We start from the raw sequence: 57,671 nt of genomic DNA, 5'->3' as shown, positions 1-57,671 counted from the left end.
TTTGCAACTCAAAACTTATTGAATATATATTGATAAATTGAATGTAGGATTAAACATCTTGGCAGATATCAAAATCGTATGCGTAACATCAATTAAATTACTCCAGTATTATATCTTCAAATTAATATTTATGTTAGTTTTAAATGTCAAAAATTTAGATTTAAATTTATTTTTTCTCACGCTAGAGAGGCTGAGACGGTGATATGTTTTTATCCATTCCGTTAATAAAAGTTATCAATTTTTAATCGGGTAAATTTAAATCCCAATGGATTGATTATTTTTTGAAATAAATATTTATATTAGAGAAGGTAAAAGAATAGAGTCATATTTATACTAGAGTTTATGCTCTCATGATTATTCTTTCATTGTTTAGGTATTGGAGCACAGCAATATTACTGTATCACCTGTGATGTTATTTTGTTAATTATTAGTTTAATTGTGTTGCGGATTTATTGGTTTATATGGTTTTTATATTGAAAATAGTAAGATAAAGCTGTTGAAGTGAGCTTTTTATGTTGGAGTTTAAGAGAGAATCACCAATAATTCAGTACATTAGGCTTTAGAGACAACGTTATCGGTGTAATAGCGTTACAAATACCTCTGTTATAGCTTTGTAGATTGTTTTTTATACTGATACAATGCTAGGATGTATTTTCATCGCCTTTCTTCTATATCCGCTAAGGCATACTCATTGATATATTTGCTGATGAAAGATAAAAGATCACAAGAACGAGAAAAGTATGGAAAAGTATCGTTTTTCAGATAGCGTTTTTTTATACAGTCTATGGCTCTTTTGGGCTATTACACTGGGATTGTACATGTATGGTGCAAATATTAGTTGTGCCATAACAGCAATTTTATCTTTTTTAGCCTTAGTATTTTACTTTACTAATATGAAACAGAGAATCAAAGTTATGTTTGGAAAAAAAACTGAGGCATCTGCTGCCAGCCCGGTCACACAAATCATTCCCATGCAAATTGAAGAGAAAAAAATCTCCGGTACTGAAGCCCGCGCGAATACAATTATCGCGAAGAATTCTGTCTTCAAAGGGGATATTGATATGGAAGGAGATATTCAGATTTGGGGAAAAGTTGTCGGGAATATCCGCGTAAAAGGAGGTGCTATCCGTGTTATGCACGCCGGAAAAGTGGAAGGTGAACTAAGTGCACCTGAAATTATTATTGATGGTCATGTTGAAGGAACGTGCTGTGCAGAAACATTGGATATTTTTGAGCACGGAGAATTACGGGGTATTAGCCGTTGCGGAAGTCTGTCAATCCGACGTGGTGGATTATTTGTTGGTCAGTCTGAACAAGTAGAGAATAAGAAAAAACAGGAAGCAGAGCGAATTGTTTCTATCAAGGAAAGTCAGGCAGACAAGCCAAAATCTAAAACTACTGCCTGATATCTGCCGATAAAATACTCCTCGTATTTCAATCTATTGAGATTCATAGAGTATAAAACTCCATGTATTTCTGCCGGGAATATGTAGAATTTTCCGGCAGTTTTTGTTTTTATAGTCAATTGATTTATACCTAATGGATTTCAAGGAGGTACTGTGATTATAGAGCTGGAAACAGAAAGGTTATGGCTTCGCGCTTGGAAGGAAGAAGATAGAGAACTTTTCTTTCGCTTAAACAGTAATCCAGAAGTGATGGAATTTTTCCCCAAAACGCTGACAAAAGAGCAAAGTGACATGTTAGTTGATAATTGTATTCGTAAATTCGAAATACAGGGAGGTTGGGGATTATGGGCAGTTGAATTAAGGCAGAGTGGCGAATTTATTGGTTTTGTCGGGCTGAATATCCCTAATCTTGAATTTCCATTTTCTCCTTTTGTTGAAATAGGTTGGCGTCTTGATAAACCATTTTGGGGAAAAGGTTATGCTTGTGAAGCTGCCCGTAAAGTTCTTGATTTTGCTTTTACAGAAATTGGACTGGATGAAATTGTAGCGTTCACTTCCTTGTTGAATTATCGCTCAGAAAGTGTGATGAAAAAATTGGGTATGACCAGAGATGAAAAAACATTCATGCATCCAGCAGTTGAGGAAGATAACCCGTTGCGGGAGCACGTTCTGTACCGGATCAAGTGTCCGGATGATTAAATAAACGCCATCAAGGTTATTCTGATGGGCAGAAATGACCTTGATGGAAAACGTATTACTACATAAACCGTTATTGCCTGGAGATCACCAAAGTGACGCGGCCAATGAATTGAATATCACTGATCGCACAGTCAAAGGTGACATCATCATCACTGACCCGAATTTTACTGACAGGGATTTTGGCTATTTTCTTGATACTGTGCATTCCTTCAATGTCTACCAGCCATAAACCATCCTGAATGTTGTCTTCCTGAGCATTAAGCAGATACCAGGATATACCATCATCAACCACCAGCGGTTCTCTGAGGTCTTTGGAAATTAGCTCACTGTCCAGGATAACCGGATCAGCCTCATTTAGTTTTCCCCCTGACAGTTTTACACGAGAGATTGACGGCGCGATGATATCTTCCAACCGTTCCGTTTTTTTACCCTCTTCGCCGTTTGGGAACATCTCTCCTTGCCCTGTACTTAACCATAGCAGTGAAGCACCAGTTTCTAGATGACACTGGATAATCCAATCAGCCGGAAAACTATCACGAAGATAGCGGTTTGCCATAGTGCTTTTGGACACGCCTAAATGGTCACTCAGAGCCTGACGAGACTTATATCCATACGCGCGGACAAGGCGCTCGATAGCTGGTCGCCCACCACTATCAGCCCCCATCTTGATCTCAATATTGGTATTTTTCATTGACAGTATAGATAATGGAAATTATTATCCCACTTAAGTTCTCTAATTGAGATCTAGTGTGGGCCCAGATTGGTTAATGCGAAAACCATTGAGAGATATTGCATCATGAATTGCCAAATTTCAATCCTTATACCAGAGATCAGCTGTGTTCCAGGTATTGCTCTGACAATAATCTCTCTGAAGGTAAAAGAGTGAGGAAAATATGGCGAATACAGAGAAAGAAAAATTTGCCCAAGTTAACCTCGGTCAGCGATTGGAAGGATTGAACCATTTGTCGAGGATCAGAGCGATATACTGGGGAGATGATGAGAAAGAATTAAGACGGTTTCTTGCTGATATGCGTGACAAAAGGGATTGTCATTATGAAGAGAATAAGCGGGTGCTATCCGCTATTTTTTATTTGGCGAATATCCCACGTTCCCGTCATGACAGTGAAATCAGCCGACTTACTCTAGAGGAAAAACAGTCTCTGATCAAAGCGATGAATCATATTAAGGTTGTAGTTAGTCAGTTTCCCAAACATTTGACGTTATCCAATTAATTACTCTTTTAAACATTTTTTCTGTTTATTTTTTGAATAAATAGCATTTTTGAACAGATGGCATGTGTATGCCAGGCACTCACATATCTTTAATATGGTGGCATGGATGAATAGTGTTTTTTTCTCTCATGAATATCACGCTGGCAATTATATTGCCAGCAATAAGCAGCCGGGGATGTACCGACCAAACATCTCACAGAACGTTTCAATGGCAGAATGTTTATTGTGGGAGGCGAATGCAGAAGATTATCAATGGTGCCATCAATATATCGGTCAGATGCCGGACTTTCTGGCGAAATATTTCAGCCGACGTTATGCCGATATTTTTACCAAATCAGGGCGCAGGGATGCTAATTCTTATCTGAGAAAAACTGTCGGGCAGAATGTGTTGCCACGGTTACAGTTGGTTAAGCACAGATACCAATTCAAACACCGTGTGTCTGGTATCGCTCCTTTCCCTTTTATTGCACAATTGGATAACGTGGTGACTTATGATCGCAAGCAGCTTTTGAAGCTCGCTCATGAAGTCTCTGTGTTTATCATGGAGAACTATGAGTACTACTCTCTGAAACCCTCTGTGGAACCTGCTTCTTTAAATCTCTCTTCTTTGCAAAAACCTTTTTTGCAAGAGTCCCAATATAGCCAAACGAAATCTTTGGATAGCGAAGCGGAACAATTTTCTCGTATCGCAGAAGTTTATCAATTATTGGCAAAACTAACGTTGCAATGTGGTACTAATCCACCTTATTGGCAACGATTTAACCATGGACGCAAAGCACTTTCTGTCGATCAGCTCTGTGCGGGAATGTTGCGTATGATGTCCGCCCGCTGGTGGTACTTCCGTTTAAAGCGACTGCGGGATATTCAATCGGAACATATGGCAATTGCAGTTGGACAGGTTCAGAAAGTGGCATCGCCTTATGTTTCGCAGCATGCTTTGCGTGAATGGCTGGAGCAGAAGCGACGCAATCGTGAGTTTTTCCAGCATTTTGATCTGGAAAATGAAGCGGGAGAACGTATTTCATTAGCTGAAACGGTAGTTCACAGTAATGCGAATCCTGCTATTCGTCGTTGTGAATTGATGGTCAGAATGCGCGGTTTCGAGGATATTGCTGACAAAATGGGATGTGTAGGGGAATTCTATAGTATTACGGCCCCATCAAAATACCACGCAGTCCGGTATCAAGGAGGGTTTGTCAAACAGTGGGAGGGAGTCACCCCCAGTGATACACAGCGTTATTTATGTAGTGTATGGGCAAAAGCTCGTGCTGCTATTGCCCGTGCGGGAATTAATCTGTTTGGTTTTCGTGTTGTTGAACCTCACCATGATGGTACTCCGCATTGGCATATTTTATTATTTATGTTGCCAGAACATGTGCAGCAGGTCAGAAAAATCCTTGAACATTACGCTTGTCAGGAAGAGGAGGAAGAGTTGCTACGTAATCGTAATAATGACAAAAAATCCCGTTTTGATTACAGGGAGATAGATCCTCATCAAGGTAGTGCGACAGGTTATATCGCAAAGTATATTTCTAAAAATATCGATGGTTATGCGTTAGAAGATGAAATCGACCATGAAACGGGCGAATCATTGCGCGATATGGCTAAATCGGTAACAGCATGGGCAAGTCGTTGGCGTATTCGCCAATTTCAACAAATTGGTGGCGCTCCGGTTTCAGTTTGGCGTGAATTGCGTCGACTCAAAGAAGTACGTTTATCTGATAATAAAATGAATGCGGTTTTACAGGCCGCAGATGAAGGAAATTGGGCCGCCTATACACAGGCTCAGGGTGGGCCGTGGGTTGCTCGTCGTGATTTGGTCATTCGGCTCTCTTACAAACAGATTCCATTTGGTAGCCCTTATGGTGAAGATGTCCATGCCATTCAAGGAGTCACGTCTTCTTTGCTGTCTTATGCGAAATATATCTGTACACGAATCCATCAATGGACAATTGTACCAAAATCTGATGCGATTCCGACATCGGAAAAGATTGTCTATAAAAGAAACAGAAAATGGTGCTCTTGGAGTTCTGTCAATAACTGTACGGATAGACAGGAAAGGTATTGTTGTGATATGGATGTGAAATTATTTTAAGTAATGTTATTTTTACAAAAAAAAATTCCATAAAAGAAATAAATAATAGTTATTAACTATTAATTTTTATCTTTAGGAAGGGAAAAAACTACTTTAAATTTTCACTAATTAGGTGTACTGTATATATATACAGTTTTGAGTGGAGGCGTATATATCAGTGGACTCTCTTATGGAATCATTGGTAGCACAACGTATTAATTTTATTGCCAGAATGGCGACAAGTTGTGAATGCAATCAAGCAGAAGATAAAGAATTGGCATTGGTCTGGATAGCTGAGTTATCTGCACCTTATGAAAAAAGACTCAGTGGTTATAATAAGTTGTATAAAAATAATTTGTTAGAAAGGGAATGGTCGGTAAATTCAGATTCGGTAGAAGAATAGACTTTGACGGGAGAAAATGATGCAAATTGAAATACTTTTCGATAAGCGAGCTAATGTTTCTGAATCAGTCATGTCTGCACTTGAAAATGAACTTAAAAAGAAAATACTACCTCAGTATCCAGATACGCGTTTTAGAATTGCCGTCAGCAGCAATACATCCGTAAAAGTGACAGGAAATAAAAACAGTAATGAACACAACCAAATAATGGAACTCATCCAAAGTGTCTGGGAGGATGATAGCTGGCTAGCGGATTAGGCCTAATAGATTGAATTCACCTACAAATAGCAAGCAATTTAAATAACATAAGGGCAGGGCAATTCCTGCCCTTATGCTTTTTAAAAAGATAAATATCCCAGCAGAGTTGTTCTTCATTTGTACTACTTCCCTAACAATGCTGTTTCATTGAGGCATTCCGCTGATTATTCGATCATAACTTTCCGATTTATTGACTATTTTCTGCAAAGAAAAGGAGAGTGTATGCAAATTATTGCACAACAAAATGAGACGGTTGATGCTTTGTGCTGGCGCCATTATGGTCAGACATTGGGTATGGCGGAGCGTGTATTGCTGGCCAATCCGGGACTTGCTGATTTTGGCGCGATATTGCCTCATGGAACGAAAGTTGAAATGCCGGACTTTATGCCTGCGGCCAGCAAACCCATGATCCAGCTTTGGGATTAAGGGGTATGAATGGATAAATACAGCCATGCAACTTATGCCTGCGCCAGCACGACCGCTATTTTTTCCGGTCTTTCTTTATATGAGTGGAGTTTCCTGCTGGGAGCATTCGCCAGCATTGCTCTCGGCATTCTGACTTATCGTCTCAATCGTCGTGAGCAAATGAAACGCACTTTGATCTTAAAAGAAATTCTGGAAAATCTGGAGGTAGATCCTGCGTCAAAATCAGCCAGTATTGTCAGCGAGCTGATAAGTCACGCACCAAAAGAGCTGTGATATGTATGCAGGATTTCAAAACTAAACTTAGTCGGTTGCTTATTGGTCTTATCATTGGTGGTGCCAGTTCTTCCGTCATTCTTTCCCAGTTCCTTGATGAGAAAGAGGGTAATCGACTTACAGCCTATCAGGATGCTGGTGGGGTTTGGACGATATGTCGGGGGGTGACGCGCATTGATGGTAAAGCGGTATATAAAGGAATGCAGTTGACCTCTGAACAATGTGAAGCCTTGAACCGGATTGAAGCTGATAAAGCGATTGATTGGGTAAAAAAGAATATCCACATCCCGCTGACTGAACCACAAATTGCAGGGATTGCCAGTTTTTGCCCGTATAACATCGGTCCCTCAAAGTGCTTTTCTTCCACATTTTATCGCAAGCTCAATGCCGGAGATAGAAAAGGTGCTTGTCAGGAGATTAAACGCTGGATTTATGATGGAGGGCATGATTGCCGAAAAACTAAAGGGCAGCCGAACGGCTGTTATGGGCAGGTCTTACGGCGTGATCAGGAATCTGAACTGGCTTGTTGGGGGCTGGAACAATGAAGAAAATACCTTTAATTGTCACTCTCGTAATTGGAGGATGTTTTGGCTGGTGGGGACACCGTTCACTGTTTCTTAGCGAAGTGGCAAACTTGAAGCAGCAACATTCTGCTCAAATCGCTGCTATCTACCAGAAAACAAGCCAGGAAACATTGTCTGCTATTCAACAAATGAAAGATGCACAGAACAGGGCCACCCAATTGGATGAATACTATTCTGGAAAATTAGCTTATGTTACTGAAAAAAATACCGCTTTGCGGGCTGATATTGCCGCTGGTCATCGTCGGGTGCAAATCGCCATCTCTAACCTTGCTACCTGTCAACTCACCCAAAACCGAAATACCAGCTCCTACAGCGTGGGCGATGGAACCCAAATCGAACTCACTGCAAAAGCTGGACGCACTATTTACGATATCCGAGCCGGGATCATCAGCGACCAAGCCAAATTAGATTACCTGCAACAGTATGTCCGTGAAGTTGTCCGGCAATGTAAGCCCTAGTCATTCCGCATGATTTAACAGAACTCCCTTACATGACCCCTAAAAGCCTTTTTTATTCTAGAAGAAGGCTTTTATTTTATTGATTTAATTTGATTTTATCTGTTGTTTTGTGTGTCTGTTCCTACAAGTCCAGTTTAATGTTTCACCTGCTTTTTCATGGCATTCTTACGTTATGAACACACAACTCACTGAACTGATGCGCTTATTGCGCAACCTGATCCGAACAGGCGTCATTACCCAGGTGGATACCACAAAGGGAATGTGCCGAGTCGCGACAGGCAACCTTGAAACCGACTGGCTGCACTGGTTGACATCCAGAGCGGGAAACTCCCGCACGTGGTGGGCGCCCAGTGTTGGTGAGCAGGTTTTATTACTGTCCATAGGCGGCGAACTGACCACCGCCTTTGTATTGCCAGCAATTTTTTCAGATGAGTTTCCGGCACCATCAACGTCTCCTGAAGCAACGCATATTAAGTTTCCGGATGGTGCAGTGATGGAATATGAACCGCAATCAGGCGCATTGACTGTGACTGGCATCAAAACCGCGACAGTGACTGCATCGGATTCCGTTCATATTACTGCGCCGGAAATTACCTGTGTTGCCAGCACCAGGATCACGCTGAATACACCGGAAGTCATCTGTACGCAGCTAATGAGCACGGGGAATCTGATCGTGCGCAACGGCGGCAAAATGACGGGCAATATTGAACACACCGGCGGCACATTCAGTTCCAACGGCGTGGTCGTGGATTCCCATAAACACACCGGTATTCGGTCAGGCGGTGACACATCAGGAGGCCCCGTATGATGTATCTGGGTATGAACCGACAGACAGGTAGGGAGCTGACCGATCTGGATCATGTCCGGCAATCTGTCAGCGATATTTTACTGACCTCTGTGGGTAGCCGTATTGCACGGCGAACTTACGGCTCTTTGCTGCCTGAGCTGATTGATTGGCCGCAAAACCCAGCGCTCAGGCTTCAGGTCATGGCGGCTAGTTATACCGCAATTAGCCGTTGGGAACCACGTGTGACGCTGACGTCAATCACGATGGAAACCCTACAGGACGGCAGAATGGTGGTGGATATCACGGGTACTTACCATCAATCCGCCAGAGAATTTTCACTTTCTATTCCGGTGAGCCATTCCCGGTGAGGCTATTTCTGAGAGGTAAGGTATGCCAACAATCGATTTAAGCCAGTTGCCACCACCGGATGTGGTTGAGCCACTGGATTACGAACAACTGCTAGAAGAGCGTAAAAGAGGGTTGATATCGCTTTATCCTGAAGAACAGAAGGATGCGATTGCACGAACTTTACAACTTGAATCTGAACCTTTGGTGAAGTTGCTGGAAGAGAACGTGTACCGCGAACTGCTTCTGCGCCAGCGAGTTAATGAAGCTGCACGTGCGGTAATGGTTGCTTATTCAACCGGTAGCGATCTGGATCAATTGGGTGCGAACAACAATGTATCCCGCATGGTTTTGCGTTCTGCGGATAATTCCACCATACCGCCGACACTGGCTGTCATGGAATCCGACAACGATTACCGCGTGCGTATTCCTCAAGCCTTTGAAGGTCTGAGCGTTGCAGGTCCGGTTGGGGCATATGAGTACCATGCCCGCAGTGCGGATGGTCGTGTCGCGGATGCTTCGGCTATCAGCCCGTCACCAGCCAACGTCACGGTAACAATCATGTCCCGTGAAGACAAAGGCGTGGCATCCAAAGAATTGCTGGAAATCGTTGAAAAAGCCCTGAACGACGAAAATGTACGTCCGGTAGCAGATCGCCTGAAAGTCCAGTCAGCGAACATCGTGGAATATGAAATTGATGCGGTGTTGTACATCTTCCCGACGCCGGAATCAGAACCTATCCGTAAGGCGGCTGAGCAAAAACTGAAACATTACGTCGAAGCACAGCATCGTTTGGGGCGTGACATTCGTTTGTCAGCGATTTATGCCGCATTGCATGTGGAAGGTGTCCAGCGTGTAGAACTGAAAGCCCCGCTGAAAGACGTTGTGCTGGATAAAACCCAGGCTTCTTACTGCACCAAGACCACATTGACGATGGGAGGTTCTGATGAGTGATCGCCTGCTGCCGATGGGCTCAACCCAGTTAGAACTTGCAGCGGCTAAAGCTTGTGCTGAGTTGCAGAAGATCAAAGTGCCATTACGGGAACTGTGGAATCCAGATACTTGTCCGGCATCGTTACTGCCTTATCTGGCATGGGCGTGGTCAGTGGATCGCTGGGACGAAAACTGGCCTGAGAGCACCAAAAGGGAAGTGATCAAAGGTTCGTTGTTCCTACACAAACACAAAGGAACGATTGGTGCAATTCGGCGGGTGGTTGAACCGTTGGGTTATCTCATCCGAGTACGGGAATGGTGGCAGACCAACGATGAGCCGGGCACTTTCCGGCTGGATATCGGCGTACTAGATAGTGGTATCACCCATGAAATGTTCGAAGAGCTGGAAAATTTGATTTTCGATGCCAAGCCAGTCAGCCGACATTTGATTGGATTGGATATCAACCTGGATACGCGTGGTGAATATCACTATTCGGCAGCGACTTACAGCGGTGACGAGCTGACAGTTTATCCCTATTTCCCGAAAGAAGTGACAGTATCCGGCTCAGAAATTGTGGGCGCGGGAGTACATATTATTGATGACATGAGGATTAGACCATGAGTACCAAATATTTTGCGCTGCTGACACAGTTGGGTGCAGATAAATTGGCAAATGCTGCGGCACTGGGTACTAAAATCGAAATTACCCATATGGCCGTTGGTGATGGTGGTGGCAGCCTGCCGACGCCAGACACTAAACAAACCAAATTGATTAATGAAAAACGTCGTGCAGCGATTAATACGCTGAGCATCGATCCGAAAAACACCAACCAAATCGTTGCAGAACAGGTTATTCCTGAAAATGAAGGTGGCTGGTGGATCCGTGAAATCGGCCTGTATGACAAAGATGGCATTCTGATTGCTGTTGGTAACTGTGCAGAAACCTACAAACCCCAATTGCAGGAAGGCTCCGGTCGTACACAAACGATCCGTATGATCTTGATTGTCAGCAGCGCTGATGCGGTGACTTTGAAAGTTGATCCGTCTGTGATCCTGGCAACACGTGAGTATGTAGATGATTCTATTAAGAAGCATGAGAATAGCCGTAACCATCCTGATGCGACGCTGAAAGAAAAGGGATTTGTGATCCTGAGCAGCGCGGTGGATAGCAATAGCGAAACTCATGCAGCAACACCGAAATCGGTAAAGGCGGCTTATGATTTGGCTAATGCGGCGGCTAATAATGCTAATACGCGTTTGGAGAAAAACAAAAATGGGGCAGATGTAGTCGATAAAGACACATTTAACCGTAATATTGGTTCGGCCAGAGCGTTTAGTGGTTCTATCAACACAGGTGGTGGTGTTTGGACAACCGAAGAATTCATTGCATGGTTGAAAAGTCAAGGTGCTTTTAACCATCCTTATTGGGTGTATAAAGGCTCATGGTGGTATGCTAACAATAAAAGAATTATTGATACAGGCTGTGGTTCAATCCATTTGGCAGGTGCTGTTGTGGAAGTCATGGGAATCGAAAGTGTGATGACGATCCGTGTTACAACAGCTCCTACATCGGTGGATGATTGTATTCCAAATGCACAATTTACCTATGGGAACCATGGTAAGGATTATCTACCAAGTTGGAGAAGAGACTATAACACTGCTAATAAACCAACTGCCAGTGAAGTCGGTGCGTATTCTAAAGACGAAACAGATGCTCGTGTAAATGCTGCTAACGAAAATGCTAATTCCCGCTTAGAAAAAAATAATAATGGTGCGGATATTCCAAACAAAGATGAGTTTGTAAAAAACCTCGGTTTAGTGGGAACGGTGGATTTAGCAAAAAACGCTTTGCAACGCAGCGGGGGAGAAGTCACCGGGGACATCATGATTTCAACTGACAGTGAGATAGGTTGGCGTAGAAATACGGATATGGCCGCTATTGGTTTTAAAAATATCGGTGATGGTGATACAGACTCCTATATGTGGTTTAAAACAGGAGATAATGGTAATGAATATTTCAAATGGCAGCATAGCCTTTCTGGGGGAGGAACCTCGGAATGGATGAGCCTGAAATCTGATAATCTTCGAATTAAGGGGCATCAGGTTTATCATGAAGGGTATAAGCCAACGGCTGAGGCAATTCAAGCAGAACCGCGTTTTAATAAAACGATAGACCTGACCGGCTTAAGCACTGACCGTTATTATCCGGTATGGTGGAGCTTTCCTTCCAATAATAACGGTGCTAATCCATGGTTAACTATTCACCGTAATTATGCGGAAGATAGAGAGAATAAAAACCCGTTTGGGAAAGAAACACACCTTGCAGGTTTGTTATTGCAAATTGAAGGTGGAGATGTTCTATGGGGAGGGGATGCCCAGTACCTGAATATTAAACGGATTAGCCAAACCTACCGTAAGACCGTCAAAAATATTCGTCGTGGAATGATGTGCATAGCAAGGCCTATTGATGGTAAGTTTCCGCTTTTATATAGTCTGAAATCTGGTGATATCACAGATTGTAGAGTGTTTAGTGGTTGTTATATACGTGGCGGTTTGACCTATCATGTGACAAGTAATTTTTCTAGTATTCATTATTCTCGTGAAGAAAATGAAATAGAAATAAGTAGGTGGTCAGATGGTTATGAGCTTAAGCAGGAAATTAAATGGATGGTGAAATCCTATGCCATTGATGACCCTCTGTTAGGAAAAGATTACGATGATTCTGTCCTGCCTTATGCTCATGATTATGCAGAAACTATTAATTTGGCAAAAAATTCCGTACCAAAATCAGCTATAGTACAAGAATCAGGAAACTCAGCTGAACAAATAATGAGTCAAAAAGCAGTCACTGATGCGTTAGCCAAATCAGTATCCATAGATTTACTATACCCTGTTGGAATTGTTTTATGGTTTGCACAAAATAAAAATCCCAACAATCTATTTCCCGGGACAACATGGAAGTATATTGGTGAAAATAGAACAGTTCGTCTGGCTGCTAGTAATGGATCAAATGTGTTATCAACAGGTGGTAATGATACTAAGCAGCTAACTATAAAACATATTCCAAAACATAGTCACTATTTTAGTGGGAATACAAATAGTACTGGAGGACATAATCATAATCGTGGGAATATGAACATTACTGGTTATCTGCCAAGTGTTATTGCTCATGGAAGTGATATTTTTGGAGGTGCTTTTGCTAGAAATGGCCAGAGTAAACCTGGTATAGAATATACAGATAGATGGGCAAACCTTACCACATTTGATGCATCCCGGACTTGGACTGGAAACACATCATGGAATGGAGAACATGCACATAATGTTAGTGGTAATACATCAGAAACTGGTAGTGGTGAAGGATTTGATGTTATTAATGCCTATATTATGTTAATGGGTTGGTACCGAACAAATTAGTTCATTCATGATAGCCTTAGTTTTCAAGCTAAGGCCTAACTTTTTTCAGCCAAGTACGAATGAATATTCTCCACAAAGCTAACTTTATTTGAATGATAATTGTACGTTTTCTATTTTCTATATCTAACTTCGTCAATGTATACTCTCTTTCTCCGATCGATGAATTTATCGATTGAGCAGAAGGATGAATTACTGGAGGGATAATTCCTTTCAATGTAATTACACCTTGTTCTTTGAAAAATTTCCATTCATCGGCAACAAATCTAACAGGTTGTAAATAATGATATAATTTCTTGGCTGCGGATAGATTTAAAACATATCCAAAAGCACATGCGGCATCAATTACATTGACTATATTATAGTTTTCTATCAATGGTTTTTTAAATGATTCGAAATATTCATTAGTATTATTTAATAAAAAAACATAAGGTTTTGAACTTAATAACAAGGGATGATTATCTAAATACGACAATATAGTAATTAAACTTTCATCAAAAAGTACATCATCTTCTAATACTAAAGCAACAGGTATACTGCTATCGATCATTCTCTTATACACTTTTATATGGCTCATTGAACAACCAACTTCACCAAGAGTGAGGGCTAAGTCATCAAAATCAGGGCATGAATTTATCAGCTGCTCATTGGTTAATTCTTTTCCGTATACTGCTGTTATGAACTCAGCACTAAGATTCACTTTTTGCAACTGCTTTTGCATTGATTTTCTGCGTTCTATATCTTTTTCTAAATTGATGACAAAAATCTTCATAGGACACCATGTTGAATTTTATTTAATGTGACATACTAACACAGATTATTCTAAATAAAACAGTCAGATAATCTACAGCCACATAATTTTTCACAATGGAAATTCCCTCTCTGTTAGGTGTCGTTGACATTTTATAAGGAATTATTGAATAACATGATAATTTGGTATCGTTTTCGCTAAAAAAATAACCAGACATTTTATGCTGATAACTGGTGTTAGGAGATACACGACAGAATAAACTATCTTGCATTTATGTAACATACTGATGTAGAAATATATTTCTAAATATTCTAAGTTTCAGACTGAAAATTTAAGATACCTACAAACAGAAAATTATAAATAAATTTTATGTTTATAGCTTTCCAGTGACATAATGATCCATGGTTTTATCACCATTTAAATTCTGATTATGACTAAACGTCGGTTTAGTGGGAACGGCTAAAATGCCAATTGGTACTACTGCTAACACCTTGATGGCTGGTAACGATGCGCGGGTTGTACATATGTATTCCAGTTACATGAACGAACATACCTCACTAGCTGTTAATAAAAATGCATCTTTAACAGACCTTGCAGGTTCTGAAGGTCGGCAGCTTCCTGTGGGGATGAGCATTCATGCTGATGGAAAATTCTGGGATATATTTGACGTTGAGTTCACAAGAATAATAACAGGCATTGAACCAGAAAATCGCCCTCCATTAGCTCGAGAGCTTTTACAATATATGAAAATGGATGAGTTATATTTTCATGGCGATTTCAATATCATGAAACTAACAGCTAAAAAGTCAGTTGATAAATTGGATAGTTATATTTTTTCCATCCCAAATCAGCGTGTCCAAACTGGCTGTTTTATGAGTTTTGTTGTTTATCATAAAGTAATAGGTAGTGCAAATTGGAGGTGGTGTAATAACTCAATAAAGGGAAAATGGAATCAACACACCTCTCATTTATATACTAATAATTTTCCAGGTAAGTATAGTCACATTGATTTCTGGGTAGGTATCGAGGGCATCAAGGTAGAAGATGAACTATATATTGCCCTGCCACAAATTGTGACTGGAAAATGGAATCCAAATAATTTGTGCCCACAGCTTTTTAATATTGGTTCTGGACTTGGTTCATAACATAGGAATTCATACATGAAAACATTATATAAAATCGGAATAAATAATGATTATAATTCTGGTCATATTGTCACCTCAAGAGGTCTAGAACCCGCAGTAGTAGTGCATACAAGGACCTTGATCCGTAAACAAATTGATAGTTTATCTGAGCCTGCTGTTCGTGAAGGTATATTATCGGACATCTTAGGATTATTATTAGTTCATTTTTCTAACTTAATTATAAAACTAACAAAAATAAAAACATTAGAAGATATTAAATCTATATCTCAACCATCAGCAGAAATTTTCGTCGCGATTGATGAAGCCATTAAAGATGGCTCATTGATTCTACCTTATATGGTTAAATCTGATGGAATTGCTAAATCCTTTTCTGATATGAAAGATTTGTCAAATAGTATTTCAAATATATTGATGAATGCTCAAAAAAAAGAAAAATAATTACAGGGGCATTATGCCCCTTAATTATTATAGTCGTTTAGAAAATTCTCTTTATTTTTGATTCCAGATAGAATCTTCTGGCATCTGTACACGAACATCTAATCGGCAACCCACCGGTATATCACAAGGTTCTCCATCGGTATAAAATACTTTTTCACCTTCTACGATTTCTTTTATTCTCCAATTTTGGAATTTTTCAGGTAAATGTGAATGTTGGCGATGGAAAATTTCAATTGTAATACCTCCATCTTTTTTTACCTTATCATCAATGTAAATCAGCTCAAGCCCATTATTATCCTTTGGTGATGATATACCTCCATATACTCCCCATGCTTTATCCGAGTTAAAACCCAATACCCCAGAAATTTTATATTGGCCGATACTAAGTTTGGTAACAGTTACACCTTCTGATTCATTATTAGTTATGCATGTTCCATCAGAATAAATTTCCACTATTGGAGAAGATACTCTAAGACAGCCACTATTATCTGGCTTAGCATTCATAGTGTCCCAGAATTTACGAGTAACTATTTCACCTTTATTGATATGATCAGTACGGTATGTATCTCCTCCATGTATGAAAATCAATCTATGACTCCATACTTGATCCCTCCCCTCACTTGATGCTCCACTTACGTTGCTAAATCTTAATTGAACACCAAATACATCAAATGGTAAGTTATATTTTTCTAGGAATGAGGCTTTAGGCGCAAATCCAGAATAACCATTATAAATATTTTCCCATCCATCCAAATATGTGAGGCGCATTGCATCATTAATTGAAACCGCATCTATAACATCAGCTACTGTAGGCTTGTTCGCAGAACTATATTGAACAAGCCAATCATAATATTCTTTATTCGGATACCATGACTGACGAACAGCAATGTGCCCAATATGAGACATATATAATTGTGAAGTACACGAATGACTCACAGTCACAATCATCATGCCATAGCCGTAAATTGGATTTCCATTTACTTTAGGGAAATCTGATACTGTCTCAGGTTTATCAATAGCAATATTATATATTCCTGGTGTATTACAGCTTGCAAATGTTCCACCATTACCCACTTCTCTAACAATAGATTTAGACAATGCTCCAGCGGCTAGATCCACGGTTTCTGTTAAACCGAGGTTTCTTACAATCTTTGGATCCTTATGATCCTAGCTAGGATCCAATCTCCTATCCCCTGAAAACCAATAAGCAGAGGTGAAAATGGCCCAATTTAGCTTGTCAAAAAATAACCAAAAGCTCGAATTACTTGAAATAATACTTAATGGAATAAATTTTGAACTAATTTTGAGTTAAAAATAGACTTAAAAAGGTCATTATTTAATCATTAAAAGGCCGCTCTCACCAAAAACTACTAATTTCTCTCTACCCACCAAAAAACAAATCAAATATAAAATTAACATATTGATTATTAATAAAAATATTAATCTAGATTTGTACCTTTCCCCACACACAGCCAATCGAATGATTTCCCCCGTCCAATCCGCCAATATATCAGCACACCTTAACAGGAGAGAACGCTAATATGGCACAAGATTATCATCACGGAGTCCGTGTACAGGAAATTAACGAAGGTACTCGTACCATCACTACCGTTAGCACCGCTATCGTAGGTATGGTTTGTACTGCTCCTGACGCAGACGAAAAAACATTTCCATTAAATACTCCAGTCCTGATCACTGACGTTATGACCGCCAGTGGTAAAGCTGGAAAAAAAGGCACTTTGTCCACATCACTAAAAGCAATTGCTGCTCAGGCTCTGCCTGTGACGGTGGTTGTTCGTGTGGCTGAGGGAGAATCTGAAGAAGTAACCATTTCTAACATCATCGGTGGTGTCACTGACGCAGGTAAGAAAACCGGTATGCAGGCACTGTTGGCAGCACAAAGCCAACTCGGTGTTAAACCACGCATTCTGGGTGTTCCAGGTCTGGACTCAAAAGCAGTTGCTGTTGAACTGGCAAGTGTTGCTCAGAAACTGAAAGCAATGGCATATGTCAGCGCTTATGGCTGCAAAAATATCTCCGAAGTTATCAAATATCGCGGCAACTTCAATCAGCGTGAGCTGATGCTGATTTGGCCTGATTTACTGAGCTGGGATACTGTCACCAATAGCGAAGCTATCGCGTTTGCAACCGCTCGTGCTTTGGGCCTGCGCGCCAAAATCGACGAAGAGACAGGCTGGCACAAAACACTGTCCAACGTTGGTGTCAACGGTGTGACGGGTCTGTCTGCTGATGTCTTCTGGGATCTGCAAGATACTGCGACTGACGCTAATCTGCTGAACAAAAGTGGCGTCACTACACTGATACGCAAAAACGGTTTCCGTTTCTGGGGTTCTCGTACTTGTGCAGATGATCCACTGTTCCAGTTCGAAAGCTACACCCGTACCGCTCAGGTTCTGGCTGATACGATGGCTGAAGCGCACATGTGGGCAATTGATAAACCACTGACCCCATCGCTGGTACGCGACATTCTCGAAGGTATCAATGCTAAGTTCCGCGAACTGAAAGCCGGTGGCTACATCATCGATGGCCGCTGCTGGTATGACGATAAAGCCAACGATAAAGACACCCTGAAAGCAGGCAAACTGACCATCGATTACGACTATACACCTGTACCACCACTGGAAAACATGATGTTACGCCAGCGCATTACAGATAGTTACCTGATGGATTTCGCAAAAAGTATCAATAAATAAGGGGCTAACTGATGGCATTACCTCGCAAACTTAAGTACCTGAACTTGTTCAATGATGGCAACAATTATCAGGGTATTGTGGAAGAGCTAACTCTTCCTAAGCTGAGCCGCAAACTGGAAGCCTACCGAGGCGCCGGTATGAACGGCAGTGCAATGGTTGATCTGGGTCTGGATGAAGGCGCACTGGATGCGGAATTCACTCTGGGTGGCGTTGAAGCTCAACTGTACAAACAGTGGGGCATCGCACAAGTTGATGGTGTTATGTTGCGCTTTGCTGGCTCTTTTGAGCGCGAAGACACGGGTGACGTGGTTGCAGTTGAAGTTGTTATGCGTGGCCGTTTCCAGGAATTCGATCACGGTACTTATAAACAAGGCGACAACACTCAAACCAAAATTACCGCTAAAAATACTTATTTCAAACTGACTTGGAATGGTGAAGAACTGATTGAAATCGACACCGTCAACATGGTTGAGAAAGTGGGCGGAGAAGATCGCCTGGCGCAGCATCGCCGCGCTATCGGTCTTTTTTAATCACTCTTTTATTAACAAATTTAAAACTTATTTCCTGTCTCAATCAGCATATCGCGGCTGAGACAGGTTTTTACTCGGATAAACAAGGTTGAATTATGACTGAAGCACTGAAAACTCAAGATGAAGATCTGCGCACAATCGAATTGGAAGCTCCACTGGCGCGAGGCAACGGAAAAATCACAGAAGTGACGGTACGTAAACCTACCAGTGGCGCGTTGCGCGGTGCTCGTTTACAGGCACTGCTGGAAATGGATGTGGATTCTATGTTGCTGGTTCTGCCACGTGTTACCACTCCTGCATTGACCAAAAATGACCTGATTATGATGTCACCTGGTGATCTGATTAATCTCAGTGTGGAGGTGGTCAATTTTTTGTTGCCGAAGTCGGTCAAGTCCGATTCCCAGAACGATTAACCGTTGATGAACTGGTGGCAGATATTGCCACCGTTTTTCACTGGACTCCGGCAGACACAGATGAAATGTTATTGTCGGAATTATTGGACTGGCGACATCGGGCCATTTTAAGAAGTGGTGCAGAAAATGAGTAATATACAGTCACAGCTTAACAAGGTACTGAGTACTGTTGGTAAGCTGACCAGTTCCTTTAAATCTTTTCAACAGCATCAGAAAAAACTGGTAGGTTCAGTAGATAAAATTTATAACCAGTTTAAAAAACTCAATAAGAGTGTTGAAAAATTAAAACCCATTATAGGTTATGCGCAGGAAACTGCGCGTATGCGGGCCGAACTTAAGGCCTATAATCAAACAATTAAACAATCTTTTTCTGTGCGGCAAAATTCCCCAAAAGTGATACAGGTAAATGCCGCCAGCCAATCAGCTAATGTGGTCCAAATGACCCAGAATGTCCAACAGGAAAATTCATCCAGTAAAAAAAATGAATTTAATCTTGGTGTGACAGGCAATATGACTAACAATTTTAAATTGTTAGATAAATTGGTCATTAATATTAATCCTCAGATAACTATTTTATTTGGCATGCTGAATAAAATTAATGGGGTTTTGAATTTAACTGCTGGTTTTGTAAAAGTCACATTCCAAACATTAATTAGTCATATACAAATATTTGGTAATATCGGTATAAAAGCATTTGACACGTTAAGAATCAGATTAAATATATTTTCCTTGCTGGGGATTCAGGCATTTGTCGAATTAAGGGCCAGTCTGAACTTCTTTGTACAATTGGGTATTCGGGCTTTTGTCGCGCTAAGAACGAGCTTGCGCTTTTTTGTGCAATTGGGCCTGCAGGCATTTGTCGAATTAAGGGCCAGTCTGAACTTTTTTGTGCAACTGGGTATTCGGGCTTTTGTCGCGCTAAGAACGAGCTTGCGCTTTTTCGTGCAATTGGGCCTGCAGGCATTTGTCGAATTAAGGGCCAGTCTGAACTTCTTTGCGCAGTTGGGAGTTAGTGCTTTTATCGAACTAAAAGCCAGTCTGAATATTTTTGCGCAGTTTGGCATTCAGATTTTTGTTGATCTGAGAGTTAGTCTGAATAAATTTGCGGAATTGGGCCGCCAGGCACTGGATACATTAAAGACCAGCTTGAATACTTTTGCGCAGTTGGGCATTAAGGCTTTGGAGACGCTGAGATCCAGCCTGAATAGGTTTGCAGAATTAGGTAGCCATGCACTGGAAACATTAAAGACCAGCTTGAATGCGTTTGTACAGTTAGGGACTCAGGCTCTGAATAAATTAACATATCCTTTAGATATGTTTGTCCAGTTAGGGATCAAAGCCTTTGAAGAGCTAAAAGCCAGCCTCAATTTCTTTGCTCAATTAGGTATTCAGGCATTGGATAAATTGAAATCCAGCTTGGATACATTTGTGCAGTTGGGACTTAAAGCCTTTGAGGAATTAAAAGCTAGCCTGAACTTTTTTGCACAATTAGGCGTTCAAGCGCTGGATAAATTAAAATCCACACTGGATGCATTTGTGCAGTTGGGGGTTCAGGCGCTGAATAAATTAACGGCCCCACTGGATATATTTGCACAACTGGGTACTCAGGCTGTGGATAAATTAAAATCCACACTGGATGCATTTGTGCAGTTGGGGGTTCAGGCACTGAATAAATTAACAGCCCCACTGGATATATTTGCACAACTGGGTACTCAGGCGTTGGATAAATTAAAATCCACACTGGATGCGTTTGTGCAGTTAGGGGTTCAGGCGCTGAATAAATTAACATCTCCGCTGGATATATTCGCTAAATTGGGTATGCAGGCTCTGGAAGAATTAAAAGCCAGCCTCAATTTCTTTGCACAGCTAGGAGTTCAGGCACTGGATAAATTGAAATCCAGTCTGGATATATTTACCCAGATTGGGGTTCAGGGACTGGAAGAATTAAGAGCCAATCTGAATAGATTTGCGCAAGTCGGTATTCAGGCTATGGAGAATTTAAGAGATGGCTTGAAGGCATTCGCACAATTCGGAACCGAGGCTTTGGAAGCACTAAGAGCTGCCATGGATTTTTTTGGTAAAACCGGGGATAAGGTTTTTGGCTCACTTAATAATGGTGTTGATTTGCTATCTAACAAAGGTAATAAGGATACTTTTGGAAAACAAAGAAGAGGCTTAGGTGCATTAGGGAATATTGGTCAAAAAGTTTTTGGTGTTTTGGGTAATGGCATAAATATTCTGGCAAGTGTTGGTGTAAAAGGCCTGTCTTTTTTAAGTGGTGCTTTCAGCGTGTTAGGTAAGGCAATACTGTTTATTGGCCGGGCTATGATGGCAAACCCAATTTTTGCTGTTATTGGTGTTATCGCAATGGCTGCTATTTATATTTGGCAGAATTGGGAATCATTAGGGCCAAAATTCACTGCTTTATGGGATGGTGTAAAAAATATCTTTGGTATTGCTTGGGAAGGAATTAAAAACCTTGTCAGTACGGCGTGGGAAGGTATTAAGAATTATTTCATGAGTGGTGGGTTAATCGGCATTATTTACCAAAACTGGGACACCATTAAACAAAGTGCCTCAGAAGCCTGGGAGTTTGTTAAGACGATAATAAGTGGGGCTTGGGAATCTGTTAAACAGAGTACATCTGAAATCTGGGAGAGCGTTAAAAAATCAATTTCAGATAAATGGAATGAAATTGTTGCTGATGTTCAGGCTATTCCTGAAAAATTAAAAACGGCTGGGTCAGAAATGATCGATAGTTTGCTGGTTGGTATTCAAGAGAAATGGGAAAACCTGAAAAGTAAGTTTTCCTCAATTACAGATTTTTTTAAATCGTGGTGGTCTGGCGATGATAAAAAGGAAATTGCTGTAAAAACATCGCAGGAAATTACTAAGAACGACACAATACAACAAGCGGCACAAATTACTAAAAGCGACACAACACAACAAGCGGCACAAATTACTCAGCACGATTCAGGAGGATTTATTCCAGCCGGGAAGCTAGGCCTCGTGGGTGAATATGGTCCTGAAATTATCAACGGTCCTGCCAATGTTACCAGTAGAAAAAATACTGCAAAACTGGCTGCTTTGGGGCTTGCCGTCAGCTCAATGTCATTGCCTGCTGCGGCGCAGGATGCCCCGTTGCACGCACAAAGTTTACCTGCTCATGCTTATGAGGAAGTTCAGGCAAAATGGGAGCGGAGCCAGCCACAGCAATACAGTGGCGCAACACCGCAATATAACATCTATGTCTATGGCTCTCAGGGACAGTCCGCTCAGGATATCGCCCGTATGGTCAGACAGGAACTGGAACAACGAGAACGTATGCATCAGGCCCGTATGCGTAGCTCACTTTCTGACAGAGGAGAAGATTTCTTATGATGGCTGCACTTGGTTTATTTGTTTTTATGTTGAAAACCACGCCATACCAAAATTTTCAGCATAAACAAAGCTGGAGACATGCCTTTAATAGCCGTGTGGGAGCACGGCCTGCATGGCAGTTTGTTGGCTCAGATAACGATACGATAACGTTATCGGGAGAACTTTATCCTGAGCTGACCGGTGGTTCACTTTCACTGACTGCATTGAAATTGATGGCAGATAGTGGCAAAGCTTGGTCTTTCATTGATGGCAGTGGTTCAATTTACGGCATGTTTGTTATCGAAAGCATTGATGAGACAAAAACGGAGTTTATGTCAGACGGGGCGCCCCGCAAGATTAGCTTTACGCTGACTTTACGGCGGGTAGACAACAATCTGTTTGAGATGTTGGGTGATTTGCAGGATCAGCTATCTGACATCAAGGATAATCTATCTAAATCGCTGAATAAGCTTTCTGAGCTTAAAAAGCGGATCAATGGATAAAGTTAAGGAAGTATTCTCATGATAGATTTCAGTCAATTGACACCAAGCACGGATTGGATTCCCAAATTTGATTTGATTATTGGGAAAGCGGGGGCGCCAGCTTTTCGGTTGGAAACCAATAACAAAGATATCACAGGAAAAATTCAGTCGCGTTTAATGTCATTAACACTGACAGATAACCGTGGTTTGGAGTCAGATCAGCTCGATATTGAATTGGATGATGCGGATCACAAACTTATTTTTCCTTCCCGAGGCGATATTTTGACATTGGAACTGGGGTGGCATGGCCACACTTTAACGCCAAAGGGAAAATATGTCGTTGATGAAATTGAACATTCAGGTGCACCTGACCGATTGACTATCCGTGCTCGTAGCGCGGACTTTCGTGGTGATCTGAACGTCAAGCGCGAAGCTTCTTATCATAAACTCACGTTAGAGAACATTGTCAGTACGATTGCTACGAGAAACCAACTGAAATTTCAAGTCAGTAAGGAATTGAAAGGGATCTCTGTGCATATTGATCAAACTAATGAATCTGATGTGAGCTTTTTAACGCGGGTGGCTAAGCAGGAAGGAGCGATTGTTTCAGTTAAAAATGGCGAATTGTTGTTTATTTGTCAGGGAAAAAATAAGACTGTAAGTGGTACACCTATTACTCCTGTTGTGATTACTCGTGAATCAGGGGATAGCCATCGATTCTCTCTGTCTGATCGTGAAGCTTATACTGGTGTGACTGCTCAATGGTGGGACACAGGTACAGCGTCTAAACAGACAGTAACATATCAACGACAGGAGTCGAAAAACACAAAAGTTGATGTCTCCGTTCACTATGAAAGCAGCAAAACTAAGTCATCAACTAAAAATCATTCTCAGTTAAGCAATAAGCCTTCTAAACATAATGATTCATCTAAACATAAGGATAGAGAAAAACTAAAAAATAAAAATTCGGGTGCTATTGACTTGTCGAAAAAAAATCCTAAACCGAAAAAAGGGAAAAAATCTCCTTATGATAAGACTCGTCATACAGGAGGAAATCGGCATGATAAAAATATCCGTAGAGATGAAAGTCATTCCTATGAGGAACAGCAAGAATCTGTGCATGAATCTCATCAAACAACAACGACACAACAACAAACACAAGAATATTTGCAGGGAACAGCGGAGAATATACTGACACTTTCGCGGGTCTATCACAACAAAGCAGATGCAGAACGTGCTGCCAAAGCAGCCTGGGAAAAAATTCAACGAGGTACAGCGCAGTTTTCTATCACTTTGGCTAGAGGACGTGCTGACATCTATCCTGAAACACCTGTTCAGATTAGAGGGTTTAAACCACAGATAGATGGAACTGATTGGACGATAGTTAAAGTGACTCACAATCTCAATGACAGTGGTTTCACAACATCTTTAGATCTTGAGATTAAGCTTGATGAAATAGAAATCAAACCAGAGGATACCAAAATAAACACTTGATCTCAATATGAGAACTTTGGTATATTGTTCACCAGACGAGATGGTATTATTTCATTAAAAACAATGCTTTCAAGAAAGGTGAACAATTATGATTAAGTGTCCTCTGTGTGGTCAGTCAGCGCATACTCGTAGCAGCTTCGAGCATTCCAGCCAAACAAAGGAGCGTTATAACCAATGCCAGAATATCAATTGTGGGGCAACGTTCGTCAGCCATGAAACGTTTGTGCGCTTTATCTCTAAGCCGGGGGAAGTTGAAAGTGTTACGCCACATCCAAGGGTAAAAACGAAAAGACAACCTCGCCAGAAAGCTATTGCACAATCCGCTGTAAACCAATAAATAATGAAGAAACCTTGCTCCAGTTTTGCCACCTTTATGGTGGCTTTTTTATGGATGTTTAACAATAGTGTGTTCTTGAATTGAGAACCTTGTGGAAGGAGAATCGTAATTAAAATTAGCGCTTTCATGAGACGCCCGCTTTTCAGCGTAGCAGGCGTCAGTCTATGGCAGAGTTACTTCTGAGATTCTGCCTGTAGGATCCTTTGCATTTCATCCTTTATATGTAATTTTTCTTTTTTTAATCGCACAACTTTTTCGTTATAGCCAGCTCCGTTCGGGCCTTCAAGTTGCGATATCTCGTGGTCAAGGCGGTTATGTTTTTCAAACAGGGATTGGAAACGGGGGTGAGATTCTTTCAGGTTAGATACTAAAGATACTAAATTGTGATCTTCTGGAAACATGGGACCTCCTATACGAAGTTTGCTACCACATTATGAGTGTAGCAGCCCATTGTAATACCAGATTTGAGAAATATCACATAAAAAATATTTTGTAGAAACTATGTATCTTTATGATTATTAATGAAAATTTATTTTATATTCGGAAAGAATGACTTTCCCTCAAAGGAATAGTGGTAAAAATCAGTGCTTTGCCAAAAAAGCATAATTTCTTTAGGGACTTTCGCTGTTATGATTCTCTTGCATTGTTAAACATATCAAGAGGTGAAAAATGAAAAAATATCTACTTGCTTTAGCTGCTATGGCTGTTTCTGTTTATGCTCAAGCTGATAAACTTGAAAATGTAGCTCCTTATCCTGAAGCTTCAAAGGGTATGGTTCGCAGTGTGATTACATTAGCACCTGAAAAGAACGAAAATAATTATATGGTAGAGTTGATAATTGGTAAGGATATGCTGGTGGATTGCAATCATCACTCATTCGGTGGCAAGCTTGAAACGAAAATCTTGGAAGGGTGGGGATATAATTATTACGTTCTGGATAAAGTCGTGGGTCCTATTTCAACCAAGATGGCATGTCCTGATGACAAGAAAACCATGAAGTTCGTTCAGGTGAATTTAGGAAAAGATGCAGCTGTACGTTATAACAGTAAATTACCAATTGTAGTATATACACCAGATACCATAAAAGTGAAATACCGCATTTGGCAGGCGTCAGGTAAGGTCAATAACGCGGTAGAGAAATAAATCATTAATTAAGTAAATCAGCAACCTGAGTTTATTATTATTTAAACTCAGGTTGTTATGTATTTAATATGATCGTTGTGTACCTCAGATTAATTTATTCATCATGGTAAATGACTTATTGCCTACTTTCCATTAGGTTCAGATATCTTCTATCTGGATAATTATAAAATCATTATTCGTAATATTTTTCTGTCACTTATTCTCTGCTGACAGTTCCTTGCACATACTTAAAAATACTAACTAAACTTTGTTTGGATTCTTTTGCATTCATGAAAATATTATTGAGGATTAATAGAATGCTTAAAAAATTATCAGCAGAGTTCTTCGGAACTTTTTGGTTAGTGTTTGGAGGATGTGGAAGCGCTGTTTTAGCTGCGGCATTTCCATTGCTGGGGATCGGTTTTGTGGGAGTATCTCTGGCTTTTGGTTTAACTGTTGTGACAATGGCATATGCTGTCGGTCATATTTCTGGAGGGCACTTTAATCCGGCTGTGACATTGGGGTTATTTGCTGGTGGGCGTATTTCAGCTAAAGACGTTATTCTTTATATTATTGTTCAGGTAATTGGAGGGATTGCAGCCGCGGCGGTACTTTATCTGATTGCCAGTGGTCAAAGTGGCTTTAATGCAACAGAGAGTGGATTTGCATCCAACGGTTATGGGGAGCACTCTCCCGGAGGATTTTCATTACAATCTGCAATTATCATTGAATTGGTATTAACGGTATTTTTCTTGATCGTGATTTTTGGAGCAACAGATAAAAATGCACCGACGAAGTTCGCGCCATTGGCAATTGGTTTGGCATTAACTCTGATCCATTTAATTAGCATACCTGTGACAAATACATCAGTTAACCCTGCAAGAAGTACAGCAGTTGCGATTTTTCAGGGAACCTGGGCTATAGAGCAGCTATGGTTATTCTGGTTGGTTCCATTAATTGGGGGGATTATTGGTGGTTTGGTATATCGCGGGTTATTACAAAAAAATGAATAAATTATGGAGATTTTCATATTTTGAAATGCCACACAATTGTGTGGCTTTCTTTTAAGTGTTTTTGTGCTAATTTTTTTAGCACAGCTAATTTTTCTGAAAAGTAAAAGAAGATGAAAGAAGCGATAGAGTGGAGACGTGACGAATATTGGATCACAACGGATAAAAATAAAATTGATGTGAAATTTGTTCATAGTAATCTCACGCAATTATTTTGGGCACGTGGAATTGAATTTGAAAAAGTGAAAGTCGCATTAGAAAATAGTTTATGTTTTGTATTATTTCATCGCGATAAAGAAATTGGATTTGCCAGATTAATAACTGATTTTTCCATGTTTTCTTATATTTCAGATGTATTTATTATCGATGAGTATCAGAAGAAAGGATTAGGACGTTGGCTAATAGAGTGTATTTTACAACATCCTGCTATTACTCAAGTAAAACACGTGTCATTAGTAACTTCCAATGCGGGTTGGCTTTATAAAAAACTTGGATTTGAGCCTGTTACAGAGAAAGATTTTGTATGGACGTTGGAGAAAATCCAAGAATAATAACTTTGTTAAATCAGTATTGTTAATGCCAGGCTGTTAATTTTTTGGGATTGTGCATGAATCAAATATCACTGATATGATCTTCTCTGATATAAGTTGAAATCACTGAGACAATAAGCCCTGGTTTACGTTGATAAGCGTTCTTTGAGCTGAAGATTTTGCTCAGGCTTTTTTCCATATTTACATTAGAATATAAAGTAATTATACCCAATGGATTTCAAGTTGCGTCGTGGCGGCAAGGAAAAGTAATGCCTGCGCTGGCAACCCAACCTGTGCCAATCATGAACACTTCTGGCTTAATAAATTTGAATATATCATGCAGAGTATCTCCGGATTCAACGTGTTCCCCCTGGCTGTTATAGTTGATTTATTTCACCTGATATTATAACGGATCGTGATTTAAGTGGTTGATCGTAAAAAAAGTGACGTATAGGTATTATTTTTCTCTGGTTTATTTCTGAGAGTATTATATGTCATTTTCTTCTCACTTAATTAATATTGTTAACAGTAGTAAATAATATAGACTATAAAAACTTTTGTGCTGTAAAGAACATTAAATCGATAAATTAAAATTTCTAATTTATTTGGTTAGGTGAATATTTTTTCATTAAATTTTTTTTGGTAAATTTTTCTCTTCTGTATCTCTTTTCCATAAGATATTAACTGATAACATTATTGTGTATATGCACATGTAATAAAAAAAATCATATACAATAAATATTATTATTTATGTATTATATGGCTGTCATGTATGATTAATGTTAATGGGATGTTACTTTGTTTATTTTTATTGAGGAGGTTAATTATAATACTTTCGACAAGCTTAAGTTTGTCGCTTTTTTATTATTTATATGGTTTTATCGGCATAACTTATTGTTTGGTTAAATTATTTTAATATTCCTGGGTTTTGGAGTTTTTATATTTTAAAAAATTATAACCTTATAACTTTTCAACTCTGTTTTTGAGTTTTTTATTGTGTTATATCAAATAATATCATTAGTAAATATCTAATACAGATATTCTGTAGGTAGGAATTATTTGTATTGAAGTAAATATAATAAGCTAGGAATGAATTATGGAATACTTTGATATAGAAAAGGTGTCAGAAAAAATCTTGCATGAATTATTGCAATATCGACGTCGTTTTCCAACATCTGAACATACGATTGAATATGAGGAAAAGTATGTTGCTGAGGTTCAGTTACCACGTATTCGTGCATTTGTTGAACAAGGCAAAACGATTAAATGTATCCTGCCTGCGTTTCCGACAAAATCACCAAATCCCCGTAAGGTGTTGGGAACTATGCCTGATATGGCAGAAAAATTATCGCTGATTTTTTTGAATTCTTTATGTCAACGTATTCAGCTTTATTACCCACCAGGAGCGCATATTGTTATTTGTTCTGATGGGCATGTATTTAGTGATCTGATACGGGTCAATGACGAAATTGTTACCCATTACCAATTGGAAATTGAGAAACTGTTACATGAATTGGGAGCGACTAATCTCTCGGTATTTAATCTCGGCAATGTTGAGTCATTAACTCAATATACCAACAATTACGATCAACTACGTGAATTGCTGGTCAGTAACTATGCTTATTCCACCAAGGAGATTAAAGCCATACTGAAAGAAAGCGGAGAGGGTATCCAATTATATCGGGCTATTACTCGTTTTCTTTATGAAGATAGCTTATTACCTGAATATACCGGTTCTAAAAATGCTTTGCAGAAAGATGCCCGCCAACGTTCTGTTGGAGTGATCCAACGTAGCTGGGCTTGGGGAAGTCTGCTGTCAGAGCAATTCCCTGAAGCCATCCGTCTTTCTATCCATCCCCAACCTATAGACAACATTAAAATCGGTATTCATATGATGCCTACCCGAGATGACTGGTTGACTCCGTGGCATGGTGTTGCGGCCAATATCAATGGTCAGTTTGTGCTGATGAAAAGTGATGAAGTGAAAAAAATGCAGGGCAAATTGGTCGAAATCCGTGGTATTCCCAGCCATTATCTGATCGAAGGTTTACCTAAAATAAATCAACAGGATGTATCTCTGGTGACTACATTACAGAACGAGTAAACCGCTTAGGAAGACTCCTATCCCCCACCGTTATACTGCACTTTGAGAGAAAGCAATATGTATACAGACAAACTCGATTGTCATATTGAACCGATTACCCCTTTTGGTGTGATGATTACGCCAAATTGGCCTGAGCAGGATGTGGCCACGCTACCCGTTGATATTTTACGTGAGTTAGCTCGTACTCATTTACTGGTTATATTGCGCGGTTTTTCTTCCGGTTTTACAGATCCAGAAAGGTTAACTGAATATTCTCGCCGTTGGGGAGAAATCATGATGTGGCCTTTTGGTGCTGTACTGGATGTGATGGAACATCAGGATCCTTCTGACCATGTATTGGATAGTACCGAAATACCACTGCATTGGGATGGGATGTATAGAGAAACTATTCCTGAATTTCAGATATTCCACTGCGTTTCAGCACCAGAGGCAACTCAGGGCGGCCGAACCACATTTGTTAATACTGAACAGTTGATCCTTGATGCCAGTGAAGATGAACGCCATAGCTGGAGAAATACCATAATAACTTATCGCACAAGCCGGGTAACACATTATGGCGGTAAAGTAGTATCTCCACTGGTTTGCCTTCATCCTGATGGTGAGAAATGGGTAATGCGTTACAACGAACCGATGGCGGTTGACAGTGAAAAATATTCTGATCATCACGCAGTGGAATTTGCCGGTTTTTCATCAGAGCAACAGAAGATTTTGGAAAAAGAATTGAAGAGCAGGCTTTATGAGCCGCGCTATTTCTTTGCTCATCAGTGGCAAACGGGTGATATTGCTATTAGTGATAACTTTACTTTACTGCATGGCAGGGAGTCTTTTGTTACCCGTTCATCCCGCCATCTCCAAAGGGTACATATTCATGGAGCACCAATATGTAATAACACCAGCTTTAAGACTATTTCCACCCCGCATTCAAGTACTGAAGCAGTAGGTTAGTTGAAGGAGATTTGATTTATGGCACGTATTGTTTTGGCAGCAATTGCAACTCCAGGGCATGTTTTTCCCATTTGTTCCATTGCCAGACATTTAATAGAACAGGGACATGATGTAACAATATTCAGTGGTTCTCTTTTTCGGCAGCAGTCGGAAGCACTGGGGGCGAGTTTTGTTGCTTTTGATTCGAGGGTGGATGTTGATTACCGTTATTTGGAAGAAACGTTTCCTGAACGTGGGCAGCATCCGCCGGGAAATGCCCAGACGTCGTTTGCCCTTAAGCAATTTTTTGCGGGGCCGATCCCTGTGCTGTACCCTCAATTGCAACAACTGGTTGCAGATGCTGATTTGCTGATTGTTGACAATACGTTCTATGCTGTATTGCCCTTATTGCAGAAGCCTGCTCATGAACGCATTCCTATCATGGTGATTGGGGTAAGTCCACTGTTATTGTCATCTCGGGATGCTGTATTCTGGGGAGCACGTATACCGCCCGAATTGCTTCCTGCTGATTTAAAACGTGAGCAGCTGGTGGATGAGGAAACACAAGAGCTGGTTGCGCAGGTACGGGAAGCCTTTAATACAGCTTTGGCAGCAGTGAATGCTCCTTCACTGACACAGGATCACAATGATGTCATTTTGAAACAATCTGATCGTTTCCTGCAATTGGCAATTCAGTCGTTTGAATTTCCGCGTGATGATCTACCGGAAACAGTGGATTTTATTGGTGCACTGAAAGTTGATGTACAGGATGATAAAAAAGAGCTGGAATGGCCTGATGAAAGTTTACCTCTCATACTGGTTACTCAAGGTACATTGGCGAATGTCGATTTCAGTCAGTTAATTATACCGACTTTGCGCGCATTAGCTAATTTACCAGTACGCGTTTTGGCTATCACCGCAGGAAGACCGACTGAAATGTTGGGAGAATCAATACCGGACAATGTCAGAGTGGTGGAATATCTTAACTTTGAGTATTGGCTTCCTCGTTCAGCAATTTTTATCACTAATGGTGGATATGGTTCTCTCAATGCAGCAATTCGTCATGGTGTACCTATGGTTGTGGCTGGAACGGGAGATGGTAAGCTGGAAGCGGTTGCCCGTGTAATTTGGGCACGCTGTGGTATCAGCCTGAATACAGATACACCGAGTGAACGACAGCTCTACCAGGCAGTCACACGGATACTTTCTTCTCCTGAATGGCATCAGCAGGCGCAGAAACTTAAGGCAGATTATGCTGCTCATAACGCTTTGGAATCTATTACATTCCATGTTAACGAATTGCTTGCACAATCGGTTTAAGTAGCGATAGAAATCATGGTTCAGTTTCAAGTTGCAGACAACAAATCTGCAACTTGAAAAACGAAAAGGATAAGGGAAATGATTTTGAAAAATATCAGGCTTTTTCTCGAATACCTTCTAACGAAATATTCAGTTCAACTTCCTGAGATTTTGGCCCTAAATCAGTTTTAATATTAAAATCTTTCAATTTAAGTTTCCCGTTAGCTTCAAAGCCTGCACGATACCCTCCCCACGGATCTTTACCTTCGCCCATTATCCTCGCTTGCAGCGTTACTGGTTTAGTCACACCATTCAATGTCAGATTACCGGTAATTTTGTAGTGCTCTCCCTCTTTCTCCACTTTGGTTGAAGTAAATTTGGCTTCTGGATGTTTTGTGGTATTTAAGAAATCAGCACTGCGTAAGTGCTTATCGCGCTCAGCATGGTTTGTATCTACGCTATCCGTTTTAATAACAACACTGACCTTATCGGTTGTTGGATTGTTTGCATCGAAAGTAAAATCACCATCAAATTTTTTAAAGCTACCGTAAAGCCAGCTCATACCTAAATGTTGGATACGAAACTTGATAAAGGCGTGTTGGCCAGCAGTATCAATTTTATAGTTGGCAGCGATTGCTGAGCCTGCACTCATCAATAAAGCACCTGCTGTCAGGCAGATTAGCGTCTTTTTCAACATATTGATTCTCCATAATTTATTTTGAGTTGGGTGGGAACCCAAACATTCTTTTTAGCGTACTATCGCGGTCAATAAAGTGATGCTTTAGAGCTGCAAGCCCATGTAATAGTGAAAGCACAACGACCAGCCAGGCAAGATAGAGGTGGATAATACCGGCTGTATCTGCTTGTACTCCTTGTTTTGCCAGTGTGGCGGGGATATCAAACCATCCAAAAACACTGATAGTTTGACCATCAGCTGTGGAGATAAAATAACCGCTGAATAAAATGCCAAACAGGGCGATACCAAGAGTGAACTGAACCAATTTTGAACTGATCCGCGTAAGTTGGCTGTAACTATTCAGGGGCTTGGGGGGAGGAGAAATAAATCGCCAGATAACGCGAATGACCATAATAATAAAGATTAAAAAACCGATGCTTTTATGAAGATTGGGAGCTCGATGATACCAGGCATCGTAATAACTTAATGTGACCATCCATAAACCTAGTGCGAACATTCCATAAACAGCAAGCGCAATTAACCAGTGGATCAAAACAGAGATATGACCAAATTGCTTGGAAGTGTTTTTTAACAACATATTGTTTCCTTATTTTTGAACACTTACACAATATAATCTTTTAACATAGATAATAAACAGAAATGAAAAAAGATGAACATCATAATAGATGGAAGTTTAGTATTATTTTTGTGAATCTTCGACAAATAATTTGTTTAAGAATATCAAAATTTATCAATAATAGAGTTGGCTGGCGTATTTTTGATGGAATAAAAAATACATTAACTTAATTAAAAATGGGTTGAAAAATTATTTTTCACTTTAGGGATGTAGTTAAATAATTAAAGAGTTTATAAAGATATAACATATGTGATTATTTCATATGTGAAAATAAATAATGTTAATTTATATATTTATTTACTCATATGGTTAGAAATTGTAATGTTCCATGTGCAATATTTCATCACCATACCCAATATATTTCTAATTTCAGCCAATAAAGCAGTAAATTGAAATATGAAGGGGCTAACAGAGAGAAATAAAATGTATACATTATGGATAGCTAATAAAAACTACTCTTCCTGGTCACTACGGCCGTGGATTTTACTCAAAGCTCTAAATATTCCTTTCAATGAGCGGTTGAGTTACTTTGAGGATGGTGAAAGTAGTCATGAGAAATTCAAAGTATTCTCGCCTTCTGGTCTTGTCCCTTGTTTGGTGGATGGTGATACTACAGTTTGGGATTCATTGGCTATTGCTGAATATATTGCGGAGGATCATATACAGGTATGGCCAAAAGATCGTATTGCCAGAGCATGGGCAAGGAGTGCCGCGGCAGAAATGCACTCTGGTTTTACGACATTGCGCCAGATGTGCGCAATGAATTGCACAAATACGCTCAAATTAGAAAAAATAACTCCTGAATTACAGAATGATCTTGATCGTCTTGATGCAGTTTGGACTGAAGGGTTAACCAAATTTGGTGGTAAATGGCTGGCGGGAGATTCGTTTACAGCAGTAGATGCCTTTTTTGCTCCGGTGGCCTTCCGTACCCGGACTTACGGGTTAACATTTTCTGCTACCAGTCAGGCATGGATTGATCGCATGCTTAATCATCCTGCGATGATAGAGTGGGTAGAAGCAGCAGCAAAAGAGCCTGCAATAGCGCATTAATTACAGTTAGTTCACCTTTTGGCAGTGGCAGAATTTTTGAACGGGGTACGTAATATACGTGCTCTGGTTCAAAACGTGACGCGAATCAAAAGGGCAAAAAAAAGCTCCGCATTGGCACGGAGCAGGAATGGGTAAAAGTAGCTGGGAAAATGTAGTACAAAAGCATAGTAATACTGTTCTGCTAAACATCGATTAAACAAAAGCTAAAATGAGATGACCAGAGACAACATCAATTATGGTTGTATTGTAACCCTCTTTTTTTATTCATTTTTATCGTTAAAGTTTCAAATAATCTATTCTGATTGATTTGCTCTAACGTGATATTAATTTGTGAAAGTAAAACTTAATGGATCGAGAAAATTTTTTGGAATTTTGATTGTTGTTATAAACTTCTTGTATTAAACGAAACCATTTTTGGGCAGTCGATTCGCGGGTATATTCTGCAAATCTTTTTTTTCCATTTGATATCATTGATAAGTATAAATTTGGCTGATTTCTCAATTTATCCACTGCATCTATAAATTTTTCAGGAGTTTTTGCTATCAAATAATCTAACTCACTTAGCTTTATTGCTCTCATTGAGGGTTCATCATCGCAAATGACAGGGCAACCAGCATTCCATGCATTGATGAGCTTACTGGCTGGTTTTCTTATGATATTTGTGTGATCGTGCCTAAAACTTATAGCAATATCTATATTGCTATAATCAGTCCAATCTTTGATCGATTTTATAAAATTAATTTCTCTTGAATTTAACTCTTTTTCTAATGTTTTATCTGAAAAAAAATCGGGTAATGCATCTTCATGCCCAAAAAAGCCAATTGTTTTTATTTCGCCATTATTTTTTGCTCTTGGTTTTAATCCTGGCTGAGGCCAATGCGGGATGAAAATTTTTCCATTCTTAGCCTGTAGGGGATTTTGCACAATCACATAATCAGCACCGTGAACTGATGGGCGATCTGCCTGGCAAACTATAGTATTTCCTCTCCATGGTTTAGTCTTAGAACTAAAGTTATCATAGTGTAGTATATTAATAGCATTATCTTGGGCTTTATTGGTTAATCTAATGTCTAGACAATCTCCATAATAATAATTAAGGTTAATTAAAGTTTGCATGACCCAACAAGATTTTCCTTTACGATAATATCTTTCTGAGAGGCTGTCGAGATCTGTTTTCCTATTTATTATATATTGAAAATCGTAAGCATATTTTTCTATGAAATTTTTATCTGAAATGCCATTGATAATGATTTTATTCATGCTATTCTATATCTTTAGTTTTAAAATTTATAAAATATAGCATAATATATATGATATATTCAATGAATATCGGTTTTTATTAAAGCGATAAATGAAAGTAGCCAGCAAAGGAATCGGTTTTGAAGATAGAATGTATATTTATTATAGTAAAGTTTTATCTTTTGTGGTGTTTTAAATCAGAAAATAGCAGCTTTATTATTTGTGACAGAAAAGAGGTAAATATCACACTTCCTGCCACAAAATAAGTCGGTTATTGGAATGAACTTCACTTTTATTTAATCCATTTTTAATGAGAAACCGCATCTCGTATTACGTCCAGTGAAGCAGGGTTTTCAATTAAAGCAATGTCACTGGGTTCACGACCTTCACAAATGGCCTGCATAGTGCGGCGTAACATTTTGCCTGAACGTGTTTTTGGCAATTGTGTGACAAAATAGATACGTGCCGGACGTCCAACACTGCCAATTTTCTTATCGACCAGACTCATCAGTGATTTTTCCAAAGTTGCAAAATGGTCAGCGCTCTGGATTTCACGCCCTTCTTTGAGGATGACAAAGGAAACTGCGGCCTGACCTTTTATATCATCTTTGATACCGATAACTGCGACTTCAGCAACATCTTCATGGCTGGCGATACACTCTTCGATTTCCCGGGTTCCCAGACGATGCCCCGAAACATTAATCACATCATCTGAACGCCCCAGAATAAAGTAGTAACCATCACGATCCCGGATCCCCCAATCGAAAGTGGAGTAAACTTGCTGATCAAAATGCTTCCAGTAAGTATTCACAAAACGGTTATCATCACTATAAATAGTTTGGATACATCCGGGAGGCAAAGGGCCTTTGATGACCAACATGCCTTTTTCGTTGTCACCACACTCCTGTCCGGTCAATTCATTTATCAATTTGACGTTAAAACCATACATCGGGAATCCCGTACTGCCAAAACGACTTGGTCTGTCATCCAGTGCTCGTGCTATCGTCATAATTGGCCAGCCCGTTTCTGTTTGCCAGTAATTGTCAATCACAGGTACGTTAATGGTTTCAGTAATCCAACGTGCAGTGTGCTCATCAAGTGGTTCGCCTGCCAGATAGAGTGTTTCAAGAGAAGAGATATCGTATTGAGAGAGATTATCTATAGGATATTTTTTCAGAACACGAATGGCTGTTGGTGCGGAAAACATCCTGTTGACCCGGTATTTTTCCACAATTTGCCACCAAATGCTGGCATCTGGCCGGATGGGTAAACCTTCATACATAATGGTTGCCATACCCGCGATCAGCGGAGCGTACACGATATAGGAATGTCCTACGATCCAACCGATATCTGATGTACAAAAGAATACACCACCGGCTTTACCGCCAAAAATAATCTCCATTGAAGTTGCCAGTGCTACTGCATAACCGCCAACATCACGTTGTACCCCTTTGGGTGTTCCTGTTGTCCCTGATGTATAGAGAACACAAGAAATTTCATTGGATTCCAGCCATGTTACCGGAACCTTTGCATCCAGATATGATTGCCGCAAGGTGACAAAATCCACATCCCGGTTTCTGACCCAATTTATCTCAGCCAGGCCTCGGTTGACCATTAATACATGACGTGGTGTATGTGCTGCCAATTCAATGGCTTCATCCAGTAATGGCTTGTAGGGAATGATTTTTCCTCCACGGGATCCCGCATCAGCAGAAACGACCAATACTGGCTCAGCATTATCTAATCGGGTAGCGAGGCTATGGGCGGCAAAACCGCCAAAAACCACCGAGTGGATAACACCGATACGGGCGCAGGCAAGTAAGATAAATAAGGCTTCTGCCACCATCGGCATATAAATCACAACACGATCGCCTTTTTTGACGCCAAGAGAAAGCATGATAGCGGCGGCCTGGTTAACTTCCTGATGTAACTCTTGGTAAGTGAAGACTTGTTCAGTATTCGTTTCTGTTGAAATCGCAATCAGCGCTTTAGCATCAGGTTGTCTTTCCAGCCAGCGATCCAAAGCGTTGTAACATAAATTGGTCTTTCCCCCGCAAAACCAGCGAGCAAAAGGAGGATTACTGTGATCCAGTGCTTGTTCAAAAGGGTGTTGCCAATGAATTCGTTTGGCTTGTTCTGCCCAGAAGGTGTTGGGTTCATCAATCGAACGCTGGTAAAAATCTTGGAATGACATAATTTCTCCTAACGCAATATTTTCCTAACATAATATTTTCATAACATAATGTAAGGATAGCGGTTCCTGAAATGAGAACCGCTAAATAGGCAGATTAAACAACGTACAAATCAAGATATTCGTTTACCGGGATGTCTTTGATATCGTTAAGTTCAAGGGATACTGACAGTATTTTTTGTTGCTGTTCTGCTGAGAAGCGCCGAGCCAGATTGGTCTTGAATTTTTCCAGCAAAGCGGGGACACCATCGGCACGGCGTCGTCTATGCCCGATTGGGAACTCTATTATGACTTCATCAAGCTGGCTGTCATCGTTGAAGGAGATAGTCAGAGCATTGGCAATAGAGCGTTTTTCCGGGTCATGATAATCCTTCGTGAAATCAGGATTTTCAACACAGACTATTTTTTCCCGTAAGGCATCAATACGCGGCTCTTGGGCGACATCATCTTCATAATCCGCAGCGGTGAGACGACCAAACAGCAATGGAATGGCAACCATATATTGAATGCAGTGATCTCTGTCGGCCGGGTTATATAACGGGCCTTGTTTATCGATAATGCGGATACAAGCCTGATGGGTACGAATAGTGATTTTGGCGATATCTTCGACATTTTTGCCAAGTTCTTTCAACTGATTATGCAGTTGCATGGCGGCTTCAACCGCAGTTTGTGCATGAAACTCAGCGGGGAAAGAAACCTTGAACAGTATGTTTTCCATCACATAGCTGCCATAGGGACGTTGAAATTGAAATGGCTCGCCGTTGAACAAGACATCATAAAATCCCCAGGTTTTAGCCGTTAATACAGAGGGGTAACCCATCTCACCTTTTTGTGCCATCAGAGCCAGACGCACAGCACGGGAAGTTGCATCTCCTGCTGCCCAGGATTTGCGGGAACCTGTATTGGGAGCATGACGATAAGTTCTTAAGGATTGACTGTCTACCCAAGCGAGTGAAACGGCACTTAATATCTGTTCACGATCCAGCCCTGACATTTGAGCAACTACAGCGGTTGAAGCAATTTTGACCAGAACAACGTGATCCAGCCCGACTTTATTGAAAGCATTCTCCAGTGCCAAACAACCCTGGATCTCGTATGCCTTAATCATGGCGGCGAATACATCCCACATAGTAAGTGGCCGTTCCCCACGAGCTACAGCATTTCTTGACAGCCAGTCAGCGACAGCAAGTATTCCGCCAATATTGTCAGACGGATGTCCCCATTCAGCAGCCAGCCAGGTATCGTTGAAATCCAGCCAGCGGATAAGAGTACCTATATTGAACGCTGCCTGTACCGGATCAAGCTCGAACTGAGTACCCGGCACCCGTGCGCCATTGGGGACAACCGTACCGGATACAATCGGCCCCAATAATTTAGTACAGGCGGGATACTCCAATGCTTCTAATCCACAGCCTAATGCATCTAAAAATGTGTGTTGAGCTGTGACATAGGCAATAGGGGAAACGATGATGTAATCCATGACATAATCCACGATATCTACAATCACCTGATCGTATTCGGGACGATCATTAACAACGGGAGTTAGTGTAGAAGCAGGAATAGAGGTAGACATAATCAATCCTTTTTGAAAAATTGTATGTAAGGTACGAATTAGTACTATTTAAAAGGCACTTATCAGTCGGTGTCAGCGTTGTTCAATTGGAACAAAGAGCAAATTTTCCGGGCCGATATAATTGGCAGAAGGGCGAATAATTTTGTTATCAGCACGCTGCTCAATGATGTGTGCAGCCCAACCGGAAGTACGGGCAATAACAAACAGTGGAGTAAACATGGCGGTGGGAACGCTCATCATGTGATATGACACGGCTGCAAACCAATCAAGGTTTGGGAACATTTTTTTCTTATTCCACATCACAGATTCAATTCTATCCGCAATATTAAACATTTGAAGTGTGCCTGTTTCTTTGGAAAGGGTCAGGGCGATATCTTTAATCACTTTATGGCGTGGATCAGAAACGGTATAAACCGGATGGCCAAAGCCAATGATCACTTCTTTTCTTTCTAATCGCTTGAGAATGTCGGCTTCTGCTTCATCTGGTGTGTCATAACGCTGCTGAATTTCAAATGAAGCCTCATTGGCTCCGCCATGTTTTGGTCCTCGCAGAGCACCGATTCCTCCGATAATTGCGGAGTACATATCTGAAGCCGTACCGGCAATCACGCGGCTGGTAAAAGTAGAAGCATTGAATTCATGTTCTGCATACAGGATCAGAGAAGTGTGCATCGCCTTCTCCCAAGATGCTGGTGATTTTTTGCCATGCAGAAGATGAAGGAAATGCCCGCCGATGGAATCATCATCAGTTTCAACATCAATACGGCGTCCGTTATAACTATAGTGATACCAATAAAGCAGTATGGAGCTGAGGGAGGCAAGTAAACGATCAGCAATATCACGGGCACCAGGGAGATTATGATCTTCTTTTTCCGGGAGAGTACAGCCAAGAACGGAGGCACCAGTACGCATTACATCCATTGGATGGGCGACTGCGGGCAGGGCTTCCAGCACAGCCTTAACACTGCTTGGCAAACCGCGCAATGCTTTCAGTTTGGCTTTGTAAGCTGCCAATTCTGCACGGGAAGGGAGTCTTTCATGGATTAACAGATAAGCAACCTCTTCAAATTCGCAATGGGCTGCTAAATCAAAAATATCATAACCCCGGTAATGTAACTCCTTGCCATTTTTTCCAACAGTACAAAGTGCGGTATTACCCGCAGTAATACCCGATAAAGCGACAGATTTTTTCGGTTTAAATGGTGTAGCTTCAGTCGTTATATTTTGCTCATTCATGTGTATCACCTCTGCTGTTTTTCTGTGAAAACAGAGCATCCAGTTTCTGTTCAAAAACGTAATAGTTGATGCTTTCATACAGTTCATTACGGGTTTGCATCATACCGAGCACATTTTTTTGAGTACCATCGCGACGGAGCGTGGTATAGACCTGTTCCGCCGCCTTATTCATGGCGCGAAAAGCTGACAAGGGATAGAGGGCGATAGAGACATCCACGCTTCTTAACTCTTCGAGAGTAAAGAGCGGCGTGGCTCCGAATTCAGTGATGTTTGCCAGTATTGGAACCTGAGTTTTTGCAGCAAACGTTTTATACATTTGTAGCTCAGTGATTGCTTCTGGAAACAGCATATCTGCTCCTGCTTCAATATAGGCTTCGGCTCTATCAAGGGCAGCACTTAATCCTTCTACTGCCAATGCATCGGTACGGGCCATAATCACAAAATGTTCGTCGTTACGGGCGTCAACAGCGGCTTTGATACGGTCTACCATCTCATCTTTAGAGACAATCTCTTTGTTTGGCCGATGCCCACAACGTTTTGCACCGACCTGATCTTCAATATGTAGTCCGGCAGCTCCTGCTTTAATAATAGACCGAACTGAACGGGCCACATTGAATGCTGATGAACCAAAGCCGATATCTGCATCTACCAGCAGTGGTAAGTCACATACATCGGTGATGCGCCGGGTATCGGTCAGCACATCATCCAGTGTTGAGATACCAAGATCCGGCAGACCTAATGAACCGGCTGATACACCGCCACCGGAAAGGTAGATAGCTTTATAGCCTGCTCGTTTTGCCAACAATGCATGGTTCGCATTGATGGTTCCTACCACCTGTAACGGAGATTCTTCTTTTATTGCCTGACGAAAAGTCAAACCAGCAGAATAAAATCCCATGTATAACTCCACTATTATAAAAATGAAACTAATTTGTATTAAATTGTTAATAAAGCAAAGCTTATGCCAAGAAGTAATAATCGGGAGGTTAATTGAGGCGGATAATGAGTTTTTTTCTATTTTATTTTTATAATCAAATGATTAATTGGCGATTTTCTATATTGTGCTTTCCGAATTTCCGTGAGGTATAGTATATACTTGTTCCAAAATGAACCTGATGATGTTTCAATTTTGTTTCATTGGAAATAAATGAGACATCGTAAAAGACAGGCAGAAGAAGCAAAAGGGGGGAGATATGATACCGATACAAACCGAAGAACGTGATAGTAGTAAACCAGTTATCTGGACAGTTTCCGTCTCCCGCCTTTTTGATCTTTTTCGAGATATCACACCGGAGTTTAATCATCAGGCTGATATCACACCAATTCATATTGGTTTTGAACAAGCGGTGCAACATATTCGCAAGCGTCTGGAAAACGAACATTGTGACGCCGTGATTTGTGCAGGTTCTAATGGCGCATACCTGAAAAGCCGCTTATCAGTGCCGGTGATCATAACCAAAGCCAGTGGGTTTGATTTTATGCAGGCATTGGCTCGCGCCCGACAAATTAGCTCCCGCATTGGGGTGATCACTTATCAGAACTCCTTATCTGCCTTGGAGGAATTTCAGCAACGTTTCAATCTGCGTATTGAACAACGTAGCTATGCGACAGAAGAAGATGCCAGAGCACAGATTAATGCCCTGAAAGCGATTGGAATTAAAGTGATTGTAGGTGCCGGATTGATCACCGATCTGGCTTATGAAGCTGAGCTGGTGGGGGTGTTTGTCTATTCTGCTGATTCTATCCGGCAGGCATTTCGTGATGCTTTAGATATGGCCAAAATGGCGAAACTTAATCAAGCCGTGATTTCACCTTATCCTACTGAAGATAAGCTGCGGATCAGACATACTATCAGTGATATTCGGGGAAATTCCCCTGCAATAGAGCGTGTGCGCAGCACAATTATGTTATATGCCCGTTCAACGGCTACCGTATTGATTCAGGGAGAAAGTGGTACAGGAAAAGAGTTGGTTGCACAGGCTATTCATCATGAATACACCATGCGTTATGGTCAGTTAAAGGGAAAGCATCCACGGCCATTTGTTGCCGTCAACTGTGGGGCAATTGCTGAGTCGTTATTAGAGGCTGAATTGTTTGGCTACGAAGAAGGGGCATTTACCGGCTCCCGACGGGGTGGGCGTGCAGGATTATTTGAGATTGCGCACAGAGGAACCTTATTTCTGGACGAAATTGGTGAAATGCCATTGCCGTTACAAACACGCTTATTAAGAGTATTAGAAGAGAAATCTGTCGTCAGAGTCGGGGGATATCGCCCAATTGCGGTTGATGTTCGCATCATTTGTGCAACTCACTGTGATTTGGATCAATGGGTGCGCGAAGGGCGTTTCCGTGTCGATCTATTTTATCGCTTAAATGTATTGCGGATTAATCTTCCTGCATTACGGGAGCGGGAAAACGATATAAGTATGTTGGCTCTGGAATATTTACGGCGGGCATTTGCGACACTCAATTTACCTGTTTCTGCTTCAAGAGTACGCGAACTTTCTCATTGCGATGAGATATTGCAATCTTATCATTGGCCGGGAAATGTGAGGGAATTGCGTAACCTGATGGAGAGAATCGCTCTCTTCATAAGTGCTAATCCTGAGCAGGTATTGACTCCTGCATTAATACTGTCACTTTCACCTGAACGTCAGGTTGATATTGGTGCAACAAATAACAACCTGCAAACGCAGATAGCCGCTTTTCCCTTTAAGGAAACATTACTGTCAGAACGTGATATTTCAGTACATGACGTTGTGGCTCGTTTCTCAGGTAACCGTCAGACAGCAGCAGAACATTTGGGAATTAGCCGCACAACATTATGGCGGAGACTGAAGCAGGATCAGGGAAAAAATTAACTAGAAAGACCCTCATCTAATTACGTACTTTAACTGTTAATTTACGGCTAGAAAAATGACTGTAAATTGAAGTTCCCATTGGAATAGGGAAGTAATATTCTTTTAAAGTTCCACGCAGCTTTGCGGTATCCAGCCTGTTTCACCACATCTTTTATGTGCCAGAAACCAACTGTTTAATAACTTTTCTAAATATAGACATTCGCCGATTTGCACAGTCAATTCGTGAGCGATGTAGTTTCCTGTACAGATCGCTTGATTGGCCTGAATGAAACAAAGGATTTGTTGTGGAACCCAACCACTTATTTCTGATGTATCTGTTACCCAAACCCAGTAAGGGTACTCTATATCACTGTGACTGATTACGACAACATCGCCAGCTTGTAAGTGAATTGGATTTGGATAAGCGCTGACATAATCTTTGATCACGATACCTTTCCCAAACATATTTTCTCCAGATTCAGCTTAATTTAGTTAGTGGAATGATAATAAGTAATTATACATCGAATAGAATTGTATATCTATGTAACTTTGAAAGTCATATATTAAAAAGAAACTAGTAAGAGAAAAATTATTCCGTTTTATTTTACAACAAAATTATCAATAATATTATGTTATTATTTTTATAATGAATTTATTTCCAGTTATTGCTTTTAAATCTGAGAAGTCAATGTGTTAATGATAACGATTAATTAAAGATTTATGACCATGATTGTTTTGAAATGTTTTGGTAAATAATCATCATTATAACATGGCAAGTAAGTTATTATGTTTGGCAGTTAACTTGGATATTATTGGTGATTAATCTATATAAAATACAATTTAATATTTCTTTATTATGATAAAAAAATTATTTATAAGGATACTTTTTGAGACTTGGTTTTTATATTATTTTGTTATGATATGTTCTGTAAGAAGCTTATAAATAAAACGCAGACCCAGTGTTATGTTGGTCGCGTAGCAAAACATGCCAATACCACAAACAAATGAGGGTACTATAATGTCTAAAATGATTGATGTATTAATGGGTATAAGAACTGAAGATATTATGAATGATTTTGGTAAACTTAGCAAAGATATTAATAGTCCAGTTTCAATGTGGTCTGCGGATGTTTTTAGAAAATATGTTACCTACATCCATGAAGATGAAACAGTGACTTCTGTTGATTGCTCAGGTAATTTAATGGTTAAATGCGATGTAGGAGATGTAATTCGCATGAATTTAGTAACATTAAATAATAATCCTGACTATTCTGTTGCGATGATGAAAATGGATCCGATGATGAAAATGGACCCGATGATGAAAGTCATGCAGGGTGATATGGTTCAAATGCTGGAGCCACACAAAATAGTTGCCAGCACAAAATACATGCCAGTTGTTGACATAAGAAATCCAATGGATGTGGATATGCAGAAAATGAGAAATTGCTATTTGATGACCAAAGTCAATATGATGCCTCCTATGGGCACTATGCGCGTAATGTATTATGAGTGCATTTTGGGCGTATATAAAGAAGGTATGTTGCAGGGTTACATCGCCGCAGAGCCTGGTATTGTTCTGGATAACAGATAAGTTTTATCAGACAAAAAGAACTGAATTAAATTTAAACTTCTATAGGTCGCGCAGATGCGCGGCCTTTTTTGATGCCAGTTAAGTAAAGTTTTCTGGTGGTTTAGCGGTAGGATAAAATTACTTTGAGTTTTAATAAACATAAGTGAGGAATTTATGTCCGAAGTTAATGATCCCCTAATTGCTTTTTCAGATTATATGTTGATTGCTGATATTACTTTAGGAATTAAAGTGCATAAGATAAATAGTTTTATTGACAACATTTCTTGGGGTATTTGAATAAACTAAGAATGGAAATACCGATAAAGGGAACAGTGCCAGATTATGGTTCTTTTAATGTAATAAAAAATAGTACAGGATTTTCTTATGTTATGATATTTGGATGGAATGAGTATGTTAAATTTAATAATAATGAGCATCCTGAATTTCAAAATGTTTTTACTACGCCGAAGATTGTTTTTTCTGTTCTTACTTATGATAGTCAAGAAAATTACAATGACATAGAGAATTGCTTTAAAAATAAAGAGTTTCATATAACAATCGGTAATGAAAAATATAATCTTGGTAAACGTGCACGTAGTTTGGTTGGTACAATCCCTTATGAAATTATCAGTTGGTATGAAGGTCACGATTCGCTAAAATTTGGTACTGAATTGAAAAAAGCAGGAGAGACTAAGCGTCTTTGTATGAATTGGATATAACTCGATTATATTTACATATTGGATTCAAGGTTGCACTTTGCTGTAACTTGAATAAGAAGAACACTCACCCCTGTTAGCGTATTAAGCAATAATCAATCTACTATAACCATCCTATAAAAGGGGAAATGTTTTCCCCTTTGATCATTTCGGAATTTGGTGGTGTCTCTAATTTATTGATATATTGGTCAACTGCCGATATCGGTACGCTGAACGCTGACAATCACTATATTTTCCATGATAAATCTTTAATTCTTATCATCGTTAAAATAGAGTGAGGCCGATAACAAATATCAGACCGGAGAAAAAGAGTGCTGTGATGCAATAGCCCATAATGTCGCGTACACCGAGTCCTGCGATAGCCAGTGCCGGTAATGCCCAGAACGGTTGCACCATGTTCATCCACTGCTCACCATAGGCGATAGCCATAACTGATTTACCTAAATCTGCGCCCAACGCTTCAGCAGCAGGCATGACAAATGGCCCCTGAATAACCCAGTGACCGCCACCAGATGGCACCGCAAGGTTAATCAGTGCGGAACTGAAGAAGGTCATGATTGGAAAAGTGTCTTTGTTAGCAACGTTGATAAAGAATTCAGTGATAAGCCCGCCCAGCCCTGAGCCTTCCATCATCAGTTGAATACCTGCATAGAAGGGGAACTGCACCAGAATACCCGCAGTACTTTTCGCCGCCGCCCCCACTGCACGCATATACGCCATCGGGGTTTTGTGCAGTAATAAACCGGTCAGCAGGAAAATCATGTTGACAGTGTTAATGGTGATGTTGAACCCGTTCTTGGCGAAGTACATACCGAGGTAGATGAAACCCAATATTCCGATGATCCACGTGATAACACGGTTTTCCTCCATGCGTTCAGATAGTGGTGCGTCTTTCGGCAGTTTTTTCTGGAAATCCGGTTCTTCTTCCAGCAAAACTGGGTCGATCATCACAATATCCTCTTTTTTCGGCATCATCATACGGGTGACAAACGGCATGGCGGCGATAAGGCTGAGAGTGATAAAGATGTTGTAACTGGTAAAGATGGTCTGGCTGACTGGGATCAGACCTGAGATATGCTCAACCGGATTGCCAGGCGTTGCTGCCAGCAGCGGCATTGAGCCGGAAAAACCACCACCCCACGTCAGGAAACCGATGTAGGCGCAGGCTATCAGAAGCGGATAGTCAGAACCGGGAACCCGATGGGCGACCTCACGGGCAAACATAGCTCCTACAACCAACCCGAATCCCCAGTTAATGACACAAGCCACAGAACCGAAGAAGGTCACTAGCATCACACCCTGTGTGGGCGTTTTTGCCAGTGAAGCCGTTAGCCTCAGAATACGTTTAACAGGACCTGAGCTTGCCAATGCGTGACCGGTGACGATAATCAGCGCCATCTGCATTCCGAATGCAAGTAGGTTCCAGAAGCCGTCCCCCCACATTTTGACCAGATCCATTGATGTGCTAGGTGTCAACGACAGTGCGATTATAAAAGTGAGCATGGTGAGCAGCATTGCAAAGATCAGCGGATCAGGCAAATAGCGGCTCACAACCCGTGTCATTACACGAGAAATGTGGCCGATCATAGGCTATCTCCAGTTACATCAAGAGACATCACTTTCACGTGCGGAGAGACGATAAATTTGGCCTCGGTTTTCGCCTTGATAGTGTCAATGTCCACACCTGATGCGTATTCAAACAGCACCATCTGACCGTTTTCGAAACGGAATACCGCAAGTTCAGTAACCAGTGTATTCACTGCATTCACTGCTGTCAGTGGCATGGTGCATTTACGTAGGATTTTGGCTGAGCCATCTTTTGCACAATGTTCCATCGCAATGATCACGTTACGGGCACCGGTCACCAGATCCATCGCGCCGCCCATGCCCGACACCATCTTGCCCGGTATCATCCAGTTAGCCAGATTAGCATTTTGGTCTACCTGCAACCCGCCCAGCACACTCGCATCAACGTGACCACCCCGGATCAGAGCAAAGGAAAAAGCACTGTCAAACATAGATGCACCCGGTAGTACACCACAAGGTTGCCCCCCTGCGTTCACCAGATCTTTATCCGGTTGTGTGACAGGCCCCAGACCGAGAAAGCCGTTTTCAGACTGTAGAGTGATATGTATCCCTTCAGGCAGGTAGTTCACAACCTGAGTCGGTAGGCCGATACCAAGGTTAACGATATCTCCATCGTTCAATTCAAGGGCTACACGGCGAGCGATAAATTCTTTAGCGTTCATGGCATATTTTCCTTACTGAACAATGAGATGGTCGATGATAGCACCCGGTGTGACAATGCAGTCCGGATCGAGAGAGCCAACCGGTACGATTTCATCCGGTTCAGCGAGCGTGATATCTGCGGCCAGTGCAATAAGCGGGTTGAAGTTACGAGCGCTGAGGTGATAGGTCAGGTTGCCGAAATTATCCGCTTTGTGTGCCTGAATCAGTGCCAGATCGGCATATAGCGGGAGTTCAAGAAGGTATGTCCGGCCATTGATGACTTTTTTCTCTTTGCCTTCTTCCACCATGGTGCCCACACCCGTTGGTGTCAGAAAACCACCTAATCCAGCACCAGCGCAGCGGATCCGTTCTGCCAGCGTACCTTGTGGCACCAGTTGTACTTCCATTTCACCGGAGATCATGCGGCGGCCAGCGTCTGGATTGGCACCGATATGGGATGCAATTAATTTCTTTACCCGGCCATTAACAATCAATGGTCCCAGGCCGGTATCAACGAAGGCAGTATCATTGGTAATGAGGGTTAGATCTTTTACACCGGTTTCTAATAGCGCTGTAATTAAACGTGGTGGAGTACCCACACCCATAAATCCACCCACCATAATGGACATTCCATCGCAGAAAAATTCCTTTGCCTTATCAATCGTTATTTTTTTATTTTTCATGTTTATTTATATGAACGCGTCCCGTTTGCAACGGCTTCCATTGTGCTAACTCTGACAGATAGGTTGCAGCTTTATATCCGGCTTTTTTGCAGCCTTTAAAGCTGCGAGTCCCTATGTCATTCGCCGACTCATACCTCATTCCTTTGCGAGCTTTAAACTCATAAAAATATTCAGGTTTAGTGAGTCCCGGTCTTACCTGTCTTTGTCATCATGCTGGCTGCCAAAGCAACCTTTCTGCATTCATCCTTTTGTTAAAAGTTAATGTTTAGTTGGTTGTTACGTCATTTTAATCCATCCCCGGACTGGAGCATGGCAAAAGCCGATTTTTACCATACGGTGAGTTATGAAACCTCTACGCCACCCGAACTCCCGGTTAACAATGACTTTGCCGAAAGCCTGTGGTTTACGCCGCCGGTGTCTGATCCCGAAAATGGACTCTGGTGGTTTGATGGTCTGCCACATAAAGCCATTCCGGTTGAACGTCTGCGCCGCCCACCGGAGCCGGGCACCCTGACGGGTGAAGTGAAACGGGGCGATAATATCAATGCGCTGATGGATATGATGCCGAAAGACACCGTGGTTTCTTTGACCATTGTGGCGCAGGCACAGGATACGTTGGAAGAGAATTTTACCCGGCTGGCAAAAAATGCGGTGGGGGAAAATACCGAATCGGCGCGTGCCCGGCAGGATGTGCAGGAAGTCAAAGCCTTACTGGGATGGCGGTATAAACTGTACCGCAGTGCGCTGACCTTTCTGGTGCGCGGCAAAGATGTCACTGACCTGAACCATCGGGTGCATCAGTTATCATCAACGTTACTGACCGAGGAAATGCAGAAGTGACAGTGGCGGTTGGCAGTGAAACGGTGATGGCTTCTCCGATTCGCTTTATTACCTCGCTAACGCACACGCTTCAGGCGGACAAACAAACCGTTATTGCCGATGGTCAGGACAGCATCCTTTATACAGTTAATGTGCGCGATGCAGCAGATCGACCCGTTGCCAACAGCAAAGTGCAATGGTCAGCGGATAACGGGCAACTGCTGGATAAGCAGGAGCAGACAAACAGCCAGGGAGAAGCGACAGCCCGGTTAGTCAGCCGCACCGCAGGGATGGCAACAGTGAGTGCGGAAGTGTCAGGAAAAATGCTCAATGCTTCTCCGGTGACGTTTAAGCGTTTACTGAAACCGGCTATCACTGTTGATAAAACCCGTGCCGCGGCGGATGGCGAAGATCGGGTGATTTTTACTGTCACGGTCACCGATATTCATGGGCAGGGGCTTGCGGATAAAGTGGTTGACTGGTCTGGAAATCTTGGCGAGATGATCTTTGCGGAAGGTTGGACAGACAGTCAGGGAAACGCGACAGCCACTTTTGTCAGTCGTCATGCTGGGCCGGCTTTGGTTACTGCTGACGTTGGTGAACAGCCAATCGTCTCCTCTGTGGAATTTATCCCACCGTTACGCCTTGTTGATACCGTTGCCGTTGACAGTGAGGGCGGTAATGCCAACCAGAAATCATTCGGCATCAGAGGGCCTTTCGTTTTCTGGCATGGTGCAAAATTCCGTATTATCACGGCAGGTAATACAGGCGGGGTAAACTGGCAGAGCGATTCGCCCTCGGTTATGGTATCGGGTAATGTGGTGACGGTGCAGCAAAATCCTGACGGAGTAAGATTCACCGATACTGATGAGACCGGGCAGCAGGTCGAATTGACCTTGACGGTTCACACCTGGTTTGAGCGCTCAGGCCTGACGGAAGATTTTTACTCGAATGCAAACCAGATTTGTCAATCACTCGGCAGCCGGATTGCCTCCAAATATGCACTCGAACAACTCTGTAAGGAGTGGGGTAATTTTTATCTTTATGACGGCTGGGTACGGGAATTTTATGTGACATCAACGGATTACCTTGCCGCCCGTTCAGGCTCAGCAGAACATCAGGCAAAATGGGTATTTTGGGCAGAGACAGACAGATGGACGCGAAATGCCTGGGCGATGACGGGATTTGCGTGTGGTAAGCAGCAGTACTGAATAGAGTGTTCCATTATTTTACCTATACCAATCGCTATTGAAGATGTTTGATTTCTTATCCAAACCAGATCATGCTTGCAACCATGAAAATTCATCTGACACCAGAACAAAAACGTGCCCTCGAATTGATGCATGATACAACTCGTGACAGTCGAGTCTGTGATCGCATCAAGGCCGTGCTTTTGGCCTCCGAAGGCTGGACAGCTCAGATGATTGCACAGGCCTTGCGTATTCATGAAAGTACGGTAAGCCGTCACCTAAAAGATTTCATCGCTCAGGAAAAGCTCACCCCGGAAAATGGCGGCTCTGAAAGCCGTTTGTCTGCCGAACAAACCGTTGATCTGATTGATTATTTGACGGCAAATTTGATACATACTACCGCTCAAATTGTGGCCTATGTCCGAGCACGTTGGCAGGTTTCTTTCAGCGTGGGCGGAATGACGAAATGGCTTCACCGCCAAGGTTTCAGCTACAAAAAACCAAAGGGAGTTCCTCATAAATTCGACATCCTTCATAGTCCACAAAGCTCAGCTATGGCTGGATGAAAGCAGGAAAAAATCAGGTAAAAGTGGTCGAAACCACTGGCAGTCGTACCCGTCTCAATATTCTGGGTGCCCTCAATTTACAACGAATTGAAGACACCGTGATCCGTGAATATCCGAGCATCAATGCTAAAAACATCGCGTATTTCTTCGAGGCGATCCGGGAAACTTACCCGCTTTCGCAAAAAATCCATATTATTCTGGATGGTGCGGGTTACCACCGAGCAGAGTTGGTGAAAGATATTGCGTATGTCCTTAATATTGAATTGCATTATTTACCGCCTTACAGCCCAAACCTCAATCCGATAGAGCGATTGTGGAAGTATATGAATGAGCAAGTGCGTAATAATGTCTATTTTCCGAATGCGAAAACGTTCCGTGAAACCCTTTGTCACTTTTTTCATGTTACTTTGCCAGAAAAAGCGAAAGAACTGACGGCTCGACTGACTGACAACTTTCAGATTTTAAAACCTGCATCTTCAAGTTAGATTGGTATAGAAGTCCGCCACAGCCAGTATACAAATTGCCTACAGGCGAGCTTATGGCAGAAAATGATCTTCCAGTATGGGAATGAATTGAGCATGAAGGGAAAATGATTTACGGTTCAACTCAAAAAATTCGCGGTTCTTATATTGAAGATCCTCTAAATAGAATAAACAGACGCCCTGGTATTAATGATGAAAACCCAAAAGAGGTTGTCATTCTTTCAGGAACTCACGGGGCCAGACTTGGTGATAATTGGAGTATGGGTGATTTTGGCTCTCGAGCCCGTGATTTAATAGATAGAGAATTTTATGAATCAGATGTATCTAGATACAAAAATTCAACGGCTACTCCAGCAAATCTGCGAATTGTAAAAGTCATTAATTCTAAGGGATTGATGGTTAGTGATTATATCGATTATTACGAGAACCCTAATTGTCATGTCATTGGTGGATATTGTTATAGTATTAATGACGCAGCTTTGGCAAGATTTTTGCGCAATTTGTGAGAATAACTATTACAGGTAAATATCAATGGCTCTATTTTTAAAATTAGAGTCATTATGGGGGCTTCATTAGGTTTTGTCGCATTAGCAGCGAGTTTATCAAGTTGTGACCCTGTACCCTCTTTTGTGTAGTTACCATTTCATTTTAAAGATGGCTGTTCGGGTGGTCACTGAAGTCGATTATAATTGATTCACCGGTAGGCATCTACCTTGGAGCAGTATGATCTATTTTTATACTCTACTCTATAAGGCTCTAGTGCAGCCCACTTCTGACATTCCGTGCAGTCGTCTTTTGAAAATGACACCAGAGCCGTCAGCCTCTCATTATCGTATTCCTTGATGTATACTGTTCCTGTTTAAAAAGGATAACTAAAATGACTGACAAGAAAGAGCTTTACTGGAACCGTATGGTTCCCGAGTTAACGGTAACAGATTTTCCTTCTTCATTGCATTTTTACGTTGATATTATTGGATTTGGCATCATGGTCAGACGTAGCGATCCGGAGTTCGCTTATATTTGTCTAGGTGAAGCACAACTAATGCTTGAGCAGTACCATGAGGAAGGCTGGAATACAGGACGTTTCGTTAAGCCACTTGGAAGAGGGGTGAATTTTCAAATTGAAGTAGATGAGATCGCATCTATATATTCTCGTATTCAGAAAAATAATATTCAGCTATACCGTAGTATTGGTGACAACTACTACAAAATAGGTGATTCAAAATGTTGTCAAAGAGAGTTTCTTGTTCAAGATCCTGATGGATATCTTCTCCGCTTCAGCCAGTATATTGAATGATGAATTTTAAAATTCATTAGGTGGCTAGTCTAATAGACAATCCGGAAACTTTATGGTTTTTCCGAATATCAATCTTAAAATAAGCCTCAGTTCAGATCGTGTGAAAGTGAAGTTATTAAATTCGTAACACGTATCTGAGTCAATAGTGCTCAACGTCGCTAAATGCTTGAAAGGATCTATCTTATGAAGTTATTAGTTATTAGTTATTACGTTCCGTTTAACTTATGTTGATTTAACATATACTTTATAAATAAAATATGCTTTATCTAATTGTTATTTATGCTATTTTACATGAATTAAATTAAAATCACTTCATGAACCAGCTCTAGATTTTCATGTTTAATTTTGATAGTTTTAGTTCATGAGCTATTTCATAAATGTTACACCTATGTTTGTAGTGGTTATTTGCTTGACATATCTTATAATGAGATATCCATCACAAATTATAAAGCTAATAATACTTAACGAATGGCGGAGTGCCTGATTCACTTAAGTCTTACGCACTAAAATGTTAAGCTCAACTATCGTTTAGTATCTAGAGGGTTCGAATTAAAAGATATGAGCTATCGCAAAAGACGTTTACCATTCATAAAATTGTCTCGTCGCCAAAGAAGAGCCTTAGTTATTTCTTTAAAAAATAAAATCCGTCGAAATACTACTGAATTTGGTGGGCTATTCACTAGTCATCAAATATTAAATGATTCAGAAACATTAAATTATAATAGACAATGGTTTGATTTTTATTTTATTAGTTCAGATAAATCCATTTTATGGAACGCTTGTATTATAACAGCTAAACAAGCATTTAGGGATGAAGTTAGCCATTTAGCTCATATGAGGCTTGACGCTATAATGACTAGAGAAGAAAAAGAAGCTGAATTGAAGTTGGATTTCATTCCTTTTGATTATTCAAAAGCAGGAAAAATTTTAACTTATAAGTTAATTACAAAAGAAAAAAAACGTTATAAAAAATTAGATGGACTCACATATTACGAAGAATTAAAAAAATTAGAGTCAGAAATAGAATGTAATGAGCCCCCATTCATTTATGAGTCATTTAGGGTAAATCGTAGTTATGTATACGGTATTGGACTAGAAATAATTATTGATACTGATTCAATTAATCAGTCCGTTGTTGAAGATGCTATTTCTCGTTTTTATGTTATTGGTGAAACTGACTGGGTGTCACAAAAACAATTAATTATTTTATAATATACTGGAGATGACCTTTGAAAGCCCCTAAAACAGAACTAGTTAGTAGAGCTGGTGTACATTATTCTGGTTATGTTTTTTCCATGTCAGGAATAATTTTCAGAGAGACTAGTTCCAGTGATGTTGGTATTGACGGTCAGATCGAACTCGTTGATGACGATGGATTAGCTACTGGTATGTTAGCAGGAGTCCAAATTAAGAGTGGTGAATATTTTATAGATTACGAAAAAAGAGTTTTTTCATTTAAATCAAGCAAAAAGCATTATGAATACTGGGCTAACTACGCAATACCAACTTTAGGAATTGTATTTTCCCCTAAACTTAAAATTGCGTCTTGGTTTATTTTAGATAATTACTCAAAAAACTCAAAAATAATTGCCGAGGATAATAACTCCAGTACCATATCTCAAAAACTGCAAGAAATCAATGAATTATCTATTGGTGGTGATTCTTGCTTACACCTAATTAATTATATAAAAAAATATTATAATCGTCCTGTAACGACGGAATACTTGAATAAAATAGATTTATTTAGGGATGGGATTGAATCAGTAGGTATTGATAAAATAACAGCTTGGAAAAGATTAGTTATGGTTTTTTTCTCATCTAATAGTAGTCCTGATATTGTTTATGATACGGGTTTTAGGTTATCATGGTATTTTCCTGTTGTTACAGAAGAGCAAAGAATTTTTTTCAAAACACGTATAAATAAAATCACAAATAAAGAACTATATAATATATTTAGAGGGTTAAGTTTTGCGAATGAAAATAATTGTGACCGCGGTTTTGAACTTATAATAGACCTTCTTTGTTACAATAATAACATTCTTGGAATCATGGAAGATTTTAGAAACTCTCAATCATTAACAATAAAAGAAATGTCCTTATTAAATATGGTTATTGAATGCATAGAGCAAGACTTAAAGTATTAATATGAATTTAATCATTTTACAGTTATATGGATGATACAATGAATAGATATGAAAAAGTTGATTTGGCATATAATTTTTTAGTTGATAAAGAAAAGCAAGGTGAAACATTTACAATAGAGCAACTTTCAGAAGCAATAGGTTGGACTATAGAGACCTGCCGAACTTATCCCTCTAAACGTTGGCATCAATATATTGTAAAAGATGGTTCTCAATACACGACATCTGGAATTACTTATCTAAGTAAAGAAGAATTTAGAGCTGTTCATAGCCAAAAACTTCAACAGACTACAGATCAATCAGCCAAAGGAATTTTTATTCATAAAGCCAAGGAGTTTGCTCTTTTAGCAGTGAGCACTTACAATAATCCTTATACTGAATTTAAAACCTATGGATATATAGTAAATATTATTATAGCTTACACTTCATTATTTCATGCTATTTTTGAAAAAAAAGGAATTAATTATTTTCATACTAATAGCGATGGAGACACCATTTTTATTGATGGTGAGAAAAAAGCGTGGGAGCTAACTGAATGTATAGAAGAATATTGGAGTGGAAGTCTAACTCCGGAAAAAGCTAATTTAAAATTTTTAATTGGTTTGCGAAATAAAATAGAACATAGAAGTTTACCTGCGATAGATTTAGCAGTTTGTGGCGAGTGCCAATCTGCTTTAATTAATTTTGAAAATATTTTAGTAGAGGAATTTGGTGATGAGCATGCTCTTACAGCAAGTCTTGCCGTAGCAATGCAGTTAACTCGAGTTTCAGAACAGGCTCAAATTGATGCTTTAAAACAATTACAAAAAGAGAATTACAAGGTTGTCCGAGAATACATGGAAACTTATCGTAACGATTTAGAAAACGATTTAGTTGAAAGCCAAAAATATAGAATTCGTGCGTTTTTAGTTCCAAAATTAGGAAATCATGCAAGTTCTTCTGATATAGCAATTGAATTTATTAATGTAAATAAATTAACTGAAAATGAAAGGGCAAACTATGATCAAGGTATTGCTTTTATTAAAGGAGTTGAAAATCCCTTTAAGTTTAGACCATCAAAAGTAGTAGAAATTTTGGCAAAAAAAATACCTGATTTTAATATGCCACTTCATATTAAATGTTGGAAATATTATGAAGCAAGACCAAGAGAGATTGTGAGAAATTTTAAAGGTGAATATTCAGGGTTTGTAGAAGGTTTTGAAGGGTATCTTTATACTCAGCAATGGATAACATTCTTAACGGCAGAATTACAAAATACTGATAAAATTGAACAGATCAGACAACAGTCTGATTGACTATGAGTAATTTGTTCAATCAAGTAATATTAATGGGGCTAATAAACCGACCCCATTTGATATAATTTTAATTATTGAAATTTTTTCTATGGTAATTATGGAAATGATAAGAAACACCGCTTCTCGAATTTACAGATAACTCATCATGCTTATCTCGATAATGTATATAGAGCAAGTCAACTAGCTCTATACAAGAATCAAGAGCATTTTGCACTTCATTTACTACAATGGTATAAATTTTATTCTGTGATTCTTCATATATTGAAATTAAGTCATAACCAGTTATTTCTTGACCACGTTGCTCCACCCAGGACATATTTTTAAACATTTCATCATCTTCTGTATGTAAGTTGCAAAATCCTTTATGAGCTCTTTCATTTCGGTTTAAACGTAGTGGTGTTCCTGCTGCATCTAGTATTCTTAAAGTGTTCAATATTTCTGGGTAATCTTCTTTAATTTCTTTATTTAATTGCTTAATATTCAATTTATGATCAGGTAGATTAAGTTCTAGAACTTCATTAACGAAATGAAAAGCAATATCTCGAAGGCTTGAGAATCTGAATAGTGCTAAATCTACAATAGACTTCATCCATTCATATCTATTGATATCTTTGACTGTTGACTTTAACGGTAAACTTTGTACGCCTAACATTTGTGGTATAACCCTTAAATCAACGAATTGTTGCTCTAATGCATTAAACCTAATATAGGTCAGTTGTGCATAAGCCATATGATGATCAGCTTTAGAGAATTCATCCCAATTTGTATATGGATGGTCGTGTAAAAAATACATATTTATAGAATCATAAAGTACACCTTTAAATGTTGATTCTTCTAAGTCCCACCAATAATATTCATTTTTCATAGTTATAAGCTTTACTTTTCAATTTTCTGTAAACTTCTTCTTATGTAGTTCTCGAATTAGATATGGTGCTAATAAGCTTTCAACAGAAATAATAGTGTTAATTTTTACTGCTTTAACAATTTCAATTATCGATATTGTATTTTGAGCTAACTGCTGGCGAAGTTCTTCGTTTTCAGATTGTAATTGCTTATTTCTTCCTAATAATGCTTGTCGAGTTTTTCTGTTGATAAATAATTGTTTTTCCTTGTTTTTTAGTTTTAATGGAGATAACTGTTGATCAATGTAAGCTGCAATAAGACACTTGCGATTTGAGGTGCTCAGAGTGCTTAAACCATAGGGCAAACGGGTCTAAATTATACTGACGTAAAACCCACCGTGAGGACTTTCAGCATGTAACCATTATCCCATCCTGCTTTCTGACGCTTAGTTTTCA

Annotated in this window: 57 protein-coding genes and 5 pseudogenes; 44 read left to right on the top strand and 18 right to left on the bottom strand. The window is 40.3% G+C overall.

The genetic code is table 11. The features are described from left to right. The first annotated feature begins 914 nt into the window (after nucleotides 1–914). A complete protein-coding gene (locus tag Xbud_RS15270; protein ID WP_099136863.1) occupies nucleotides 915–1,406 on the top strand; it encodes a bactofilin family protein in 492 nt (163 codons plus the stop codon). Nucleotides 1,407–1,559: 153 nt separating this feature from the next. Continuing rightward, nucleotides 1,560–2,105 (top strand): GNAT family N-acetyltransferase, encoded by a 546-nt coding sequence (locus Xbud_RS15265; RefSeq protein ID WP_099136852.1) that lies wholly within the window; start codon nucleotides 1,560–1,562, stop codon nucleotides 2,103–2,105. 70 nt (nucleotides 2,106–2,175) lie between these two features. Here Xbud_RS15265 and Xbud_RS15260 read toward each other — a convergent pair whose 3' ends face one another. Continuing rightward, a complete protein-coding gene (locus tag Xbud_RS15260) occupies nucleotides 2,176–2,769 on the bottom strand; it encodes a phage repressor protein CI (protein WP_209028802.1) in 594 nt (197 codons plus the stop codon). Nucleotides 2,770–2,998: 229 nt separating this feature from the next. Between Xbud_RS15260 and Xbud_RS15255 the strand changes: the two genes are divergently transcribed. The 14 genes and pseudogenes from Xbud_RS15255 to Xbud_RS21375 all read left to right on the top strand — a co-directional run bounded on the left by Xbud_RS15255 (nucleotide 2,999) and on the right by Xbud_RS21375 (nucleotide 13,290). Beyond that, the gene (locus Xbud_RS15255; RefSeq protein WP_099136850.1) at nucleotides 2,999–3,337 is read left to right on the top strand and encodes a DUF5347 family protein; all 339 of its coding nucleotides are present in this window, start codon (nucleotides 2,999–3,001) and stop codon (nucleotides 3,335–3,337) included. Between the two features lie 106 nt (nucleotides 3,338–3,443). Further along, entirely contained in the window at nucleotides 3,444–5,432 is a 1,989-nt protein-coding gene (locus tag Xbud_RS15250) for a replication endonuclease (RefSeq protein ID WP_099136849.1), read from the top strand. A 169-nt stretch (nucleotides 5,433–5,601) separates the two neighbouring features. Beyond that, nucleotides 5,602–5,814: a hypothetical protein gene (locus Xbud_RS15245; RefSeq protein WP_099136848.1), complete on the top strand. Its 213-nt coding sequence runs from the start codon at nucleotides 5,602–5,604 to the stop codon at nucleotides 5,812–5,814. Nucleotides 5,815–5,830: 16 nt separating this feature from the next. Beyond that, nucleotides 5,831–6,070 (top strand): DinI-like family protein, encoded by a 240-nt coding sequence (locus Xbud_RS15240; protein ID WP_244589985.1) that lies wholly within the window; start codon nucleotides 5,831–5,833, stop codon nucleotides 6,068–6,070. A 222-nt stretch (nucleotides 6,071–6,292) separates the two neighbouring features. Continuing rightward, a complete protein-coding gene (locus Xbud_RS15235; protein WP_099136846.1) occupies nucleotides 6,293–6,496 on the top strand; it encodes a tail protein X in 204 nt (67 codons plus the stop codon). 9 nt (nucleotides 6,497–6,505) lie between these two features. After that, nucleotides 6,506–6,769: a hypothetical protein gene (locus Xbud_RS15230; RefSeq protein WP_099136845.1), complete on the top strand. Its 264-nt coding sequence runs from the start codon at nucleotides 6,506–6,508 to the stop codon at nucleotides 6,767–6,769. Between the two features lie 5 nt (nucleotides 6,770–6,774). Next, nucleotides 6,775–7,314, top strand: a complete 540-nt coding sequence (locus Xbud_RS15225; protein ID WP_099136844.1) for a lysozyme — start codon at nucleotides 6,775–6,777, stop codon at nucleotides 7,312–7,314. Continuing rightward, nucleotides 7,311–7,811, top strand: a complete 501-nt coding sequence (locus tag Xbud_RS15220) for a lysis system i-spanin subunit Rz (protein ID WP_099136843.1) — start codon at nucleotides 7,311–7,313, stop codon at nucleotides 7,809–7,811. The genes Xbud_RS15225 and Xbud_RS15220 overlap by 4 nt, the downstream gene beginning before the upstream one ends. A 172-nt stretch (nucleotides 7,812–7,983) precedes the next feature. Further along, nucleotides 7,984–8,619, top strand: a complete 636-nt coding sequence (locus Xbud_RS15215) for a phage baseplate assembly protein V (RefSeq protein ID WP_099136842.1) — start codon at nucleotides 7,984–7,986, stop codon at nucleotides 8,617–8,619. Beyond that, the gene (locus Xbud_RS15210; RefSeq protein ID WP_099136841.1) at nucleotides 8,616–8,966 is read left to right on the top strand and encodes a GPW/gp25 family protein; all 351 of its coding nucleotides are present in this window, start codon (nucleotides 8,616–8,618) and stop codon (nucleotides 8,964–8,966) included. The genes Xbud_RS15215 and Xbud_RS15210 overlap by 4 nt, the downstream gene beginning before the upstream one ends. Nucleotides 8,967–8,988: 22 nt before the next feature. Next, nucleotides 8,989–9,897: a baseplate assembly protein gene (locus Xbud_RS15205; protein ID WP_099136840.1), complete on the top strand. Its 909-nt coding sequence runs from the start codon at nucleotides 8,989–8,991 to the stop codon at nucleotides 9,895–9,897. Next, entirely contained in the window at nucleotides 9,890–10,498 is a 609-nt protein-coding gene (locus tag Xbud_RS15200) for a phage tail protein I (RefSeq protein WP_099136839.1), read from the top strand. Before Xbud_RS15205 ends, Xbud_RS15200 begins: the two co-directional genes overlap by 8 nt. Further along, nucleotides 10,495–11,238, top strand: a pseudogene (locus tag Xbud_RS20655) (phage tail protein); the annotation flags it as partial. The gene Xbud_RS15200 and the pseudogene Xbud_RS20655, both read left to right, overlap by 4 nt. A 159-nt stretch (nucleotides 11,239–11,397) precedes the next feature. After that, on the top strand, nucleotides 11,398–13,290 hold the full coding sequence (locus tag Xbud_RS21375) for a phage baseplate protein (protein ID WP_422645758.1): 1,893 nt from the start codon (nucleotides 11,398–11,400) through the stop codon (nucleotides 13,288–13,290). A 28-nt stretch (nucleotides 13,291–13,318) separates the two neighbouring features. Here Xbud_RS21375 and Xbud_RS15190 read toward each other — a convergent pair whose 3' ends face one another. Beyond that, nucleotides 13,319–14,059 (bottom strand): glycosyltransferase family 25 protein, encoded by a 741-nt coding sequence (locus Xbud_RS15190; protein ID WP_099136838.1) that lies wholly within the window; start codon nucleotides 14,057–14,059, stop codon nucleotides 13,319–13,321. Between the two features lie 443 nt (nucleotides 14,060–14,502). Between Xbud_RS15190 and Xbud_RS15185 the strand changes: the two genes are divergently transcribed. Together Xbud_RS15185 and Xbud_RS15180 are read left to right on the top strand one after the other, a co-directional pair. Then, nucleotides 14,503–15,183, top strand: coding sequence for a hypothetical protein (locus tag Xbud_RS15185; protein WP_099136837.1), 681 nt, complete (start codon nucleotides 14,503–14,505; stop codon nucleotides 15,181–15,183). 15 nt (nucleotides 15,184–15,198) lie between these two features. Beyond that, the gene (locus Xbud_RS15180; RefSeq protein WP_099136836.1) at nucleotides 15,199–15,621 is read left to right on the top strand and encodes a hypothetical protein; all 423 of its coding nucleotides are present in this window, start codon (nucleotides 15,199–15,201) and stop codon (nucleotides 15,619–15,621) included. Nucleotides 15,622–15,672: 51 nt separating this feature from the next. Here the strand turns inward: Xbud_RS15180 and Xbud_RS20650 are convergent, their stop codons facing one another. After that, on the bottom strand, nucleotides 15,673–16,740 hold the full coding sequence (locus Xbud_RS20650) for a phage tail fiber protein (protein WP_244589984.1): 1,068 nt from the start codon (nucleotides 16,738–16,740) through the stop codon (nucleotides 15,673–15,675). A 422-nt stretch (nucleotides 16,741–17,162) separates the two neighbouring features. Here Xbud_RS20650 and Xbud_RS15170 point away from each other — a divergent pair, with 422 nt between their 5' ends. The 8 genes from Xbud_RS15170 to Xbud_RS15135 all read left to right on the top strand — a co-directional run bounded on the left by Xbud_RS15170 (nucleotide 17,163) and on the right by Xbud_RS15135 (nucleotide 24,951). After that, a complete protein-coding gene (locus tag Xbud_RS15170) occupies nucleotides 17,163–18,335 on the top strand; it encodes a phage tail sheath protein (protein ID WP_099136835.1) in 1,173 nt (390 codons plus the stop codon). 11 nt (nucleotides 18,336–18,346) lie between these two features. Beyond that, nucleotides 18,347–18,865 carry a phage major tail tube protein gene (locus tag Xbud_RS15165; protein ID WP_099136834.1) on the top strand — a complete coding sequence of 173 codons (519 nt, stop codon included), beginning with the start codon at nucleotides 18,347–18,349 and terminating at the stop codon, nucleotides 18,863–18,865. A 95-nt stretch (nucleotides 18,866–18,960) separates the two neighbouring features. Continuing rightward, nucleotides 18,961–19,278 carry a phage tail assembly protein gene (locus Xbud_RS15160; RefSeq protein WP_099136833.1) on the top strand — a complete coding sequence of 106 codons (318 nt, stop codon included), beginning with the start codon at nucleotides 18,961–18,963 and terminating at the stop codon, nucleotides 19,276–19,278. Between the two features lie 14 nt (nucleotides 19,279–19,292). Beyond that, the gene (locus Xbud_RS15155; RefSeq protein ID WP_197056368.1) at nucleotides 19,293–19,412 is read left to right on the top strand and encodes a GpE family phage tail protein; all 120 of its coding nucleotides are present in this window, start codon (nucleotides 19,293–19,295) and stop codon (nucleotides 19,410–19,412) included. After that, nucleotides 19,405–22,659 (top strand): phage tail tape measure protein, encoded by a 3,255-nt coding sequence (locus Xbud_RS15150; RefSeq protein ID WP_099136832.1) that lies wholly within the window; start codon nucleotides 19,405–19,407, stop codon nucleotides 22,657–22,659. The genes Xbud_RS15155 and Xbud_RS15150 overlap by 8 nt, the downstream gene beginning before the upstream one ends. Beyond that, on the top strand, nucleotides 22,656–23,141 hold the full coding sequence (locus Xbud_RS15145) for a phage tail protein (RefSeq protein WP_099136831.1): 486 nt from the start codon (nucleotides 22,656–22,658) through the stop codon (nucleotides 23,139–23,141). Before Xbud_RS15150 ends, Xbud_RS15145 begins: the two co-directional genes overlap by 4 nt. Before the next feature lie 18 nt (nucleotides 23,142–23,159). Continuing rightward, complete coding sequence (locus tag Xbud_RS15140) at nucleotides 23,160–24,614, top strand: contractile injection system protein, VgrG/Pvc8 family (protein ID WP_099136830.1); 1,455 nt, start codon at nucleotides 23,160–23,162, stop codon at nucleotides 24,612–24,614. Between the two features lie 88 nt (nucleotides 24,615–24,702). Then, nucleotides 24,703–24,951, top strand: coding sequence for an ogr/Delta-like zinc finger family protein (locus tag Xbud_RS15135; protein WP_099136829.1), 249 nt, complete (start codon nucleotides 24,703–24,705; stop codon nucleotides 24,949–24,951). A 173-nt stretch (nucleotides 24,952–25,124) separates the two neighbouring features. Here the strand turns inward: Xbud_RS15135 and Xbud_RS15130 are convergent, their stop codons facing one another. Further along, nucleotides 25,125–25,352, bottom strand: coding sequence for a DUF465 domain-containing protein (locus tag Xbud_RS15130; protein WP_099136828.1), 228 nt, complete (start codon nucleotides 25,350–25,352; stop codon nucleotides 25,125–25,127). Between the two features lie 268 nt (nucleotides 25,353–25,620). Here Xbud_RS15130 and eco point away from each other — a divergent pair, with 268 nt between their 5' ends. The 3 genes from eco to Xbud_RS15115 all read left to right on the top strand — a co-directional run bounded on the left by eco (nucleotide 25,621) and on the right by Xbud_RS15115 (nucleotide 27,634). Then, nucleotides 25,621–26,094: a serine protease inhibitor ecotin gene (eco, locus tag Xbud_RS15125; protein WP_099136827.1), complete on the top strand. Its 474-nt coding sequence runs from the start codon at nucleotides 25,621–25,623 to the stop codon at nucleotides 26,092–26,094. 296 nt (nucleotides 26,095–26,390) lie between these two features. After that, nucleotides 26,391–27,086 carry an aquaporin Z gene (gene aqpZ, locus Xbud_RS15120; protein WP_099136826.1) on the top strand — a complete coding sequence of 232 codons (696 nt, stop codon included), beginning with the start codon at nucleotides 26,391–26,393 and terminating at the stop codon, nucleotides 27,084–27,086. Between the two features lie 110 nt (nucleotides 27,087–27,196). Then, nucleotides 27,197–27,634, top strand: coding sequence for a GNAT family N-acetyltransferase (locus tag Xbud_RS15115; RefSeq protein ID WP_099136825.1), 438 nt, complete (start codon nucleotides 27,197–27,199; stop codon nucleotides 27,632–27,634). A gap of 244 nt (nucleotides 27,635–27,878) precedes the next feature. On the opposite strand, the pseudogene Xbud_RS20645 reads toward Xbud_RS15115, so the two are convergent. Next, nucleotides 27,879–28,089, bottom strand: a pseudogene (locus tag Xbud_RS20645) (ATP-dependent Clp protease proteolytic subunit); the annotation flags it as partial. Between the two features lie 620 nt (nucleotides 28,090–28,709). Here Xbud_RS20645 and pvcA point away from each other — a divergent pair. From pvcA to Xbud_RS15095, 3 genes are read left to right on the top strand one after another with little or no spacing between them, the layout of a single operon-like run. Next, a complete protein-coding gene (gene pvcA / locus Xbud_RS15105; RefSeq protein WP_099136824.1) occupies nucleotides 28,710–29,717 on the top strand; it encodes an L-tyrosine isonitrile synthase in 1,008 nt (335 codons plus the stop codon). 57 nt (nucleotides 29,718–29,774) lie between these two features. Next, nucleotides 29,775–30,662 (top strand): tyrosine isonitrile desaturase/decarboxylase, encoded by an 888-nt coding sequence (pvcB, locus tag Xbud_RS15100; protein ID WP_099136823.1) that lies wholly within the window; start codon nucleotides 29,775–29,777, stop codon nucleotides 30,660–30,662. A gap of 18 nt (nucleotides 30,663–30,680) precedes the next feature. Next, the gene (locus Xbud_RS15095) at nucleotides 30,681–31,961 is read left to right on the top strand and encodes a glycosyltransferase (protein WP_099136822.1); all 1,281 of its coding nucleotides are present in this window, start codon (nucleotides 30,681–30,683) and stop codon (nucleotides 31,959–31,961) included. Between the two features lie 94 nt (nucleotides 31,962–32,055). On the opposite strand, the gene Xbud_RS15090 is transcribed toward Xbud_RS15095, so the two are convergent. Beyond that, the gene (locus Xbud_RS15090) at nucleotides 32,056–32,637 is read right to left on the bottom strand and encodes a YceI family protein (protein WP_099136821.1); all 582 of its coding nucleotides are present in this window, start codon (nucleotides 32,635–32,637) and stop codon (nucleotides 32,056–32,058) included. Between the two features lie 16 nt (nucleotides 32,638–32,653). Continuing rightward, nucleotides 32,654–33,214: a cytochrome b gene (locus tag Xbud_RS15085; RefSeq protein WP_099136820.1), complete on the bottom strand. Its 561-nt coding sequence runs from the start codon at nucleotides 33,212–33,214 to the stop codon at nucleotides 32,654–32,656. 462 nt (nucleotides 33,215–33,676) lie between these two features. On the opposite strand from Xbud_RS15085, the gene Xbud_RS15080 reads away from it, so the two are divergent. Beyond that, nucleotides 33,677–34,306, top strand: a complete 630-nt coding sequence (locus Xbud_RS15080; RefSeq protein ID WP_099136819.1) for a glutathione S-transferase family protein — start codon at nucleotides 33,677–33,679, stop codon at nucleotides 34,304–34,306. A gap of 312 nt (nucleotides 34,307–34,618) precedes the next feature. Here the strand turns inward: Xbud_RS15080 and Xbud_RS15075 are convergent, their stop codons facing one another. The 5 genes from Xbud_RS15075 to prpB all read right to left on the bottom strand — a co-directional run bounded on the left by Xbud_RS15075 (nucleotide 34,619) and on the right by prpB (nucleotide 41,443). Beyond that, nucleotides 34,619–35,566 carry a glycosyltransferase gene (locus tag Xbud_RS15075; protein WP_099136818.1) on the bottom strand — a complete coding sequence of 316 codons (948 nt, stop codon included), beginning with the start codon at nucleotides 35,564–35,566 and terminating at the stop codon, nucleotides 34,619–34,621. Nucleotides 35,567–35,852: 286 nt separating this feature from the next. Continuing rightward, nucleotides 35,853–37,739 (bottom strand): propionate--CoA ligase, encoded by a 1,887-nt coding sequence (locus Xbud_RS15070; protein WP_099136817.1) that lies wholly within the window; start codon nucleotides 37,737–37,739, stop codon nucleotides 35,853–35,855. Nucleotides 37,740–37,833: 94 nt separating this feature from the next. Beyond that, nucleotides 37,834–39,309 (bottom strand): bifunctional 2-methylcitrate dehydratase/aconitate hydratase, encoded by a 1,476-nt coding sequence (locus Xbud_RS15065; protein WP_099136816.1) that lies wholly within the window; start codon nucleotides 39,307–39,309, stop codon nucleotides 37,834–37,836. A 72-nt stretch (nucleotides 39,310–39,381) separates the two neighbouring features. Next, nucleotides 39,382–40,545, bottom strand: a complete 1,164-nt coding sequence (prpC, locus tag Xbud_RS15060) for a bifunctional 2-methylcitrate synthase/citrate synthase (RefSeq protein WP_099136815.1) — start codon at nucleotides 40,543–40,545, stop codon at nucleotides 39,382–39,384. Further along, nucleotides 40,538–41,443, bottom strand: a complete 906-nt coding sequence (gene prpB, locus Xbud_RS15055; RefSeq protein ID WP_099136814.1) for a methylisocitrate lyase — start codon at nucleotides 41,441–41,443, stop codon at nucleotides 40,538–40,540. Before prpB ends, prpC begins: the two co-directional genes overlap by 8 nt. 295 nt (nucleotides 41,444–41,738) lie before the next feature. Here prpB and prpR point away from each other — a divergent pair, with 295 nt between their 5' ends. Next, nucleotides 41,739–43,406 (top strand): propionate catabolism operon regulatory protein PrpR, encoded by a 1,668-nt coding sequence (gene prpR / locus Xbud_RS15050; protein ID WP_099136813.1) that lies wholly within the window; start codon nucleotides 41,739–41,741, stop codon nucleotides 43,404–43,406. Nucleotides 43,407–43,508: 102 nt separating this feature from the next. Here the strand turns inward: prpR and Xbud_RS15045 are convergent, their stop codons facing one another. Continuing rightward, complete coding sequence (locus tag Xbud_RS15045) at nucleotides 43,509–43,850, bottom strand: SH3 domain-containing protein (RefSeq protein ID WP_099136812.1); 342 nt, start codon at nucleotides 43,848–43,850, stop codon at nucleotides 43,509–43,511. A 553-nt stretch (nucleotides 43,851–44,403) separates the two neighbouring features. Between Xbud_RS15045 and Xbud_RS15040 the strand changes: the two genes are divergently transcribed. Together Xbud_RS15040 and Xbud_RS15035 are read left to right on the top strand one after the other, a co-directional pair. Continuing rightward, nucleotides 44,404–44,976 (top strand): AidA/PixA family protein, encoded by a 573-nt coding sequence (locus tag Xbud_RS15040; protein WP_169923083.1) that lies wholly within the window; start codon nucleotides 44,404–44,406, stop codon nucleotides 44,974–44,976. 272 nt (nucleotides 44,977–45,248) lie between these two features. After that, nucleotides 45,249–45,674 carry a DUF7823 domain-containing protein gene (locus Xbud_RS15035; RefSeq protein WP_211283531.1) on the top strand — a complete coding sequence of 142 codons (426 nt, stop codon included), beginning with the start codon at nucleotides 45,249–45,251 and terminating at the stop codon, nucleotides 45,672–45,674. A gap of 261 nt (nucleotides 45,675–45,935) precedes the next feature. On the opposite strand, the gene Xbud_RS15030 is transcribed toward Xbud_RS15035, so the two are convergent. The 3 genes from Xbud_RS15030 to atoD are packed head-to-tail and all read right to left on the bottom strand — an operon-like array spanning nucleotide 45,936 to nucleotide 48,583. Next, nucleotides 45,936–47,258, bottom strand: coding sequence for a TIGR00366 family protein (locus tag Xbud_RS15030; protein WP_099136809.1), 1,323 nt, complete (start codon nucleotides 47,256–47,258; stop codon nucleotides 45,936–45,938). Beyond that, nucleotides 47,255–47,920 (bottom strand): 3-oxoacid CoA-transferase subunit B, encoded by a 666-nt coding sequence (locus tag Xbud_RS15025; RefSeq protein ID WP_099136808.1) that lies wholly within the window; start codon nucleotides 47,918–47,920, stop codon nucleotides 47,255–47,257. Before Xbud_RS15025 ends, Xbud_RS15030 begins: the two co-directional genes overlap by 4 nt. Before the next feature lie 12 nt (nucleotides 47,921–47,932). Beyond that, a complete protein-coding gene (gene atoD, locus Xbud_RS15020; protein WP_099136807.1) occupies nucleotides 47,933–48,583 on the bottom strand; it encodes an acetate CoA-transferase subunit alpha in 651 nt (216 codons plus the stop codon). Nucleotides 48,584–48,853: 270 nt separating this feature from the next. Here atoD and Xbud_RS15015 point away from each other — a divergent pair. The 8 genes and pseudogenes from Xbud_RS15015 to Xbud_RS14980 all read left to right on the top strand — a co-directional run. Then, nucleotides 48,854–49,417 (top strand): annotated as a pseudogene (locus Xbud_RS15015) (TraC family protein); the annotation flags it as partial. A 2-nt stretch (nucleotides 49,418–49,419) separates the two neighbouring features. After that, nucleotides 49,420–50,613 (top strand): Ig-like domain-containing protein, encoded by a 1,194-nt coding sequence (locus Xbud_RS15010; protein WP_244589983.1) that lies wholly within the window; start codon nucleotides 49,420–49,422, stop codon nucleotides 50,611–50,613. A gap of 83 nt (nucleotides 50,614–50,696) precedes the next feature. After that, nucleotides 50,697–51,643 (top strand): annotated as a pseudogene (locus tag Xbud_RS15005) (IS630 family transposase). A gap of 104 nt (nucleotides 51,644–51,747) precedes the next feature. Then, nucleotides 51,748–52,146, top strand: coding sequence for a hypothetical protein (locus Xbud_RS15000; protein ID WP_099136806.1), 399 nt, complete (start codon nucleotides 51,748–51,750; stop codon nucleotides 52,144–52,146). Nucleotides 52,147–52,517: 371 nt separating this feature from the next. Beyond that, nucleotides 52,518–52,937: a bleomycin resistance protein gene (locus Xbud_RS14995; RefSeq protein WP_099136805.1), complete on the top strand. Its 420-nt coding sequence runs from the start codon at nucleotides 52,518–52,520 to the stop codon at nucleotides 52,935–52,937. Between the two features lie 558 nt (nucleotides 52,938–53,495). Beyond that, nucleotides 53,496–54,149, top strand: a complete 654-nt coding sequence (locus Xbud_RS14990) for a hypothetical protein (RefSeq protein ID WP_099136804.1) — start codon at nucleotides 53,496–53,498, stop codon at nucleotides 54,147–54,149. Between the two features lie 17 nt (nucleotides 54,150–54,166). Next, entirely contained in the window at nucleotides 54,167–55,081 is a 915-nt protein-coding gene (locus Xbud_RS14985; protein WP_099136803.1) for a DUF4365 domain-containing protein, read from the top strand. 38 nt (nucleotides 55,082–55,119) lie between these two features. Beyond that, complete coding sequence (locus tag Xbud_RS14980; RefSeq protein WP_099136802.1) at nucleotides 55,120–56,373, top strand: DUF3644 domain-containing protein; 1,254 nt, start codon at nucleotides 55,120–55,122, stop codon at nucleotides 56,371–56,373. A 67-nt stretch (nucleotides 56,374–56,440) separates the two neighbouring features. On the opposite strand, the gene Xbud_RS14975 is transcribed toward Xbud_RS14980, so the two are convergent. Both Xbud_RS14975 and Xbud_RS14970 read right to left on the bottom strand, forming a co-directional pair. After that, entirely contained in the window at nucleotides 56,441–57,238 is a 798-nt protein-coding gene (locus tag Xbud_RS14975) for a Cthe_2314 family HEPN domain-containing protein (RefSeq protein ID WP_099136801.1), read from the bottom strand. Between the two features lie 18 nt (nucleotides 57,239–57,256). After that, a pseudogene (locus Xbud_RS14970) lies at nucleotides 57,257–57,571 on the bottom strand (hypothetical protein); the annotation flags it as partial. Nucleotides 57,572–57,671: the final 100 nt, after the last annotated feature.

Source organism: Xenorhabdus budapestensis (assembly GCF_002632465.1).
Classification (GTDB): Bacteria; Pseudomonadota; Gammaproteobacteria; order Enterobacterales; family Enterobacteriaceae; genus Xenorhabdus; species Xenorhabdus budapestensis.
This window is presented reverse-complemented; position numbering and strand designations above follow the sequence as displayed.

Bases quoted from the DNA above. Each gene is read 5' to 3' on its own strand.
- Xbud_RS15270 (WP_099136863.1), top strand. From the start codon at position 915: ATGTTTGGAAAAAAAACTGAGGCATCTGCTGCCAGCCCGGTCACACAA.
- Xbud_RS15260 (WP_209028802.1), bottom strand. From the start codon at position 2,769: ATGGGGGCTGATAGTGGTGGGCGACCAGCTATCGAGCGCCTTGTCCGC.
- Xbud_RS15255 (WP_099136850.1), top strand. From the start codon at position 2,999: ATGGCGAATACAGAGAAAGAAAAATTTGCCCAAGTTAACCTCGGTCAG.
- Xbud_RS15250 (WP_099136849.1), top strand. From the start codon at position 3,444: ATGAATAGTGTTTTTTTCTCTCATGAATATCACGCTGGCAATTATATT.
- Xbud_RS15245 (WP_099136848.1), top strand. From the start codon at position 5,602: ATGGAATCATTGGTAGCACAACGTATTAATTTTATTGCCAGAATGGCG.
- Xbud_RS15240 (WP_244589985.1), top strand. From the start codon at position 5,831: ATGATGCAAATTGAAATACTTTTCGATAAGCGAGCTAATGTTTCTGAA.
- Xbud_RS15235 (WP_099136846.1), top strand. From the start codon at position 6,293: ATGCAAATTATTGCACAACAAAATGAGACGGTTGATGCTTTGTGCTGG.
- Xbud_RS15230 (WP_099136845.1), top strand. From the start codon at position 6,506: ATGGATAAATACAGCCATGCAACTTATGCCTGCGCCAGCACGACCGCT.
- Xbud_RS15225 (WP_099136844.1), top strand. From the start codon at position 6,775: ATGCAGGATTTCAAAACTAAACTTAGTCGGTTGCTTATTGGTCTTATC.
- Xbud_RS15220 (WP_099136843.1), top strand. From the start codon at position 7,311: ATGAAGAAAATACCTTTAATTGTCACTCTCGTAATTGGAGGATGTTTT.
- Xbud_RS15215 (WP_099136842.1), top strand. From the start codon at position 7,984: ATGAACACACAACTCACTGAACTGATGCGCTTATTGCGCAACCTGATC.
- Xbud_RS15210 (WP_099136841.1), top strand. From the start codon at position 8,616: ATGATGTATCTGGGTATGAACCGACAGACAGGTAGGGAGCTGACCGAT.
- Xbud_RS15205 (WP_099136840.1), top strand. From the start codon at position 8,989: ATGCCAACAATCGATTTAAGCCAGTTGCCACCACCGGATGTGGTTGAG.
- Xbud_RS15200 (WP_099136839.1), top strand. From the start codon at position 9,890: ATGAGTGATCGCCTGCTGCCGATGGGCTCAACCCAGTTAGAACTTGCA.
- Xbud_RS21375 (WP_422645758.1), top strand. From the start codon at position 11,398: ATGGGAATCGAAAGTGTGATGACGATCCGTGTTACAACAGCTCCTACA.
- Xbud_RS15190 (WP_099136838.1), bottom strand. From the start codon at position 14,059: ATGAAGATTTTTGTCATCAATTTAGAAAAAGATATAGAACGCAGAAAA.
- Xbud_RS15185 (WP_099136837.1), top strand. From the start codon at position 14,503: ATGCCAATTGGTACTACTGCTAACACCTTGATGGCTGGTAACGATGCG.
- Xbud_RS15180 (WP_099136836.1), top strand. From the start codon at position 15,199: ATGAAAACATTATATAAAATCGGAATAAATAATGATTATAATTCTGGT.
- Xbud_RS15170 (WP_099136835.1), top strand. From the start codon at position 17,163: ATGGCACAAGATTATCATCACGGAGTCCGTGTACAGGAAATTAACGAA.
- Xbud_RS15165 (WP_099136834.1), top strand. From the start codon at position 18,347: ATGGCATTACCTCGCAAACTTAAGTACCTGAACTTGTTCAATGATGGC.
- Xbud_RS15160 (WP_099136833.1), top strand. From the start codon at position 18,961: ATGACTGAAGCACTGAAAACTCAAGATGAAGATCTGCGCACAATCGAA.
- Xbud_RS15150 (WP_099136832.1), top strand. From the start codon at position 19,405: ATGAGTAATATACAGTCACAGCTTAACAAGGTACTGAGTACTGTTGGT.
- Xbud_RS15145 (WP_099136831.1), top strand. From the start codon at position 22,656: ATGATGGCTGCACTTGGTTTATTTGTTTTTATGTTGAAAACCACGCCA.
- Xbud_RS15140 (WP_099136830.1), top strand. From the start codon at position 23,160: ATGATAGATTTCAGTCAATTGACACCAAGCACGGATTGGATTCCCAAA.
- Xbud_RS15135 (WP_099136829.1), top strand. From the start codon at position 24,703: ATGATTAAGTGTCCTCTGTGTGGTCAGTCAGCGCATACTCGTAGCAGC.
- Xbud_RS15130 (WP_099136828.1), bottom strand. From the start codon at position 25,352: ATGTTTCCAGAAGATCACAATTTAGTATCTTTAGTATCTAACCTGAAA.
- eco (WP_099136827.1), top strand. From the start codon at position 25,621: ATGAAAAAATATCTACTTGCTTTAGCTGCTATGGCTGTTTCTGTTTAT.
- aqpZ (WP_099136826.1), top strand. From the start codon at position 26,391: ATGCTTAAAAAATTATCAGCAGAGTTCTTCGGAACTTTTTGGTTAGTG.
- Xbud_RS15115 (WP_099136825.1), top strand. From the start codon at position 27,197: ATGAAAGAAGCGATAGAGTGGAGACGTGACGAATATTGGATCACAACG.
- pvcA (WP_099136824.1), top strand. From the start codon at position 28,710: ATGGAATACTTTGATATAGAAAAGGTGTCAGAAAAAATCTTGCATGAA.
- pvcB (WP_099136823.1), top strand. From the start codon at position 29,775: ATGTATACAGACAAACTCGATTGTCATATTGAACCGATTACCCCTTTT.
- Xbud_RS15095 (WP_099136822.1), top strand. From the start codon at position 30,681: ATGGCACGTATTGTTTTGGCAGCAATTGCAACTCCAGGGCATGTTTTT.
- Xbud_RS15090 (WP_099136821.1), bottom strand. From the start codon at position 32,637: ATGTTGAAAAAGACGCTAATCTGCCTGACAGCAGGTGCTTTATTGATG.
- Xbud_RS15085 (WP_099136820.1), bottom strand. From the start codon at position 33,214: ATGTTGTTAAAAAACACTTCCAAGCAATTTGGTCATATCTCTGTTTTG.
- Xbud_RS15080 (WP_099136819.1), top strand. From the start codon at position 33,677: ATGTATACATTATGGATAGCTAATAAAAACTACTCTTCCTGGTCACTA.
- Xbud_RS15075 (WP_099136818.1), bottom strand. From the start codon at position 35,566: ATGAATAAAATCATTATCAATGGCATTTCAGATAAAAATTTCATAGAA.
- Xbud_RS15070 (WP_099136817.1), bottom strand. From the start codon at position 37,739: ATGTCATTCCAAGATTTTTACCAGCGTTCGATTGATGAACCCAACACC.
- Xbud_RS15065 (WP_099136816.1), bottom strand. From the start codon at position 39,309: ATGTCTACCTCTATTCCTGCTTCTACACTAACTCCCGTTGTTAATGAT.
- prpC (WP_099136815.1), bottom strand. From the start codon at position 40,545: ATGAATGAGCAAAATATAACGACTGAAGCTACACCATTTAAACCGAAA.
- prpB (WP_099136814.1), bottom strand. From the start codon at position 41,443: ATGGGATTTTATTCTGCTGGTTTGACTTTTCGTCAGGCAATAAAAGAA.
- prpR (WP_099136813.1), top strand. From the start codon at position 41,739: ATGATACCGATACAAACCGAAGAACGTGATAGTAGTAAACCAGTTATC.
- Xbud_RS15045 (WP_099136812.1), bottom strand. From the start codon at position 43,850: ATGTTTGGGAAAGGTATCGTGATCAAAGATTATGTCAGCGCTTATCCA.
- Xbud_RS15040 (WP_169923083.1), top strand. From the start codon at position 44,404: ATGTCTAAAATGATTGATGTATTAATGGGTATAAGAACTGAAGATATT.
- Xbud_RS15030 (WP_099136809.1), bottom strand. From the start codon at position 47,258: ATGATCGGCCACATTTCTCGTGTAATGACACGGGTTGTGAGCCGCTAT.
- Xbud_RS15025 (WP_099136808.1), bottom strand. From the start codon at position 47,920: ATGAACGCTAAAGAATTTATCGCTCGCCGTGTAGCCCTTGAATTGAAC.
- atoD (WP_099136807.1), bottom strand. From the start codon at position 48,583: ATGAAAAATAAAAAAATAACGATTGATAAGGCAAAGGAATTTTTCTGC.
- Xbud_RS15000 (WP_099136806.1), top strand. From the start codon at position 51,748: ATGATTTACGGTTCAACTCAAAAAATTCGCGGTTCTTATATTGAAGAT.
- Xbud_RS14995 (WP_099136805.1), top strand. From the start codon at position 52,518: ATGACTGACAAGAAAGAGCTTTACTGGAACCGTATGGTTCCCGAGTTA.
- Xbud_RS14990 (WP_099136804.1), top strand. From the start codon at position 53,496: ATGAGCTATCGCAAAAGACGTTTACCATTCATAAAATTGTCTCGTCGC.
- Xbud_RS14980 (WP_099136802.1), top strand. From the start codon at position 55,120: ATGAATAGATATGAAAAAGTTGATTTGGCATATAATTTTTTAGTTGAT.
- Xbud_RS14975 (WP_099136801.1), bottom strand. From the start codon at position 57,238: ATGAAAAATGAATATTATTGGTGGGACTTAGAAGAATCAACATTTAAA.